This is a genomic window from Pseudomonas sp. 3296 (genome assembly GCF_031456615.1).
Lineage (GTDB): Bacteria > Pseudomonadota > Gammaproteobacteria > Pseudomonadales > Pseudomonadaceae > Aquipseudomonas > Aquipseudomonas mucoides.
Map to the genome: position 1 here is coordinate 1 of NZ_JAVDUY010000013.1, position 57671 is coordinate 57671.

Below are 57671 nucleotides of genomic sequence, written 5' to 3' on the forward strand. Positions count from 1 at the left end.
AACTGGATTCGCCCCCATCAATTCAACGGTGGGCTGGCGCCAGCTCGGGCCGAAGAAAAACTTAACGTCGTGTCCGGGATTAGTTGACCACTACATGTCGGCAAGTTTAAGGTCGTCGATGCTCTTGAGCAGTTTGCCTACGTCACCGTCATGTTCCAGCATACCGTCGGCATACTCGTTGCCTGGCATGCCGCTTTGGCCTTTCATCGAGTCGCGAACATGGGTGAAAGCATGCATGCGTGTGGTGTTCATCCAGACGAAGAAGGGTTTGTCAGCCTTGGCTTGTTTCTCTATGAAGCCGATGGCGGCCTGGGTGGTCTCGTCATCAATGGTTTCCATGCGTTTGCTGGTCAGAGCACCAGTATCTTCAATCTTGCCATCGGCGAAACTGTGGATCACCCCACGCGGTGAGGCCGCCTTGACGAAGGCTGCATTGTCTTTCGGCCAGTAGGGGCGCTCTGGCTCCTCCTCGGCGTTGAGGTGGTAGAGGTTACCGAAGAACTCGTCGAAGCCATGATTGGTGGGAAGGTATTCATCCTTGTCCCCCAAGTGGTTTTTTCCAAACTGACCCGTTGCATACCCGCGGGCCTTAAGCGCCTGAGCGATTGTCACATCCCTTGCCTGCAAACCAACCGGTACCCCTGGCATTCCCACCTTAGAGAGACCTGTGCGTAGGGGAGACTGCCCCGTGATGAATGTCGAGCGTCCGGCCGTGCAACTGTTCTCCGCGTAGTAATCGGTGAACTTCATTCCTTCCTTGGCAATTCGGTCGATGTTCGGGGTTTCATAACCCACTACGCCGTCAGCGTAGGCGCTGATGTTGGTCTGACCGATGTCATCGCCGAAGATCACCAGAATGTTAGGTTTATCGGCTGCTATGGCGGTTCCAGATAACGTAATGAGTGAGGTCGCCACAATAGCGAATTTGGGTAACCACTTGCGTATGCGAGTCATCTGACTTGCTCCTATGCCGGTGGGTCGCAGGGTGCGACTACTGTTTGGTGAGTTCCTAACTCCGACTCAGTATTGCCGCTCTTGACTACGCCCAATGGCACCATTCGGCAACTCTATTGACGATAGCCTAGCCATAATTTTTACTGAGCTTTAACGCCTGCCAACAAGGGAAATATGCGACCGACGGTCTTTTGTAATCTGAGCGGCGTTGGGAGTTATGAGGCGGCTGCTTGGCATTGAAAATGCGTGCTATGGCATTTGTAATTTGAGATTGACTGCCCGCTTTCGGCCGATTCTGTTGAAAAAGTCGGCCATGGCTTGCGCATCAGAAAAGTACGCATCCGAGATTGAAATCTTTACTTTTGGCAGAGTCTTCCAGACTCGGATTTCACGTAGCTGCGTGCAAAAACGACGTTTTCACCAGTCAATGATCAGGCAGTTTGGGCAGAGCGACTTTTCAACAGAATCGGCCGGTTGCTGCCTGCCACTAATTCTGTGCATACGGGTTAAATCAGATGCAAACAGTGTGAGCGGTGATGCATACCAAAATCAGCCCAGCATCAAGAACCGTGTATCCCTAGTTGTATCCAAAGAAAAAGCGAATAAAACAAAACACAGTGTTTACGGGGTAAATCCACTCCAGTTCAAACGTCCCCGGCCCACCAAATACGAAACAAGACAAAACCCGCCAAGTGCGGGTTTTGTTGCATCTGGGGCTTGGTATGGGCGGTTCAACACAATCAGGCTTATGCTGTCGTCCTACTCCCAAGGATGGCGCCATGAAATTCAAAACTCTGATTGTCGTGTTAACCCTTTCCCTGACGTCCGGCTGTGCGTACTACAACGACCGCACCACCGACACCAGCAAGAACGGACGGATTGCCTGTGATGCCGAGCCGGCCAATCAGCCGGGGTGTTATACGAAGCAGTCGACGGACTGGAATTGGGGTGGGTTGAAGTTTGGGGTTGGGGCTTCGAACTAGACTCTGAACCGCGAGGTCTTCGCCACCTCGCGGACCCCTTGCAGGAGTGAACCTGCTCGCGATTTGTTGGATGAAAAAAAGGCACTGAGCGACGTCATCGCCAGTGCCGTGGTCAGCCGGTGCAGGCCCGGCAAGACACAGATCAGCAGCGACAGCGTAAACCCGTATCGGAAAAAGCTCGGGCCGAGGTACATACGGAACAGCGTCAGCATCGTGTTCAACACCGCGAACAGCGCGAACAAAAAAACAGCACCGCCGTCAGCCCCAGGACCTTCAAGCCGCCACTCACGCATCAAGAGGACGGTGCCTACTGTACTGAGGCTGTTCGAGCGTACGCCACCACCGGGTTGCGGGCTTTATCCTTCTGCTGGTTGATCTTGCACCCACTGCCAGAATAATTGGTAGCCCACCGCCAGCACGACCGGCCCGATGAACAGCCCGAGGATGCCGCTGGTGACCATGCCGCCCAAAGCGCCAATCAACACGACCGGCATCGGCACATCCACTCCGCGTCCCAGCAACAGCGGTTTGAGGACGTTGTCCACCAAGCCGGCAATGAACACAAAGACGGCGAAGATAATGGTGCTCGTGTTGGGCCCTTCGGTGGCCATGACATAGGCGATCACCGGAAGCGTAATCAACGTGGCCGGTAACTGCATGATGCCCAGCAGCAATACGCCGATGGCCAGCAGACCGGCGCCAGGGATACCTTTGAGCACGAAGCCCAGGCCCACCAGCAACATCTGGATGAAGGCAATACCGACCACGCCGAGCGCAACCGCGCGGATGGTTGCGGTGCACAACTCGGCGATTCTCGGCCCTTTTTCAGCGCCGCTGACCCGCGACGCAATATCGACCGCACAGCGGCTGCCGGCCTTACCATGCGCCATGAAAACACCGGCGATGATCAAGGCAACTATGAACATCAGCAAACCTGCCCCGACGCCGGCAATTTTGGTCAACAAGCCCAAACTCACGCCTTTGATCTGCGGCAAGTACTTCGCCACCAGGACGGGAAGATCGGTTGAAGCCTGTGCCCATAATGCCGAGACAGATTTACCCACCAGTGGCCAGGTGGCGACCGTATCGGGCGGTGGCGGGATATGGAAGCCCCCCTGTTTCACCAGGTCGATAACCTGTCCGACCGACGAAGCAATCGAGGTGCCCAACAGATAGACCGGCACCACCAGAATCGCGATGGCAATCAGTACAATCGCCGTTGCCGCCCGCCCCTCACTGCGTCCCAGCGCCCCCATGAGTCGCAGTTGTAACGGGTAGAGGGTGATCGCGAGGATAACCGACCACAGCATCAGGTCGCGAAACGGTCGGAAAATCTCGAAACAGAACAGCGCCAGAACAACAATCAACCCGGCACGAATCAAGACATCGAGCATGGTGCGGGTCAACGATTTTGCGGACAGCGGTACGGGCATCATAGATGCTTCCTTGGTGATAGCAGCATAGGTAGAGAACCGTTAGCCCGGCATAGACTACGTCCATTCAACGGTGCAACGGCATCCTCCTCCCACCTGTCACAATGTTGTGAAATAGAAAAATAACCGAGTGTGTAACTAGTTCTGTGTAATCGGTCGTTCTGCGCTATGCGTCGGCCTTACTCATCGGATTTGGCCGCCTGCGCGGTGACTTCAATGGCCCGAATACTGATCGCCGCAAAGATCGCCGTCATCAGAATGCCGTGAAAACCGAGCACAATGGCGAGGACACGCGAGGTCGCCAGTTTGGGTACTAGGTCGCCATAACCGATGGTCAAGCCAGTGACAAAGGCAAAGTAGATACCGTCAAATGGACTCCATTCTTCCAGGTGACTGATGATCAGGCCGAGCACTACGACCATCATCAGTAGGAGGGAAAAAATCGGCCAGACGACACGAAAATAAAACCATACAGTTTTGTAGAATTCGCGGCGGACGTTCCTCGCATAAGAAATATGCATGCAATGGGTTCCTGGGATTTAGCCATTAGGAATACGTGACGTACTCACCCCCAATAGCGTGACACAAGCGCCAGACTTAGGAACTAGTCGATATGTGCACGAAAGTGTTTTCGATGGCTGATTAAAAATCACTGACGCAGTTCAAGAGATCGTAGAAACCTACTCAACAAGTGAAGTAAAGAGTAAGGAAAGTAAGCGCGCTTGCGCATGAATATCCGCCGAAAACTCAACAGCGACAAACCGGCGGTGCTGGTCAAATACGCGATCGATCACGGAATCATTTTGCAGCAAGAAAAAAAACGCTGACCACTCGATAACGCCCTCGGACGTGTAAGCTCCCGCGATCTTTTTTTGGCTGGACAAAGCGCAATGCCTCCAGGTTTCCCCCTAAAGTTGCAGCCAGGCCCTCTCATTCTGCTGGGGGCGCTGGCCCTGAGCGGCTGCATTCAGTTGGGGCCGAACTTCCAGCCTCCGGGCGAAGAATGGATCAAACATTGGGACACCCCGGCCCTCGAACAATCCAGTCAACGCGGGCCCAGTCCGGATCTGCGACAGTGGTGGCATGTCTTCAACGACCCGGTGCTCGATCAACTGATTGCGCAAGCGGATGCCTACAACTCCAGCCTTAAAATTGCCGGTTTGCGCGTTATGGAGTCCCGCGCCAAGCTGGGCATTACGCAAGCAGGGCTGTACCCGCAACTGCAGCAAGTCAGCGCTGACAGTTTGTACATTGACCGCCACCAAAATGGTGGCAACAATCCGCAGGACAGCAATTTTCGGCAACACAGCGGCGGGTTTGAGATCGGCTGGGAGCTCGACTTCTGGGGGCGTTTCAGTCGCGCCATCGAGTCGGCCGATGCGACTTATTTTTCCGCCCAGGCCAACTATGAAGACGTCCTGGTCTTGCTGCGCGCCCAAGTGGCGGACACTTATTATTTGCTGCGCACCACAGACTCCCGTTTGCGCGTCGCCCGTGAAAACGCCAAACAGCAAAAGCGCAATTTCGAGATCACCGAAAAACTGTTCAAAAGCGGCCAGGATGCCGAGCTCGATCTGCAACAGGCCAAAACCCAATACTTGGGCACGTTGGCCAGTATTCCCAACCTCCAGGATCAGTTGCAACGCACGCGTAACGCCCTGGCTGTGCTGATCGGGCAACCGCCGGGCGGGCTGCCGCAAGTGATCGAGAATGACAGCCTGGTGCCGCTGGTCGATCGCGCCGTACTGCAAGACGTGCCCGCCAGTCTGCTGTTGCGTCGGCCTGACGTGCGCGCCGCCGAACTCAATGTCGCCGCCCAAGGGGCGCTGATCGGCGTGGCCGAAACCGACTTCTATCCATCGCTGACACTGCTCGGCAGCATTGTCTGGTCGGCGGACTCTCTCCATGGCACCTCCAGCAACCTGGACCTGATCGGTGGTCCCAGTCTGCGCTGGAATGTGTTCGATTACGGGCAGATCACCAACAACGTGCGCGTGCAGGACGCGCGGTTGCAGCAGTTGATCGAAGCCTACCGCGACAAGGTTCGCCAGGCGGCGCGCGAGGCCGATGATGCGGCCAACGGCCTGATCCAGTCACTGGAAAGCGAGCGCATCCTGCGTGAAGCCGGAGGTGCCGCCAAGCGCTCGTTGACACTGGCCAGCGTGCAATTTCGCGAAGGCTACTCCGACTTCCAGCGGGTGCTCGACGCGCAACGGGCGCTGCTCGAACAGCAGGACAATTACCTGATTGCACGGGGCAATGCGGTGAGCAATGTCATCGCTCTGTACAAGGCCTTGGGCGGTGGTTGGTCCACCCCTCAGCCGTATGTGGATTCGGCCACCCGCCAAGTGATGGAAGAACGCATCGACTGGGGCAACATGCTGGACGATCCCGCTGCCGCACTGCCCGTTTACCCGCTACCCGCCAAGGAAAAATAGCCATGAGTGAAGCCTCGCAATCCACCCCCGACGCCACCGAACCGGTAGCAGCCGACCCGGTGAAAAAAGGCATCAAATGGGTATTGCTGCTGATCATCCTGAGCCTGCTCTGGTACCTGTTGGCCGACCGTTTCACGCCCTATACGCAACAGGCCCGGGTCGGTGCATTCGTCATTCCGGTGGCGTCGGAAGTCGCGGGCAAGATGATCCGGGTGAATGTACACAACAATCAGACCGTCAAGGCCGGCGAGGTGCTCTTCGAGGTCGATCCGGCGCCCTATCAGATTGCCGTTGATCGCGCCCGCGCCGACCTTGAGACTGCACGCCGGCAATTAGGGGCCAGCACCGCAGGAGTTGTCTCGGCGCAAGCAACATTGCGCGTCGCCCAGGCCAATGAAACCAAGGCCCGCCAGGAGAATCGGCGACTGGAAGGGTTGTACCGTGAAGACCCCGGGACCATCTCCATGCGCGTGCTCGAAATGTCACGCACCACCCGCGATGCGGCCGTCAGTCAAACCGCCGCCGCCCGCGCCGAGGTAGAACGGGCTAAAGAAACGGAAGGTGGCGGTGAAGATGTCAACGCAACGTTGCGCAGTGCCGCCACGGCCCTGTCAAAAGCCGAACTGGATCTGACCAACACGCAAACCCGAGCCCGCTCCGCAGGGCTGATCACTGACCTGCGCACCGATCTCGGGCAATTCGCCGCCGCTGGCAGCCCGGTCATGACCCTGATCACCCTTCAGGACATCTGGATCACGGCCGACATGACCGAGAACAACCTCGGCCTGGTGCGTCCCGACACGCCGGTGTCCATCGTCCTCGATGCGGTGCCAGGCGAAGTCTTTGAGGGCCACGTACGCAGTGTTGGTTATGGCATCAGCGTTGGGCAGCAGGCCCCGCCCGGCACTTTACCTGTCATACAGAATAGCCGGGACTGGCTGCGACCGGCTCAACGCTTCCCGGTGATCATCGAGTTTTCCGAACAGTCCATGAGCACTCTGCGTAGCAGCGGTAACATTCGTGCCGGTGGGCAGGCGGAAGTCATGGCCTTCCCCTCGGAAGGCCATCTGCTCAATCCGCTTGGCCGGGCCTATTTAGCCCTGATGAGTTGGCTGTCTTATGCCTACTAGACGTTCCCCGCGGGAGCAGCGTGCCTTACGGCTGGGCAGTGGAACGGCGTTGTGCCTGGCCATTAGTTTCGGCCTGGCATTGCCGATTCCGTTTCTCGCGCCCGTGTTGTGCTTGATACTCCTGGCCTCGGTCAATCGCCCGCTACCATTCAAGGCCGCGATCGTGCTCGCCCTGGTGGCGATGCTAACCACCGGCATCGGCCTGCTCTTGATCCCGATCCTGCGTTACTACCCGTTGACCGGCGTGCTGCTGGTCACGGTCAGCCTGTTCCTGGTCTTTCGCTGGGGTCTCAGTGGCGGCAATAACCTGATCGTGACCTTGCTGGTGATGGGGCTGACGATGATCTCTTCGGCGGGTGTCGCCGAGTTCGACCTGGCGGCGATGGTCATTGGTGCGCTGGTCAAGGGGCTGTTATTGGCGGTGATGGTGATTGCGCTCAGTCATTGGCTGTTCCCCGAGCCGGCCGATGCGCCGACGCCGCCCGCTGCTCCACCGCCAGTGGGCGAAGTAGCCAGTCGGACTGCGTTGCGTGCAACCTTGATCGTCTTGCCGACGTTCTTGCTGGCCATGATCGACCCGGCGAGCTATCTGCCGATCATCCTGAAGGCGGTCGGCCTGGGTCAACAATGCAACACGACCAGCGCGCGCAATGCCGGGCGTGAGCTGCTCGGCGCGACCTTGCTCGGCGGTTTGCTGGCCATCCTGTTCTGGTGTGCATTGAGCCTGTTTGTGCACCTTTGGATGTTCTTCCTGTGGATGCTGCTGTTCGGCCTGGTCCTGGCGCGCAAGCTGTATGCCCTGAGCCCGAGCCGCTATGGCTCGGGGTTATGGCTCAACACCTTTATCACCTTGATCATCCTGCTGGGCCAGTCCGTGCAGGACAGCGCCTTGGGCAAAGACGTCTACACCGCCTTCGCCGTACGCATGGGACTGTTCATCGCGGTTACGCTGTATGCCTGCCTGATGGTCCGGTTGCTGGACCGGCAACCACAAGCGCAGACTCAGTGCGCCACCTGATACCCCTTGCCTTGCAGGCAGCCGGTATAGGACGTCGGGGTGGTGGCAGCACTGGTTTTTCTCACTCGTCCTTTTTGAATGAACGATGGCTATCGCGAGCAGGCTCACGCCTACAAAGGCAAATCCGGTGTGAGGCGGGGATCTACACCACTTTCAGATCAACCGAAACATGCCCGCGCGTCATCCGTGAATACGGGCACATCTGATGCGCAGCCTCGGCCAGCTCACGCTTCACCCCATCCTCCAGCCCGGGAATGTTGACGTTCAACCTGACCGCCAACTGAAAATCCCCACCACTGGTTTTACCCAGATCCACTTCGGCATCCACCGACGTGTCTTCCGGCAATTTGATTTTCATCTTGCCCGCCGCCACCTGGATCGCGCCGATAAAACACGCCGAATAACCGAGCGCAAACAGTTGCTCCGGGTTGGTGCCGGGTTTTCCCGAGCCGGGGGAGCTGAAGGTGACGTCGAGTTCGCCATCGCTGGACTTGCCGGTGCCGGTGCGGCCGCCGACGGTGTGGGTTTTTGCGGTGTACAGAACGGTTTCCAGTGCAGTACTCATGGCCATGACTCCTGAAGGAAAGTGACAGAGTAGGCAAGCCTAGCAGCGCAGTGTCCACGCACTGGTGACGTTGGTCGGATGAAAAAAAGGCACTGAGCGATGGTCGCCAGTGCCTTTTTTGTGCCTGAAAAACTGTTAGCGCGACAGCATGAACGTGTCGTACTCCAGATCTTCCAGCGCCGTGGTCAGCCGGTGTAAACCCAGCAATACACAGATCAGCAGCGACAGCGTAAACCCGTATCCGAAGAAGCTTGGCCCGAGGTACATGCTGAACAGCGTCAGCATCGCGTTCAACACCGCGAACAGCACGCACAGTTCCAGCACCACGGTGCGTTTGTCCAGATAGAAGAACACGTTGAGCAACGCCATGAACACCACCTGAATGCTCACGCCGATCAGGTCGATGTAGAACAGCGGCAGGTAGTAACTGGAGATGCCCAGCCAGTCGAGCAAGCGCGGCGCGAACAGGAACAACAGCACCGCCGTCAGCCCCTGGACCTTGCAGATTTCCAGCAAGCCCTGGCGGATCGACAAGGTCATTTCGGTTTTCAGCTGACCGATGTGCTGCAAGGTTTCGCCTTCGCGAATCGCCCGGAACAGACGGTCGTACCACTCGGCAAAATCGGTTTCGATGCGCACCAGAAACACCGCCATGCCGGGGATGATCGCCAGGTACGCGAGGAAGATCGGCAAGTCATAAAGGATCGAAGCACGCAGCGGGCCGACGATTGCGTTGGAGGTCCCGGGGTTGAACCAGAACATGAATTTGTCGATCCAGATGCCCAGGTTGTAGAAGAAACCGGTGGCCAGCAGGCTGAGGAAAACGTTGCGCCGTGCGAGGAAATCGAAGGCGATCAGTTTCTCGGCCCGGTACTCGCGCAGGATGTCGTAGAGGAACAGGAACAGCAGCGTGCTGTGCCCGATCAACAGCGCCAGCAACAGGCCCGGCATCTGCAGAAAGCTCAGCAGGTAAGCACTCGCGACCATCAACGTGTAACCCACCAGCATCACCAGCAAGATGCGGTTATAGGCTTTCATCCCCGAGAGGAAGATGATCACCAGCCACAAGTTGCACAGCACCACGAAGTTGGCCAACACCAGTACGCGGTAGATCAGCGGCTGGTCGAACAACAAGCCCAGTACGACGATGCCGAGCAGCCCGGCGCCCAGGGTGACCAGCAACAACACGCCCAACAGGTTGGGCAGGATCTGATCGTACTTGTGCTCGAACAACCGGTCGGACACGAAGCGAGTGAAGAACAGTTGCAGGCCGCCCGTGAGGATCAGCGAGGTGGCCATCAGGTACGTCACCGTCACCAGAAACTGCCCGACCAACGCGTTCGGCAGCAGCAAGCCAATACTGATGATCCCCACCAGCATCACGCTGATGATCGACAACACCCATGGCCCGGAGCTGATCAGCCCCGCGTAGACGTAGGCGTGCAACGTCGCGGTGTAGGAATCACGCGAAAGGATTTTTCGCAGTTCGAAGCCAATGCCGGCCATTTAACTGTTCTCCATGGCAGCTTGATACAAGTCGCGATAACGCTGCAGCATCAAGGCTTCGGTGTAGTAACGAGTGACCCGCAACAAGCCGCTGGCTTGAGCGGCCTGCCAGCGTTGCGGGCTGCGCAGCAGTTCGAGGATCGCCGCGCTGGTGGCTTGCGGGTCGGCAATCGCCACCACTTTGCCGGCGTGCCCGAGGTCACGGTCTTCGGCGCTGCCACCTTCAATCAGTTCGCGGCAAGAGCCGACGTCACTGCTGACCACCGGCGTACCGGCAGCCCAGGCTTCGAGAATCACCAGCGGTTGTGCTTCGCTGATCGAGGTCAGCACCATCAGGCCGAGCTTCGGCAAGATCTCCTGAATGCGCTGGAAGCCGAGGAAATGCACCTTGCCCTCCAGGCCCAGGCTGGCCATCAGGCTGCGGCATTCGCTGACGTATTCCGGGTCTTCCTCTTCCGGGCCGACGATCCAGCCCTCGGCGTGTGGCATGGCGCTGATCACGCCGCGCATGGCCCGCAGAAAGGTTTTGACGTCCTTGATCGGCACCACACGGCCGATCAGGCCGACGACCGGCGCAATGCCGTGGGCACGGGACTCCAGCGCGGCGGTCCACACCGGCAGGTCGATACCGTTCGGAATCACCTGGGTGCGGGACGCCATGGCGCCGTCCTTGATCTGCCGCTGACGGTTGCCGTCGTACAGCGCGATGATGTTGTCAGCGCTGTTGTAGGTCAGCTGGCCGATGCGTTCAAAGAAGCGTACCCACAACGTGCGGATATAACCCGAGCAGGCATCGAGGCTGCGGTTCAGCGCCTGGCCCGAACTTTCGGCAATCCAGCTGGCCTGGGCCAGGTCGATCTTGCGTTCCTTGGTGTAGATGCCGTGCTCGCTGAGCAAATAGGTGCAGTTCCAGCGTTGCTTGAGAATGCACCCGAGAAAACCCGCGTAGCCGGTGGAAATCGAATGCAGCACCCGCGCTTTCGGCATCCGTCGCGCGGCTTCAGCGAGCATCAGCAACGGCGACTGCATCGAGCGCAGGGTCCAGAAATAATTGACGAAAGACGGGTCAGCGCAATGCTGACGGTAGCCTTCGCTGAGGGTTTCCCAACTGGCGCGGCTGCGCAGTACGTCGTCGAGGGTCATGAGGCCCTGGGCGATGCAGTCGAGCAGGCGTTCGCCCATGTCGAGGTCAGGCGCATCCGGGTGATGCAGGAAGCGATACAAATCCTGCAACTGCTGTTCGTCTGCCTCACGCGGATCGCCCAGCGCCTTGGTCGGATGCGTGGCATCTTCGAGAAACACTTCCTCGATGTGCAGCACGTTGGCCGGCACTTCGTAACGTCGCGCCGAATAGGCCTGACGCTGGCCGCCGATGAACATCACCGAGAAGGTCAGTTCCGGCAGGCCGAGGATCATCTGGTGAATCCAGCTGGACACGCCGCCGCGCACGTAAGGCCAGGTGCCTTCGAGCAGCAGGCAGATGTCGGCAACGGGTGCCTGTTCCTTGTGACTCATGTCCAGCTCCTGACCAATGCAGCGAACGGTGGTCGCTGACGGGTTTCCTCGGGAAGCCGCGCGAGCAGTCCGGGAATTTCGTGATAACGACCGGCCTCGAACGCCAGTTCTGCGTGGAACGGCAGCACCTGCGCTGCGCCCATGCCGTTCTCCTGGGCCTGACGGAGCAGCACTTCAGCGCGCTCGATGTCGCCACGTTCCAGTGCAATGCGCCCGGCCAGCAAAAACAGCTCACCGCCCTCGCCTGCTTCCAGGCCGAGCTCGGCATGTTCGCTGGCTTGGTTGAGTACGTGATCCAGCACACTGCCTTGCGCCAGCCCCAGATACGCCAGCTCCCAATACCAGCGCGCCAAGCGGCCGTGCAGCGCACCCGCTGCTTTGGCGTTGGCGTCGGGCAGTTCGCCGAGGGCGATCTGGATGTGCAGGTTGATATCGCTTTCCTGCTTGTCGAGCATCGAGTACGCCAACAGCCGCACATCGTCGCTCGGGTCGGCCAGCGCCAACTTGAGGATCGGCACGGCTTCTTTGCCGGGCATGCGTCGTGTGGCCAGCAACGCGGCCAGACGCTGGTCCGGATCGGGCGCATGACGCAACACGTCCTGCAAACCGCCATCGGCAAATACCGGTTTGTGCAATTGCAGTTGCGCCCGATACGGCAGCTTCGGAATGCCTACCGCTTGCCATGCCTGCTTGTCGCGTTTGCGCGGCAGGTACAGCGCCGGGAAAATCGCCGCGACCACGCCGACCGCCCCGAGCACCGGCACAAAGAACGCCAGGCTGAAGATGAACAGCGGGCTCCACGGCAGCGGCGAACGGTAACGCGCCGGCAACAGCAACCACACCGCCGCGCACAACATCACGCAGGCCAGGCCATGGCTCAGGGTGAACACCAGCAATTGTTGTAATTCAGGCGCCGTGAGCCACAAGCTGGCCCAACTGCCCGCCTCTAACAACAAGGCTCCGCTAAACAGCCACTTGCTGATCATTCAAGCCACACTCGTTGAACAGGAAATTACGCAGCCCGTTGCGTTCACAGCCAGGCTCCAGGTTGAACGGCAGCACACGCACGCCAAGGCTTTCCAGACTGCTTTCGATACCAAAGTGCTCGTGCAGCAACAGGTTGATTCGGGCCAGATACCCTTCGCTGCCTTGCGGACTGGTCAACGGCAGCAGCACCAGCAATAACGAATGATCGCGGTCGTTGCGCAGCGACAATTGCAGATCGAGACCGCGCTGGCTGCGCTCAAACAAACGCGCCAGCTCATCGTTGGGACGGGTCATTTCGAAGGCAAACAGGCCGGCCGCCAGCTTGTGCTGCTCAACATCCACCAGCGAGCGCTTGAGTTGCAGCGTGAAGTGTTGCGCATCGGCGTCGGCCAGTTGCAGCACTTGCGGATCGCGGCGCAGCAGGTCGGCGATGTGTCCGGCGAGCAAGGCCAACAGGCTCAACGTACGATCCTGAAACGCGAAGAACGGCATCTGCCGCACCGCCAGAATCGCCAGCAAGCGACCTTCGGCATCGATCAGCGGAATGCACGCCTGCAACGACGAGAACTGCGCCGAGCTGCCGGCATCGATCAATTCCTGACGCACGCTGACCAGCTCGCCACGCTCAAGGCACAGCTTGACCAGACCGTCTTCGGTGCCCAACGGCCCCATGATGCCGATGGTCGCCAAGGCTTCGGGCAAGACGTTTTCTTCTCGCTCGTCGACGCGGTACAAACCGGCCACGCGCAACGCGCCGTACTGACCGAGCATGCTCACAATCGGGTCGGCCAGCGCGGCCAGCGCATCACCTTCTTCCGGCATCACGCGCAGTTTGTCGCGCAAGCCCAGCAAAGAGCTGCGCAAACTCTGATCGCTGCCCGCCACGCGCTGCTCCAGCAGGTCGTGGGAGACCCGCAGAATCTGGTGCGCGCGGGTGAACTCGTCGAGACGGTACTGGCGGTAATCGTTGGCCATCTGCAGACGCTGCAAGCGCCGCTCCCACAGATCGCGAACCTCGCCCACCAGCATGCCGCTGACCAGCACGCCGACGATGAACGACGGATCCAGCTGCTCGTAGCCTTCATGCCCGACATAGCGCAGCGCGAACATCGCCATCACCAGCAGACTGGCGCTGACCAGGCCGCGCACAAAACCGTAGCGCACACCGAGCAGCAATGGCGCCAACACCGGCCAGGGAAAACCGGCGTGCATTTGCAGCGGGTCCTGCGGGGTCAACCACAAACCGAGGCCGATGGCCCCGCCGGTCACCAACAGCGTTTCCAGCCAGGACACCGGGCCGCTGGCACGCGGCGCGAGGCTGTAATCCATGTGAGGAGAATTCATTGCATTCACTCGAACCGAAGGGCGCCAACAAGTGTGTCGAGCACCGTTTGCGCGGTGCCGGCGAGGCTTTCACGGGACCAACCGGCGCGCGCACCGCTTTTACTCCAGAGCACACGACCGCTGCTGGCTTCGAGCACGCGCAGGCTGATGCCCACCGCCGGTTCGCCGTCCAGACCGTTCTTGTACTGCCACTCCTCAACGCTGCCGGAGACCACGTAATCGAGCTTCTGATCACGGGCCCAATCGAGGGCGCCGGCCAGGCGTTCGTTGTCGTCCATCAGCGCTTGTTCGCCCTGGGTGCTGGCCGGGTAAACCCGTGGTTGCAGACCGTGGCTGCTGAGCACGCTGAGCAGAATTTGCTCACTGCGCTCGCCGGCCTGCGGGGTCTGCGAATAGTTGACCATCGGCACCACGCCCCACTTCGCATTACGCGGCAGATTGGGACTGGTGTCGCCGGTGAAACTGGCGCAACCGGCGACGAACAGGACTGCCAGAGCCAGGCTCAGATTACGAATTGCTTGCATCAGTTTTTCTCCCGTAAACATTTCATGATCAGCGTCCGAATCGCACGCCGTAGCTCACACCCAGTGTTCCGCCCGCCTGACCATCCCCGCCTTGTGGCGCGGATTGGTAGCCGAAGGTCAGGGCCAATTCGTCATCGCCCAGCACTTCGACGCCGATCCCGGTGTTGATGCCGTAGTTGAAGGTTTGATCCAGCCATTGCCAGCCCGCCGTGACGTCCACCAGCCAGGTGTATTGCGCACGAGTGCGCACCAGCGCGCCCGGCAAACCGCGACGCCAGGAGCTGCCGACATACAGTTGGCCGTAACGGCTTTGCAGCAGATCTTCGGCCGTGACGACCGCTGGATCGTCCGAGTTATCAACGCTTTTCACCGGGCCGCCGTTGGCGCTGGACAGGTAATCCAGGGTGCGGTCCTTGACGTTGTTGTGCTGATAATCGACACCGCTGCGCACGGTCCAGTTAGGCCCGGCAAATTCCAGCGTGTGGTTGTATTCCATCTTCAGCGCCTGGCCGTTGCCCAGGGCATCGCCCGCGCGGGTGGAGAAGGATTTCTGCGCCACCTCCCAGCTGATCTGGTCCCGCGCCGACAAGCCGTGACGACCGCCGAGCCACAGGCTGTCGTGCTGGCCGAAAGCACGCATCAAGCCGCTGTCTTCACTCTTGCGATTCCAGTCCAGGCCCGCTTCGATCTGGTCACTGACGTCCAATTGCCAGATCCGCGACAGGCCCAGGCCATTGCGGTCGTCGTCCTTGCGCTGACTGGTGTCGGCGAACAGCTTGTAGCTGCCGTCCTCGACGAAACGCTGCAAGGTCAGGCCGGCGTTATTCTCGTCGCCCATGCGCGATTCAATCAGTTGATCGCTGTTGTAAGTGCCCTGCTCCAGCTGAACATCGGCGTACCACTGGTCGCCCAGGTTGTGTGCCACTTCAAGGCGCGGGCCGTTGAATTCCAGGCCGCCGAAATCCTGTTGATGCCAGGACACCTGCGCGCCTTGCGGCGTCAATTCCTGAAGCTCCACGGCTTGGCGACGCAGTTGCTCACGCACCGCGGCCGGTTGATCGTCGCCCAGCGCAGACTCGCTAAGGTCGAGGGCTTCGGCGTATCGGCCAAGACGACTCAGCGCCTGCGCACGTTGCGCCGGGTTCAGGTCGTTGCTGGCCAACAGGGTTTCGACCTGCTGCTTGTTGCGGCTGCGCAAGGCTTGCTGAATCTCTTCATAACGCTCGACCTTCAAGCCCTGGCTGCGCGCCCAATCCAGCCACTGGTCTTTCTGCGATTCCTGATTCGTCGCGTCGAGACGCGCCAGCAACCGTTCGAACCACAGTTGCAACATGGCCGGCGAACCGTCCTTCCACTGCGCGACTTCATTCGCCGCTTTGCCCGGCGAATAGCTGCTGGCCATGAGGCGCAACCAGATCGCGTAACGCTGGGACGACGGTTTGATCTCTTCACCCTCGGGGCTGCGCAGCAACTTCAGGCGCAGACGTTGGGCCGCATCACGATAACCGGCGCTTTCGAGGGCATCGGCATACGCCGCACGCACCAGCCAATCCTGCGGACTGGTCTTGAGGTACAGGCGATACCAGGCCAAGGCTTCGCTTTCACGACCGAGCAACTGGCTGGCACTGGCGAACGGCAGCCACAGAATCCGGTCTTGCCGCGCTTGCGGGCGCCATTCAGTCAGCAACGGTTTCAGCGCGGTGGTGTTGCCCTGATCGATGTAGAGCCACATCAGGCGTTCGCGGAACAGGTTGTCATCCGGGAAACGCGACAGTCCCAACTGATACAAGCGCTGTGCTTCCTCGGTTTGTCCCTGCTGCACCGCCAAAGCACCGCGAATCGCCAATACCTGCGCCTGCTCGCTGGCCTCCGGGTATTGCTCGGCACTCTTGAGCAGGGCAGCGACTTGCGGCCAGTCCTGCAAGTCTTGCGCTTGCTGCAAGGCCTCGACCAGACGCAGCGGATCATGCACGCGCTGCCAACTGCCGACCATCATGGTCAGGGCGCGTTTCGGATCGCTGGTGCGGTACATCGTGATCAGCTGACTTTCGTCGCCACTGTTAAGCGAACCCCGCAGCGCGAGGAGTCTTTCCAGAGACGCTTGCAGCTCGTCGTCAAGCTCCAGATCCCAGGCCAGCGACGAACGCAGACTCCAATATTCCTCATCATTTATCTTGCGGTTGTCGATCTGCACCACGCCCCACGCCGACTGATTATCAAACAGCTTCAGATAGGTGTTGGCCCAATCGATGCGCTCGGTGGTGGTCAGCGCAAAACGTTTCGAGTAGCTCTTGTAAGTCTCGGCCTTGTGCGCGTACTGCCCGGTGTTTTCCAGGTTCTGCACCAGACGCGTCCACGCCAGGCGATGGGTCGGGTACTTGTTCAGGTAAGCGCGCAACCAGGCTTCGGCTTCGGTCGGCGTGCCGCGTGATTCGTGGCCGTAGATCAGCGCATCAAGTTCGACGTCAGTCAGCGCACGCTGCTGCATGATCTCGGCGAGCAAAGGAATCGCCTGATCGAAGTCGTACTGCTGGCTCGCCAGACGCCACGCGTGTTCGCGGGTTTGTGGGTCTTCGTGCAGTTTCAGCAAGCGAATCCAATAGGCCAGGGCTGCCTGACCGTCGCCACGCCATTCGCCCAGATGCGCCATTTGCTCGAGCAAGGCCAAGTCATCCGGGTGTTCGACCACGAGCTGCTCACCGCTTTCCCAGGCACCGGCCAGATCACCAAGCGCCAGGCGCATGCCGAATTCTTTCCTGAGGATTTGCGGGTTGTCCGGCTGCAAGACGCGCCACTGATCAAGGAATCGCTGCGCCAGATCGAAGCGCTGGCTGCCGACAGCAACATCGACGCCCTGCTCCAGCCACGCTGAATCAGCCGAGTCCTTGAGTTGATCCAGTTCATCGGCCAGCACCTGCGCGGCCTGCTCACCGTGACCGGCGGCCAACAGGCTGTTGAAGGCCAGTTGTGCGTATTCACGACGCTCGGGGCCTGTACTGTCCTTTTTCAGTTGCAGATAAATCTCGGCAGCGCGATCCGGTTTCTCGCCGGCCAGATACCACTGCGCGGCGGACTTGAGCGACTCAGTGCGCTGAGCCGGATCGCGCCCGGCGATTTCTTCGTAGACACTGGCGGCGAACGCCGGCGCCTGAAGCGTCAGCGCCAGCTTGGCCAGGTTCTGCAATTGCGGCACCGGCAGACTGCTGTGATCAAAACTTTGCAGGCGCTCGATCAACGCCTTCTGCGCAACCGGATCGTCAGCCTTCGCCGCTTCCAGTGCGTCCAGTTCCAACCGGTAATAGGCCTGCAATCCGAGTTGCGGTTTCGGCCAATTCTCGAGGTGCTGACGTGCCTTGGTGTAGTCGCCGAGGCGGATCAACAGGTCGACCAATTGCAGACGCAAATGATCGTCGTCCGGGTGCGCTGACAACAGCAGTTCGGCGTAATTGGCCGACACCGCATCCGGCTCGCGACCGTCGGGCTGGAACACTTCTTCGCGCTGGAACGTCAGCCAAAGAACACCGCCGACCGCCACTGCCACCACCGCCAATGTCCACGGATTGAGCAGGCGGCTGCTTTTAGTTGCAGAAGAGCTGACCATGACTCACCTGCTTCATTGGTAATTGAAAAATCCACAGGCCGGCGGATGCCTTGCCTGCAAAACGTTGTCCGTCCACTTCAACCCGGCATGTGCCCGAGGCGCGCACGGAGAAGGTCAGGTCGACCTGCCCGGCAAACGAAAAGTCCACCTGGCGCTCATCCACGTAACGCCAGTCCACCAGCGGCAGATTGGCGTCCTCCAGTGCCGGTCTTTCATCCCGATCGGGACGCAACACCAGCAATGCATGGTCGCTGCCGAGGGCCACATAACGACCCTGCGGCAAGTCGCGAACACCGGCAACGCCTTGCGAGCGCATCAGGTCCGGCCAACCCATTTGCGGGTCGAGCCGCACGGTACGCAATGCGTCGAGTCCACGAATTTGCCAGGCGCCGTCAGCGGTGCGCGCCATGCTCACTTGATACAAACCGTGCAAACGATCGAGGTAATCGCTCATCCACAGCGACATCGGCTGCTGCGTTTTCATGTAGCCGTAGATCTCGCCCATGGCCTTGATCGAGGCCTGCTTGGTGCTTGAGTAGAAGTGGTAATACAGGTGCAGGCCGCGCATACGTCGCGGGCTGTCGGTGAGTTCGAAGGTGTCGATCACATCGCGAAAGCCGTAGTACGGGCCTTTCCACAGGTTGGTGTAGAGGTTCTCGTTGATGATCGGCGCGTAGTACTGCAAACCGCCTTCGGTCGGACGCAGCAACGGGTTCAAACCGGTCAGCGACGGGTTGGCCTTGGTCATCATCGTCTCGGCGCCGTTGACGTTTTTCAGGCCGGCGTCATAGGCCAGTTTGATGGTGGCGGCCGAGGGCAACGCATCGCCCGGCCAGAACACCATCTTCACCGGTTTTTCCGGGGTGGTGAGGTGCTGGTTGATGTAGTCGCGCGAGCCAAATATCTCGCGGCGGAAATCGATTTTGTCGTAGCCCGGAATCGCCATTTTCAAGCCGTATTCCGGGTGGAAATTTTCGCGCTGCTTGGCCAGTTCAGGCTGCAGGAAAAACGGATGGCTGAAGGTGTGCGTGGCGACTTCGACTTTCGGGTCGGCGAACAGCTCACGGGCAATCGGCTCCAGCTCGCGGGCGAGAAACGGGAACATCCCGCGTGGCGAAATTTCACCTTCGATCACCGACACCGAGGTCAGAAACGGATTGGGACGGATGAAGTCGTCGAGCACCTGCTTGCCGGCATACGGCGTACCACGCACTTCGGCGCGCGACGGGAAACCATCGCCGTCGATGTGTACGGTGGCGATACGTCGACCATTTTCAGTGGTGGTGTCCGGGCGCGGTTGTACCGGCAGGCGCAGGCTCGCTTGAAGGAACGCGAACGGGTCGAGAATCCAGCGGCTGCGCTCGTTGTTCGCTTCGAGAATGTACGGCGCGAGGGCGAGGCCGCCCCAGTCGGCGACGGCCACCGGCGCAAAGGTCTGGCCGTCTGCGGCGGTCAGCAGCAACGCGGCTTTCGGGCCTTTGGGCAGCAGGGAAATCGCGGTCAGGTCACGGGATCGGGGCTGCACCGGTGCTTCGAACGCTCCGATCAGCGCCTTGTCCTGATAGGTGATGCTCAATGCTTGCGTGGCGATGGGCGCTTCCCGAGTCAAGCCCAGACGCTTGAGCAGCAGCGTGTCTTGAATCGGCAAACCGGAAAAGAACACCACCGGGACTTGCTCGTCCAGGCGCTTGCCAATCCAGCTGTTGAACGCCGGGGCGTCCTGCGGCGGGCCGCTGGTCATCCAGGTGATGACGCCGGCGTACAAACCGCTAAAGCGGTACTGTGGCAAGGTGTTGTCCACCGGCAGGTAATCCACGCGGTAGCCGAGGTATTCGAGCAAACCGCCGAGCAAGGTATGCCCGGCGTTGCGGATCAGGTCGCCTTCACGCGGGTCGAACAGCAGCGCGACCCGGCGCGGTTGCACTTCGATGTTGCTGATGCCCATCGAGTCCAGTTCAGGGGTGCCGATGTAAGGAATGAAACCCTCTTCGCGCAGACGCGCGGCCAGCTTGCGCGCCTCGTCGCGACGCTCCGGCGGCAAGTAGTCGATGGCCACCAACGGGATGCCTTTGGCGCGCAAGGGTTGGATCTGGGTTTCCAGCCACGCACGGTCGGCCTCAGGCACCGGGCGATAACGCTTGGCGGTCGCATCCCAACCGGCATGGATCGACTCGACCGCCACCGCGGCGGCCACACCGTCAAGCTCGGGCAGGACTTCAAAGCCACGGTTGAAAAACAGCTTCAGTGTCGGCTGACGCTGGTGCAATTCGCGCAGGAAACTGGCAAGCGCCAAACGTTGAGCTTCTCGCTCAGCCTCGGGTTGCAACTGGAAACTGTCGAGGGTGTCGAGGAACAGCCCGGCATAGCCTTCGGCCTGCAACGTCTTGGCGCGGCCAAACAAATGTTCACGCCACGCCGGCGCTGCCAGGTTCATCACCTGACTGTCCCAGGCGCCGTTGCGCACCGGGCTGACTGCGCCGGCAAGGTGGGCTTTTTCGATGTCAGCCTTGTTGCCAGCGAACTCGCCAATCGACAGGTAAGCGAATGGATGGCTGCCCAACTTGCGCAGGGTCTTCACATCGCCCTGGGTCATATGCCCGGGCTCGACCACCGACCAGTCGAACTGTGCGAGCTCCGGGATCGGCGGCTGATCGGCGTACCAGAACGTCACACTAGAGGGCTGTGGCAACGCGGCAGCCTGGGCAGCCGGGCCACTCACGATAAGCGCGATGGCAGCCAACAGCCGTTTGGCGGCCGAGCGGACACGCGTCCTGCGAAAAACGATTTCCATAACGCACTCTTGAGTGTGACTGAGTCGATGCTGATTGAACGTCGTGCCGAGTGACCGGCCGCGTTACAGACTGCGGATTAGCTGCGCTAAACCCTTGCCGATGGTGGTCGGCTCAGGGAGTTTGAAACGCTCGAGCAGGCGGGCGTTGTTGGCACGCGAGTGGCGAATGTCGCCTTGTCGTGGTGCGTGATGAATCACCTTCAACGGGGTGCCGACAACAGTCCCCAACTCAGCGATCAGGTCGTTGAGGCTGGTGGAACGGCTGAGCCCTACGTTGACCGCACCGGGTTTCGGTTCGTTCACTTCCAGTGCCTGCACGAGAATGCTCACCAGGTCTTGAACGTAAACGAAGTCGCGGGTCTGCCCGCCATCGCCGAAGATCGCCACCGACTGCTCGGCCATGGCCAGTTTGGTGAAAATACTGATCACGCCGGAGTACGGCGAAGACGGATCCTGGCGCGGCCCGAAGATATTGAAGAAGCGGAAGATCATCGGTTCCAGGCCGTGTTCGCGGCGATAGAAATCCAGGTAGTACTCACCAGCCAGTTTGTCGGCGGCGTACGGGGTGAGCGGGGATTTCGGCGTGTCTTCGTGAATCGCCGTGCCTTCACCGTTGTTGCCGTAAATGGCCGCGCTGGACGCATACACCACACGCTTGATTCCGGCTTTCGACATGCTTTCGCAGACGTTCAGGGTGCTGACGAAGTTGCTTTGATGAGTGGCGACCGGATCGTCTACCGAAGCCTGCACCGAGGCGACCGCCGCCAGGTGAACGACAGCGCTGCAATCGCGCATGGCCTGTTCAACGACAACAGCATCCGCCGCATCACCGATGACCAGGTTCAGATTGGCATTGTCCATTGGCAGATTAGCCACTTTGCCGGTCGACAAATTGTCCAGCACGCGAACCTTGTAGCCCTTGCCAAGCAACGCTTCAACCAGGTGCGACCCAATAAAACCCGCCCCGCCGGTGACCAGTATTCGCTCGACAAACATGTACTTTCTCCCTGAATAGTTGAGCGGATACGAGTGGTTAGGTCCGCCGCTTTTATGGCGCAAGGCCACCAAAACGCGGCCGATAATGGGAGTTCAGGAGGGCACTGTCAATAGTTTGTCTAAATTAACGCCAGGCGAAAATACAGTCATTTATTTGACGGCATTTATTAGATTCAAAGTGTCATGTTATTGCCACGTTTGCCCGACAGACTCGTCTAAACCGGGCCTCTGCCACCCGTCACACACTCACATCAAATCGACGCTGAAACTGCTTCAATAGTTCAATACTTATCGACACAAGCCACTGGACGATGACGGCGGAATCGAGGTGGATCGCGGCGATATCCAGACCGGGCTTTCTGGGCAGATCCAATCGGTTTTCGGCCGGATTGATTCACTGATCTATCCTTTCGCTTCAGCACTTCGCGGAAACTAATCATGAATCGCTGGATTACCGTCGGTCTGTTTTCAATCATCGCTACTTTTGCGCAGGCTGCCTCCGAGGTCGAACCGCGTGTCGAGCAGGTTCCTTTTGATAAAGGCAGCGACAGCGCCAGGTTCGACCAATCCATCAAAGGCCCACTCACCGCGCAATACCGCGTCAGCGCAAAAGCAGGCCAGATACTGACCGTCGACCTCAAACCCTCCAACGCACCGGCGTACTTCAACATCGCTACCAAAGGCCAGGACACCGCGCTGTTCAACGGTTCGATCATGGGTAACCACTTCATGGGCCCGTTGCCTGTTGATGGGGTGTACACGGTCCAGGTGTACCTGATGCGCAATGCGGCGCGGCGCAACGAAGTGGCTAATTACAACCTCTCATTGAACCTCAGCCCGGCGACGGACAGCGCCCAGCCGTTTGATCAGACACTCGAGCTGCAAGGCATACGCTTTCAGGTGAAGGGCGAATGGGTCGACGGGAATCCCGTGGTGCGCATCTCGCCGCAAGGGCTGGAAATCGACAACTCGGCTATCACTCGACCACTGACAGGCAACATTGCCCGCGCAGAAGTCGCCGATCTGGATAAGGATGGTTCGCCGGAGATTTACGTGTTCGCCAGAGCACCTGGGCGCGGGATGCCGGGGGAGTTGGTGGCGTTTGCGGCTAACCACAAGAAGTCGCTGAGCGAGATTTACCTTCCGCCGATTGGTGAAAACGCGAAAGTGGCCGAGGGGTATCAGGGGGAAGATGAGTTTGCGGTGGTGGAGAATGTGCTGGTGCGGCGGTTTCCGGTTTATGACAGTGCGGAGGCTGGGGCGGGGAGGACGGGGAAGATGCGGCAGGTTGAGTACAGGTTGGTGGCTGGGGAGGCTGGGTGGGTTTTGAAGGGGGGTGAGGGGACTGAGTTTTGAGAATCCACGCACGCATAGCATTCAAAATGTTTGCACGCATCTTTTCACATGGATAGTTGAGTAATCCCCTCAGTCCGGTTGAAGCTCTATTTCCGAAGCCCGAGTGCCTAGCCAGAGGGTTATGTAATCAATCACTTGTTGGGCACCCTCTTCCGTTTCAACAAGGTCAATTGGACACCTGTTATCAAGATAAGGATTAGGTTGTCCCATCCACTTGAACGCTCGCCCCTTATCTCCTTTTACTGGAATCGCCAACGCCAGGATTTTGTGCAGCAAATCTGGTCGGGCATACCAGGACTCTGGCTTTACCGTCGGTTTTCGCCCAAGGATCACGCGGGGTAATTGGCTAGATGCAAGCTCGTCCTTGGTGATGTGTGTCCGGACCCAGTGAGCCAAATTGGCAAGCTCGGTGTTCGGTACACGCTCATGATCCGTTGTTGGAATAACCAGTCCAACTTTCACACGAGAATGTTCGCGAATCATTTTTAAAGCTGGAGCTATGTCCGTGTCATTAGTCACGAAAACCACTTGATCGATAGAGCCTGAAAGGGAGTCGTGATAGGCCTCCAGCGAAATATTTACGTCGCTTTGCTTCTCCTCTATTTTCCAGACAAGCATTTCATGACATTCGCGCGGAGCTCGATTCGGATAATTATCGTCCACCGTTTTTACGATGGTTTTACTCACAGAAAAGTAGCCCTCGATAATTTGAACATTATCGGTATACAGCTTCCTTAATGCAGTGTGATAGCGCGCCTGAGATGAAACAGAGTCGCTACCACGTGCCACGCGCTCCACGATTTTTGCTGTGAAATATTTTATTGATGGAGCAGATGAAAGACTCGATATAAGTGCATCCCCCAGCTCGCACCTCAAAAGAACCGATGGAAGTATGCAGCGTTCAAAAAGAGCGACAATGTCGAGCCACTTATAAGGAGTGTTTCGCAGACAACCGTAATACAAGTTATAGCCGTCAATATAGATACGCGTTCGCAGAGGTCCGATCTGCAGATTTTGTTGCATTTCCATGCTCCAGATACGAAAAAACCGACTTTCGTCGGCTTTTTCCCCCATTCTCCAGATGGTCACGCCACGCCGGAGATATGGGTTAGTTGTTGACGCAGACTTTAAGCAGTTAAACCACAATCGTCAATGCCCATTTGATGATCAATGAGAGTTGTCGACCTGCCGAGGCAATGAACAAACATTGAGGTATCCGCTTCCTAGCAGTCAACCGACACACCCTGTAGGAATATAGGTTGGTGAATGTAGTTTGATTCCTCTGAAACTTCCAAACCGTATTCCAAGAAACATCCGCTCCCCTGAAAAAATATGTAGTCCAAGTCCTAGGAAACTTCCCGCAACTCGTATCGACTTCCATGAACTGGCGGAAGCGGTTCTGCGTCGATAGCCTTCAGATGTCGCTACAAAACAGCGATCGGCTTTGACAGGCTGAAAAGTGTAATCTGCACTCCCTCCCGACCGGGCGGCATGCTCACGCGCATGCAGTCTCGTTATGGTGGCTGTGCGCGGGGCATCTCCGGGTGCACCGGGTTCTCACACTTCCGGTCTGTCAACCCGCGTACAGCTGCCACCCAATCCTGTTTGACAGCAGGGGATTGGTAGCTCTTATCCATAGTGTGAGGGCATTCAATTGAAAAAGATCACTCCCAATCCACCTGCATCTGAGGCACGTTCAGATGCAGAAACTTCCGATATAACTCAACTTTCTGATACCACCGAACGCACCGTCAGTTCTCGCCTGCGCAACCCAAAATGCCCCGACCCCATCAGCCACGTCTTCACCCTCCTCCCCGACATCGACACTCCCACCCTGCTCGCTCACGCCTGCGAAACCCTCGCGTCGCTCAACGTCATGACCACCGACCTCGCCTGTGAACTTGAAGGCTCGCGCCGCAACGTGGCACTGGCCATTCCGCAGTTAAGCGTACTGGCGGAGCTGTTGGTCAACCGCGCGCTGGACAATCTCGATCCGCCTGAAGGGCTGCCTGAGGTTACGTCTACAAACACTGCTGCTTAGTTGCATTCTTTTACAAAATGGAGGGTTTTTCATGGATAGATACATGCCTATCACCGGCATCGACTGCACCATCGCGTCGTTGCTGATCGACACCGAAGCACCGCTGGACGTACTGCACGAAACCGCGGCTTACCGCATTCACACCGCGACTCAATGACTGGAGAGCATCGCGTTTGGCGAGGGTATTCACAGTGAGCTTGCGCGGGCACTGGTGACGTCGCTACGCGATGGCTGTGATTTGCTCGATGTCGTAGGCCGGCGATTGCGGGCGCAGGTTTCGACGATGTAACGAAGTGGCCATATCCCATCAATAAAAAAAGCACCTGACGAGAACATCGCAGGTGCCTTTTTTGATTTCAACTCCGTCCGGTCAGGGAGCTATCCCCCGACTCCCAGAACATTTGCGAAACGTTGTAGATGAATACGCTCGGGGTCCACAGCGGTTCGAAGGTGTAGAGGGCGCTGGTCAGGGCGCCCAGCAGCATGCTGGACAGGACCAGGTGTTTGTCACCGTGAACGCGGATCAGCAATAGCAGCACCAGCAGGACGATACCCAGGATCAACCAGTAGTGACGGCTGGTGATGGTCGGCATTTGCAGGGTTTTGTGTTCGACGAGCAGGTTCAGGTGATACCAAAGGACGATCCCCAGCACCCAGCCAAAAATGGTGAGGCTTTGTTCAGGTTGCCACTTGCCAGTTTGGTGAGCGTGCCGACGCTGCAACCGTCATTGAGGACCGAGGCGAGACCAAACAACAGCCCGCAGCCTGCCAGTGACAGATAGCCGACTTCAGGAATGAATAGCGGCTGACTGAGATTAGTCGCTGCTCAATCCCTTTGGATGAGCCTGCAAACCCCTTCTACACTCAGCTCGATCCCACCTCATGACATCGACCCAAAAAGAGCCCCCATGACCACCCTCGTAAACCGTTTGAAGCAAGGCAAGGATGCTCGCAAAAACTGCTCGCGCAGTGCTCAAGCGTCCATGGAAAAAGTGACCCGTGACCCCATCCCGCTGATCAAGCGGTCCAGCGAAGGCCGGGTGAAGTCGCTGGTCGAGTTGCGGTATGGGCGCATGCTCGTGTCGCCGTTCACCTTCTATCGTGGTAACGCCTTGCTGCAGGCTCACGACCTGGCGACCACGTCCAACATGGGCCTGGTCTCGACGATCTGCGGCGATTGCCACCTGATGAATTTCGGTGGTTTTGCCACACCCGAGCGCAATCTGTTGTTCAGCGTCAATGATTTCGACGAGGTCCACCCCGGCCCGTGGGAGTGGGATCTGAAACGTCTGGTGGCAAGTTTCATGGTGGCGGCTCGCGACCTGCGCCACGGTGAAACGGTGGAAGAAAACGTCTGCCTCCAGGTGGTCGGTGCCTATCAGGAAACCATGCTGGAGTGTGCCCAACAGAGCTCGCTGGAGAACTGGTACGAGTCCATCAGCTACGATGATTTGCTCAAGCAGGCGAGCAAAAGCACGCTGGAACATGTGGAGCGCGCCATCGCAAAAGCCGAGCGGCGGACACATGCCGAGTTACTGCCAAAAATCAGCGAGCGTGACGCGAAAGGTCATTTGGTGATTCGTGATGACCTGCCGGAAATTTTCCACCTGCATAAGGACACCACGCTGCTGGACGCCGACGATGACTGGCTGCGCCTCTCGGACTGGCGCCCGTTGTACAAAACGTTCATGAGCGATTACCGAGCCACACTTCAAGCTGACCGGCGTGAGTTGCTGTCACGGTTTCACGTTCACGACATGGCCTTCAAAGTGGTGGGCGTGGGCAGTGTCGGCACCCGTTGCCTGGTGGCGTTGCTGACGGATGAACAGGAGTTCCCGTTGTTCCTGCAATTCAAGGAAGCGCGGCGCTCGGTGCTCGCTGATTACGTGAAGGTCAAATCACGTGTCCGCCATGAGGGGCAGCGCGTGGTCAATGGTCAGCGCTTGATGCAGTCGGCCAGTGACCTGTTCCTTGGCTGGGCCACCGGTCCCAGCGGTCGACACTTTTATGTGCGCCAGTTGCGCGACATGAAGATTTCAGCCGAACTGGAAAACTTCGATGCCGAAGCCTTTTCGGCCTACGGACGCTTGTGTGGTCGCGCCCTCGCCCGCGCGCATGCCAAATCTTCCGGGCACGCCTCGCAGATCAGCGGCTACATTGGCAAGAGCGATGCGCTGGCAGAGGCGCTGGTCAAGTATGCAAAAAGCTACACCGACCAGAATGACCGCGACTATGAACGATTCCAGCAAGCCTGCCGCAAGGGCCAGCTGCGCGCGCGTTCAGAGGCGGACTTTGCGGCGGATCACTTGCCGTAGACATACTGGCGCGCGGGCGTTCATCTACATGAACTTTTCTTCACCCCATCGCGCCTCAACAATCGGTACATTGCCCTCGCTCATTCAAGAAACTACGGTTTGCCCGCCCTCCCGCGGGCTTTTTTTTGCCTGCAAGAAAGGGCGCTAATGGGTTGGGTTTTCTGTTACTCGATTACTACGCGCCGTTCACATTTCGTTCAGCTCTCATTTCCTATGATCGGCCTCTCAGCTCTCTGTCCGGTCATCGACGTCCATGTCCCGCCCCGCCGCTTCACTGTTTCTGCTTGCCGCTTTGCTGTTTTTCTTCGCGCTGGGCAATTACCAACTGCAAGGTTCCACCGAGGCCCGGGTTGCCGGGATCGCGATGGAAATGCACCTGGATAACGACTGGGTGACACCCCGCTTGTTTGGCGAACCGTTTCTTGAAAAACCTCCATTGAGTTTGTGGCTCGATGCCGCCGCGATCCGTGTGTTCGGCGGCACACCGTGGGCCGTGCGACTGGCGTCGGCCTTTGCCGGGTTATTCAGCGTGATGACTCTTTACGCGATGCTGCGCCGGTTCGGCCGCCCCAAAGAACTCGCGTGGACGGCGGGCATCCTGCTCGCCACCATGGCCAGCTACTGGAGCAACGTGCGTGGCGTCGGCGAAGACGCCTTGCTGGCGTTGGGCGTGAGCATGGCGTTACTCGCGTTCTTTCAAGGGCAGCGGCAGTCGACGCTCGGCAACGCGCTGCTGTTTGCTTCAGGGATTGCTATCGCAACCTTGAGCAAAGGCGTGCTGGGCCTGGCGATGCCGGGTGTGGTGATCTTCGCGTACCTGTCGGCCGAGACGTTGATCGACAAGCGCCTGAACCTGGCGACCTGGCTGCGCCCCGGATTGTTGACAATACTGGGGTTGGTGCCGCTGCTGATCTGGCTCGCCCTGCTTTATCAGCAAAGTGGTGCGCAGGCCGTGACGGATGTGCTGCTGACCAACAGTGTCGGACGCTTCAGCGGATCGTTCGTCGAGGCGGGGCATTACGAACCGTTCTACTATTACCTGGCCAAGCTGCCGCAAGCGTTTTTGCCGTGGAACATTCTGGTGTACCTGGGGCTGTGGCATTTCCGTAAAAGCCTGATGGCCGATCGTTACTTGTTGTTTTTCACGCTGTGGTTGCTGGCACAGTTCGCCATGCTGACGCTGGCCTCAAGCAAACGCACCGTGTACCTGATGTCGATGACACCGGCGGCAGCGGTGATTGCGGCGGAATACGCGAGCGTGCTCTACGCAAAACTGAAGATGCGTGAAACCGCCGCCTCCCTGTTGGGCTGCATCGCACGGTATCGACGGGGTGGGGTAATCGGCGTGTTTGCCGTGGTGATTGGCGGCTACCTGGCTGCCGCACAATGGGCGATGCCGTTGGCGGATCGCACTTTGTCCTTTGTGCCATTGACCACGCAGATTCAGACGATGCAGGCCAACGGACAACAGGTCGCCCTGTTCCAGGCCAATGAGCGGGTGGGCGGCGCCAGTGTGTTCTACAGCCAGCGCCTGCTCAAAGGCCTGGACACTGACGCTCAGCTGCATGAATTTCTCGCGGCATCAGCGTCCAACGTCGCGGTCATGTCCGGTGATACCGAACCGGCCGCGCCGTTGAAAGTGCTCAAGACAATGAGGGTGGGGCGACAGGCTTACTACTTTGTGAGCCTGTAGCCGCATAAACACTGGAGCGCTGGGCCTTTTGCAGCACCGGCACATCCAGCCTGGCCCGACCGTAGAATGCCAGGGCTGTCAGCAAGCACGCCAGCCAGACAAAGATCCCGGCCCAGAAGGTGTGGGACATGTAGTGCCAGCCTTGCAGGACCCGCGTGGTGCCGTAGACGAAACCCAGCACCAACGAAAACCACAACACCGCTTTGGAAAAGCGCCACTGGTAACGGCGCGCAACGAAGTACAGCGCGAGCATGGTGAAACCGCCCGACGCGTGCCCACCCGGCCAGCAGCGACCGTCGCCGGCTTCCCGGAACAGCTGGAAGTTGTTGTACCACTCCATATGGGCAATCTTGCCGCCGTAGAGGGTCGTTTCAATCGGGCAGTACACACTGGTGTGTGCCTTGAGGAAATGGATCACGCCGGTACATACGGCAAACGCCACCACCACAAAGATAAAGTCACGGCGATGGTCGGCGGTAAACCGCAGCACCGGGGCGGCTTTGATCCGCTCGAGGAATTGACCGATACGCGGACGTTTTTGCGGGTTGACCAATGGCCATACAAACGAAAGCAACATGCCGATCAAGGCGATTTCACCGGTCCAGTTCGGAATGATCCGAGCCCACTTGTGCGTGAGCTTCTCGAAGAAGTGAACCTTGTCGAGCGGGAAGGTCTGGGTGACCGGGTCAAAAAGAAGGTTGCTGAACCAGATGTCGATTTTTGTCATGTCGAACATCAGGAAAACCACGGCCGCGCAGGCGAGCGCAATACCGAAGTTCACCCAATAAAAGCGGTGGCGGGAAAAATTCAGCATTGTGTGTCCTGATCCAGAGAAAAAGTCATTCGGTGGTTACCGTGTGCCAGTCGGAGGCTTCAATGAAACCCAACATGTGTGTCGTTTGCGGTGTTGGAGCGGAGATAAACAATGAGGCGCCGTAACCCAGGGTCGACGTCGGCAACTTGAGGTCTTTTTCAAGTTGCGCCATGCATTCACTGTGGGTCACCAGCACCAAATTGCGACCCGCCACTTTGTGCGCCAGGGCATCACGCAACATAGTGCCCTTGCAGCTGATTAGCCAGTCTTCACCGACGCCTGCCTTGCTGAACATGAAATGGGCGGTCTGCGCAGTGCGCAGGATCGGACTGTTGTAAACGTCCGCCTTGCTCATTCCGAGGCGCTGGAACTGCTCGCCGACACTGACCGCAACGCTACGGGAACGCTCGGTGATGCCATCATCGCCTGCCAGGCAAGGGGCCGGGGAGTGATCACAGCGTTCGACATGGCGCACCAGCACGATCATGTCACCCTTGGCCCAACCGTCCATCAGTGCCTTGGCACCCGCAACATTGTCATGGGCCAGGTCCGGCACGGCGGCAGGCTGCAACAGCCAGATCGTCAACGGAATCACCAACAGCGCCGACGCCAGCACCACCGCCGCATTGCGATAGCGGGCATAGCGGCTCAAATCGATCGAGCGTTTTATCCCGAGTAGATTCAGTCTCAATTCCACACCAAGCCGCCTCGCCGGCACGTACCGCGCTCATTAAATCCGCTGAGACTAGAGAGGCAAGCGTCGGCAGCGGGTGAAACGTATGTGAAAAAAAGCTTAAAAGCCGCGCAAAGTCTTGTTACAGGTTGCGCCCTGAAAAATCCTTTCAGCTCTCGCGGATGCGGCCGATACAGACCTGCTACCTACCTTGCTGGCTCCCAAAAACAACAATCTTCCAGCCAACCGACGATCAAGAAGCACAACGTTCCTGGAGGAATTGATGAATAGCTGGTTCGGCAATATCAGCGTGAACATGAAACTGGGCCTGGGATTCGGCCTGGTCCTGGCATTGACCTGCGTCCTGGCCCTGACCGGCTGGACAAGCCTGGCCAGCCTGATTGACCGCAGCAACTGGATGAGCGACATCACCCAGCTCAATGCCGGCCTGACCAAGCTGCGCGTCGTTCGCCTGCAATACATGCTGACCAACGGCGACGAAACCGCCGCGCAGAACGTCCAGACCACCCTCGACGCCTTCTCGGCTCAGCAACAAGCGTTGCTGTCGAAATTCAAGAGCCCGGAAAACCTCAAGTTGCTCAAAGAGCAAGGCACCGTCATTGCGGCGTACCAGACCTCGCTGAACAAAATGCGCAGCGCCTACCGCACCGGCAACAGTGCCCGTGACACCATGGGCGCCAATGCTGAAACCGCCAGCACACTGATCGAAGCCATCAGCAGTCGCGTGCAGCAAATGCCGCTGAGCGATCAACGCTTCGAGCAATTCCAGGCCATCACCGCCGCCAAGGAAGCGTTCATCCTGGCCCGCTACGAAGTGCGCGGCTACACCGCCACCACCAACGCCGAGACCGAGCAAAAAGCCGTCGGCCAACTGGACGCGGCGATTGCCAGCCTCAAACCACTGAACGCGCAGTTCGCCGAGACTCAGCAAGACGCCTTGCGTCAGCTGGAAAACGCGCTGGTCAACTATCGCAGCGCCTTGCAGTCGTACAAAGCGGCCAACACCGATGCGGTGCAGGCGCGCAAGGAAATGACCGATCAGGGCGCCGCCATCGTGACCCTTAGCGATGAGCTGTATCAGATCCAGCTCGACCGCCGCGACGCCGAAAGCGCCCAGGCGCGTACCCTGCAATTGATCAGCACCTTGCTCGCGTTGCTGGTCGGCGTGATTGCCGCCGTGATCATCACCCGTCAAATCACTGGCCCGATTCGCGACACCCTGGCCGTGGTTGAACGCATCGCCAGCGGCGACCTGTCTCAGGACGTCAACGTCACGCGCCGTGACGAACTCGGTGTGTTGCAACAGGGCATCGCGCGCATGGGCGTGACCCTGCGCGACCTGATCAGCGGCATCCGCGACGGCGTCACGCAAATTGCCAGCGCCGCCGAAGAACTGTCGGCCGTGACCGAACAAACCAGCGCCGGGGTGAACAGCCAGAAGATCGAAACCGATCAGGTCGCCACCGCCATGCACGAGATGACCGCCACCGTGCAGGAAGTCGCGCGCAATGCCGAAGAAGCGTCGCAAGCCGCCGCCGCGGCAGACGGTGAAGCCCGCGAAGGCGACAAAGTGGTCAACGAAGCAATCGCCCAGATCGAGCGTCTGGCCAGCGAAGTGGTGCGTTCCACCGAAGCCATGAGTGTGTTGCAACAGGAAAGCGACAAGATTGGCAGCGTGATGGACGTGATCAAGGCCGTCGCCGAACAGACCAACCTGCTGGCGCTCAACGCCGCGATTGAAGCCGCGCGCGCCGGTGAAGCCGGTCGTGGTTTTGCGGTAGTTGCCGATGAAGTGCGGGGCCTGGCCCAGCGCACACAGAAATCCACGGAAGAAATCGAAGGCCTGGTGGCCGCCCTGCAAAATGGCACGCAACAAGTGTCGGCAGTCATGAACAACAGCCGCGCCCTCACCGACAGCAGCGTCGCGCTGACCCGCAAGGCCGGTGTGTCGCTGGAAAACATCACCCGCACGGTGTCCAACATCCAGTCGATGAACCAACAAATCGCCGCCGCTGCCGAACAGCAAAGCGCCGTGGCCGAAGAGATCAGCCGCAGCATCATCAACGTGCGTGACGTGTCCGAACAGACCGCCGCCGCCAGCGATGAAACCGCTGCGTCGAGCGTTGAACTGGCGCGGTTGGGTGGTCAATTGCAGCAGATGGTCAGCCACTTCCGCGTTTAAGTCGCCGTCTTGATCATTCCCACGCTCCGCGTGGGAATGCCGCAACGGACGCTCCGCATCTGCTTCTAAATGTGACGCAGAGCGTCACGGGCTGCATGCCCACGCAGAGCGTGGGCACGATCAAATGTCGCCACTCACCGAGTCCCGCGCTGACGCAATGCCGATGGCATGAAATACGCGTCTTCCGGCACTGGTTGGGCGAAGTCCACGGTGGCCGGTTCTTCGTTGTCCAGGTTCTGCACGTAGTAACGGCGCGCCTGCAAGTCATGGAAGACGTCCAGCGCACTCCAGGTGGTGGGCAGGTCGTAGAAATTTTTCAGGTAGGCCATCGACACCCGCCACAACTCCCCTCGCCCGTCATACTGATCCACCAGGGCGGCGCCCCAACTGTCTTCGTCGAGAAACAGCACGCGCTTGGAATAGATATGCCGCGAGCCCGGCTTGAGCGTGCCTTCGACCACCCAGACCCGATGCAGCTCATAACGGGTGAATTGCGGGTTGAGGTGGCCCGGTGTGAGCAACTGCGCGTACTTCACATCAGGGCTGCCGACTTTGTAGTTGTTGTACGGAATGTAGACCTCTTGCTTGCCCTTGAGCTTCCAGTCGTAACGGTCCGGCGAGCCGTTGAACAGGTCGGTATCGTCCGCCGTGCGCAGGCCGTCGGATGAGGCGATCGGCGTGTCATACGCCAGGTTCGGCGCGCGGCGCACACGGCGTTGGCCGGCGTCGTAGACCCAGGCCTGGCGCGGGTCCTTGAGCTGGTCGAGGGTCTCGTGGATCAACGCCGCACCACCGGCCAGCCGGGCCGGGCTCTTCACGAACGCCAGGTAGTAAAACAGGATGTTTTTCAGGTCGGCAAACTGCCCGCCCGGACGGTAATAGTTGAAGAGCCCTTCCTGCTGCGAGGTCACGAGCGCGAAGCTGCCATTGCGCTGTACCGGCGCTTCGGAGGCGCGGCGCACCACATAGATGCCGCGATAACGGGTGATGTGGTTCCACAGCACTTCGATCCCGTCCTTGGGCACCGGGAACGGCACACCGCCATAAGCATCGGCAAACCCGCTGCCGCCCTCGAGCAGCTTGGCCGAGGTCGCATTCTTGAAGGTGTTGTCATACAGCCACTGCGGCGCCGAGCCCGACCGGCGAGAGGGATAGACCGGCATCTGGAAGGTGTCGGGGTAGCTGTTGAACAAGGCGACCTGGCCCGGGCTGAGGTGGGCCTTGTACTGATCGAGGTTGGCCTTGGTGATGGTGAACAGCGGCTTGTCCGCCGCGTACGGATCCGGGTGGTGTTGACCGGGTTTGTAGCCGGCCGGCGCCTGGATGATACCGCCGGCCCACGCTGGAATGGTCCCGGCGGCGTTACCGGCACGCTCGGCGCCCAGCGGTGTCAGGGTGGTTTTCAATTGCTCGGCTTGCTGGGGCGAGATGGCGGCCAGCGCGTGGCCGGCGGCCAGGCTCAGGACCAGCGCCAGCGTGGTTTTGGTCAGGCGTGAGGTGTTAAACATGATCGTTCTCCGAAATACAAAAACCTGTAGGAGTGAGCCTGCTCGCGATGGCGGTGTGTCAGGCGGCATTGATACTGGATGTGCCGACCTCATCGTCGGAACGCCGCCCGGAGCCGGCTCACTCCTACAGGGGGATGAGTTGGAACTCACAAGAAGTACTTGAGGTTGAAGCCGATGTTGTCGCGGTCACGCAGGCCGTTGTCCTGCCCGCCGCCGTAGAACTCGGTGTATTGCAGCTCGGCCTCCAGCTTGTTCTGGTAGTTGGCCTTGATCCCCAGGGTGTAGGCCTTGCGGCCTTCGATGGTGTTGCCCGCCTGATAGCTGTTGCCCTGGAAGTCGTCCTTGTAGACGACGTAGGGCGAGACGTTGACCCCGGCATACACGTCGTTCCAGGTGCCGTTGATCATCGCGGTGTAGCTGTAGGAATCGCGGTTGACCTGGTCGGCGCGATCACCGCCGGACACATAGGAAAAGTTGCCTGTGCCCGCGTAGTAACGTGTGCTGCCGTCATAAGCGGTGTAATGCAGGCTGCTGCCGCGCAGGTGCTCGGACGCCAGTTCGAACACACCGAACATCGAGTCGAACGACAGGCCTGGGCCAAAGTTGTAAATGGTGCCCAGGGAGGTGTTGAATGCTTCCACTCGCTCGGCGTTATTGATCTGGCTGGCGAGCGTGACCTGCTGACCGCCAATGTTGATGGTCTGGCCGGCAGCCGCGGCGGCAGCGCCGTTGGCCAGGTCGCCGATCAGGTCGTTGGTGGCCGCAACGCCGATGGGCAGGTTCGGCCGATAGGCCACTTCACCGAACACCGACGCCTGGCCCAAAGTGGTGTTGAAACTGAAGCCGTACATGCGGATGTCTTCGGCGTAACGGCGATGCGCCTGGATATTGCCCAGCACATCCACGGTCGCCAGGCCGTTGGCCAGTTGCCCCGCCTGACTGCCGGCGACACCGGTCAACAGGTTGGTCAGGGCAGTCATGTCGATGCCCTGGTACCCTCCGAGATCGGCGGAAATGGTCGGTTCCTTGGCGTGGTAATTGACCATGTACACGCCGAACTCGGTGCTGTTGAGTTGTTCGGCGATGTAGCGAAACGCGAACCCGAACTGGCCGTCATTGCGCGCGTTGTAATCCTTGCCGACCGAGGCCACTTTGACGGTATTGCCGAAGGTCGGCGTGACCCCGTTGGCGTAGAGGCCGGTGGTGCTCAGGGTCTGATTGAGCAACGGGTTGTTGCCCAGCGCGCTGTACAAACCGATCACGTTGCCGAAACCGGGCACCGGAGTGTCCAGCGCGGTATCGGTAAAGTTGTTGTAGCCGGTGTTGCCGCCATCGGCGAACAGGTCCGTCTGCGAGTAGAACGTACCGACCGGGTCGATGCGGGTTTCCTTCCAGTTGGTCTGGTAAAAGCTTTCCATGGTCAGGGTGTCGGTCAGGCCGATGTTGAAGCTCAGCGCTTCCACCGGCACCAGCACTTCCTTGACTTCAGCGCCGGGCAAACGGTACTTGGCGGCGTCCACCGGGTTGGTGGTGTTGATCCCGCCCCGGTAGAAAATCCCCTCGCCCCAGTTGAACACCTGGCGTCCGACCCGGGCCGTGACCGGCATCTGCGCGACGTCCCAATTGCCATAGAGGTAGGCGTCGAGCATCTCCACCCGACTGCCGGCGATATCGCGGGTCTGGCCAGTGAAGTGGTCGTCCTGCGGATAACTCTGACTCGGCTGTGAGGGGTTGTTGTTGCTGTAGTAATCGTTGCGCTTGTCCATCAGTTGGGTGTCATAGAACGCGGTGCCACGCATGAACATCCCGTAGTTCTGATAGTTGGCCTCAAGCTCCGAGGTGATCTTGTACACCTCGGAAACCAGCCCCGTGTCGAAGTTGCGATTGCCGTCGTTGGTGTTGACGTCGTCGTTGTTCTTGTCCCGGCCCTGGACCCGCCACAAGCGGCCATAGGACAACGTGCTGTCGAACGAGCCGGTGACCTGATTGTCCAGCACACTGAATTCCTCGGCCTGCACGCCATCGACCGCGCACAGTTGCAGCAGCCCTGCCAGGCCGACGCCGGGGAGCGCCGCGCCAGACAAGCGAAATCGGGTTCTCATGGTCTGTTCCTCTTCCCTGGTTTTATTGTTTTTATGCGGCCTGTGTGAGTAGGCGACGTTGCCGTGATGGCTATGGCGCCAATCCCGCATCGACATATATCCGGCTGTGCGCACCGAAATGCCCCAGCAGTTTGAACAGCTGTTGGTTCAGAGCCGGATGGTCGAAGTCTTCGCGCTGCACCTGGTTACCGGCGCTGAAATCGCGGGTGATCGGGGCGGTCTCCAGCCACTGCCCGATGGATTCATCAAACGCTGCGGATTCGTTGGCAGACTCGGCGCTCACCACTTCGCGCAGGTAGTCGACCGAGTACGGTGGGTAACCGGCGTCCTGGGCAGCGTCGGCATAAGCGTCGAGCATCGGATGTGCCTGGCCGGCGCGCAGCAGGCGCCGAAGCCAGGTCGACTGATACTTTTCCACTTCCGTGTGCCGGGTGGCGACCCGTTCAATGGCGGCCTGCTTGTCGGCATCGAAGCCGGCCAGCGCCTTGCTTTCCAGCAACAGCAGACTCGCGAGCTCGACGCCGGGCAGTGCTTTGGCGTGATAAGGCTGGGTCAGGTCCTGAACGTGGTGCAGGCCCCAGCCGAGAAAACGATAACCCCAGTAAGGATGGCCGCTGGCAAACGCCAGTCGCGCCAACCCCATGTATTGGTAGGCGCGCCAGTCCGGCCAGCTGCGCTGAAGAAATCCGGCCGCGGCATACACCACCGCACTTTCATGGAAGAACCCCATATGAAACGGCGCCTGGGAACTGTACGGAAACCGCGCATCGCCGAAAGGCTGCGGGCCGAAGCCGTACAAGGCGCCCACCTCGCCTGGGTTGTCGTTGAACAGGTTGATGTCGTGGCCGTAATCAGGCTCCTCGGCGGCGCTGGCCAACACGGCCAGGGGCGATACTTTTTCACCGTCCGCCACGCGGATGAAACGCTGGCGATTCCACGGCGACAGGGTCTGTTCAACCATGACCTGCTCGGCCTTCAGGTGTTCTCGCTCGGGCAGGTCCTTGCCGGGCATCGGCTGGATAACCATCGCCAGATGAATCCGCGGATTGATCCGCAGCGCGGTGAGGAAGTCATGGCGCAGATGGTCCCCAGGCATGGCGGGCAATTTCAGGTTGTCGGGGCGCGGCGGGTAGTGGGCGAAGTGCTCACGGGCGAAGCGTTCCTGTTCGTCCAGCAGCGCAGAAACGGCCGGGTATTGATGCGCGAGAAACTGCTCTAACGGCTCGACCTCGACCTGCTGGGCATCGCGCAAGGCCGGCAGATCCTGCAACGCCAGGTAGCTGCCGACCGTATGGTTGGACCAGCCCCACGCCATCGGTGCCGTTCCACAAAGCAGCAACAGGAGGAATGTCAGCTTCATTGCTTTTGGTTCTTATTGGATGAGCAGTGGGGTTGAGCCTAACAACCGACCCTGCCCCTGACACTGTCCAATCTCACCAGAAAAGTTCTCCGATAGCGCCACGCCCCCGGCGCAAAAACCACCACGGTCCCCTGCAGGCTCACTCCTACAAGGGATCTTCGGGGTTCTTTCAGGCGGGGTAACCCGTGATTTTACGGATGCTCTGGTACAACGGTTTGAGCTGCCGGTACATGCGCAGGTAAACCTCTTTGTACAGTCGCTCATAAATCTGCTGCGCCTCGGGTTGCGGCATGAACACTGCCCCCACCCGAGTCATGGCCGCGATCGCCGTGGGAAAATCCGCGTGCAAACCCAACCCCACCGCGCAGCAAATCGCCGCACCCAGACCGGACGCCTCATAGACATGCGGACGCTCGGCCGGCAGCCCGAAAATGTTCGCCGTGAGCTGCATCGCCGCATCACTCTGGGAGCCGCCACCGGCAACGCGCAAACGCTTGACCGAGATGCTCGAACGTTTCTCGATCTTCTCCATGCCCTGGCGCAAGGCATACGCCAGGCCTTCGAGGATCGCCCGGTAAATGTGCGCGCGGGTATGCACGTCGCCGAAGCCGATCATCGCGCCCTTGGCTTCCACTCCCGGCTCACGGATGCCCGGTGACCAGTAGGGTTGCAGCATCAGCCCCATGGACCCCGCAGGCACGGCATCGACCAGCGCATCGAAGAGCTGCTCGGGTTCGATGCCCTGCGCTTTGGCCTGCTGCATTTCCCGCAGGCCGAACTCGTTCTTGAACCAGCTGACCATCCAGTAGCCGCGATAAATCATCACCTCGCAGTTGTACTGATCCGGCACCGCCGACGGATAAGGCGGGATCAACGGGACGATTTCCAGGTAGCGCGACCGGGTGCTGGTGATCGTCGCCGTGGTGCCGTAGGACAGGCACACCGTGTCTGCATCGACGACGCCAGAACCGACGACTTCGCAGGCCTTGTCGGCACCCGCCGCGATCAGCGGAGTTCCCTCGGGAATGCCGGTGTGGCGGCTGGCTTCGGCGGTGATGAAACCCAGGGTTTCACCGGGTTTGTGCAGGCTCGGCAACTGCTCGGGACGCACCGCCAGCGCCTGCCATTTCCAGTCGCTGGGCGCGGCCCATTTCAGGCGTTTGAAATCGAACGGCAGGTAGCCGACGCAACAGCCCACGGAGTCGACAAAACGCCCGCACAGGCGATAAGTCAGAAACCCCGAGAGCAGCAAAAACTTGTCGGTCGCCGCCCAGACGTCAGGCTGGTGGCGGACGATCCAGTTGGCCTCGGCCTGGGCGCGAAAATAATCCACGGTGGCTTGCGCGCCGACCAGTTTGAACAGCCAGCCCCACGGCCCCTTGATGCCGCCTTCGACTTCGCTCTGGCGTTGATCGAGCCACAGAATCGCCGGACGCAGCGGCTTGCCTTGGGCGTCGACGTTGATCACGGTGCCGCGCTGGGTGGTCAGGGACACGCCGGCAATCTGTGAGCGATCGATACCGGTTTGCTGCCACACCTGCTGACAGGCCTCGCCCAGTTTCGCCCAGTAATACTCCGGATCCTGCTCGGCCCAACCGGGCTGAGTCGAGTAATAGGCCTGCAATTCGACCTTGCCTTTGCCCAGCAGATTACCCTGCAGGTCGAAGAGCAGCGCACGCACGCTTTGGGTTCCATTGTCGATGGCCAACAGGTAACGCTTGTTCGGGTGGTTATCCATGGAGCTCTCTTCAATGGGCATCAATGCGCCGCATCCGGTAAACCGTGGTGGCGCTGCCATAACGCCTGATAGCGCTGCAACTCCTGCTGCCAATGCTCGTCATCCCAACCGAGTCGTGGCTGGCAGAGTCGGCGAATGGCCGCAAAGTATTCCTCGCCACCGCGCGGCAGCAACAGGCCAAGACGGGTTCGACGCAACAGCAAGTCATCCAGGTGCAGGACCATTTCCGACTCACAGGCAAACGCCAGTTCCGCCCACAAGGTGTCCGTAGCGCCAACGTGATCATGGCCCAGTTCCGCGATGAGCTTTGCCAGTCTCGGCAGGTCACGGCCATGTCGCCCCGCCAGGCGCCGCCATTGGTTGCCACTGAGGCCAGGGATTACCAGCGGCGGCACCACGGCAAACACCGGCGCGGCGTTATCATCGAAGGGGCGGTCGAGCATGCTCGCGCAGGCCTTGAGCACTTCGATGGCTTGCGGGCGAAAAGTGGTCAGTTTGCCACCGGCCAGAGTCACGCAACCCGGCTCCTGCCACAGCACATGCTCGCGGGTTTCATTCGACGGTTTGCCTTGATGTTCACCCGCCGCGCTGCCCACCACCGGGCGCACACCGGACCAGGTCGACAGCACGTCGCCAGCGACCACTTCGCCTTGGGGAAATTGTTGGGTACAGGCCGCCAGCAGATAGTCGAGTTCTTCGGCACTGATGCTCGCACTCTGGTCCAGATCGCCCTGATGATCGAGGTCCGTGGTGCCGACGACCGTGGCGCCCTCCCAAGGAAAAACGAACACCGGTCGACCGTCGCGCTCGTGCAGAAAAGTGAAGGCTTGCGCCACCGGCAGGCGCCAGCCCGGCAGCAACACATGACTGCCACGCAACGGGCGCAACTGACGCGGGGCATCAGGCAGGCGCAAGCGCTCGGCCCAGGCGCCGGTGGCCACGGCCAGCACAGCACACCGCAATTGCAGTGACGCGCCACCTTCACAATCTTCGACCTGAACCCCGCAAACGCGTCCGTCTTCACGTAGCAATTGCTGAACGCGCACGCCGTTGAGCACCACCGCGCCATCGGCCCGAGCCTCGCCCAATACGCGCATCACCAGACGCGCGTCATCGGTCAGCGCATCGACAAAACAGGTGCCGCCCAGCAGGTCATGCTCCTTCACCCCTGGCGCCAGATAGCGCAGTTGTTGCGCGTCATGGAAGCGATGGTTACGCCGTCCCGCCAGCGCGTCATAGATCGACAACAACCCTCCCAGCACTCGCGGCCCGGGAAAGCCACCACGGTAATGCGGCATCATGAAACTCATCGGCTCCACCAGCCCCGGCGCTTCGTCGAGCAGGCGCTGGCGTTCGCGGACCGAATCGCGGGTCAGGCGCCACTGCCCCTTGGCGATGTACCGCAAACCGCCATGGACCATTTTCGAGGATCGACTGGAGGTGCCCCAGGCGAAATCGCGCTGTTCCAGCAGCAGGCACCGCCAGCCACGGCGCGCGGCTTCGCGCAGGATACCGGCGCCACTGATGCCGCCGCCGATGACGATCAAGTCCCAGGTTTCATCCGCCAGCGTCGGCAGCATTTGCTGTCGCCATGCGGCGTTCCAATTTGGGCTCACGGCCGTCACTCCGGCAACAGCGTGCCGGGGTTCAGGCGCCCGGCCGGATCAAAATGCCGGCTCAGCGCCTGCAGGGTGTCCATCGCCAGCACGCCCTTCTCGCGCAGCAGGTACGGCGCGTGGTCCTTGCCCACGCCGTGCTGATGACTGATGGTGCCGTGGTTGTCGACGATGGTCTGACTGGCCGCGTGCTTGAGCGCCTGCCAGCGGGCCAGGGTCGCGGGATAGTCCGCCGCCGGGCGAAACACATAGGTGGTGTAGATGCTCGAGCCTTCACCGTAGACGTGGGACAGGTGAGTGAACACATGTACCCGTTCACCTTCAGCCGCCAAGGCGTCGCGCAGGCTGTTTTCGATCAGGCTGAGCAGGTTGTCGACGTTGCTCCAGTCGGTGGCTGTTTCGAGTGTGTCAACCACATAACCGGCGTTCCACAAGTTCTCGCGCAGGTAGGGAAAACGGAAGCGGTTCTGCGCCCATTTCTTGCCGAGCAAGGTGCCGGTAAACACCCCGCCGAATGCCTTGAGGTGCTGGCGGGCCTGGCTCAGGGACAGCGCATTTTGCCGGCGATTACCGGTCACGCCGAACGTCAGCAGGCATTTGCCTTCACCGGCACCGCGCAGCGACAGGTATTTTTCCAGCCAGGCGATCTGCTGCGGATGACCGGCCAACGCCAGTTGGGTTTCGGTTTCCACCGCGTTGGACAAGCGCAGCATCGACAGCGGAACCCGCGCCTGGGCCAACTGGCGGATGGCTTGCAGCGCCTTGGTCCAACTGGGCAGAAACACACCGTAGAAACGTTCATCGGCGGGCAATGCGCTGACCCGAACCTTGACCTCGGAAATAATCCCGAATCGGCCCTCGCAACCCAACACCACTTCGCGCAGATCGGGCCCGGCGGCCGAGGCCGGGAACGTGGGGATTTCCAACGGCCCGGCAAAGGTTTCCAGGGTCCCGCCGGCGAACAGTTGCTCGATGCGCCCGTAGCGCAACGATTGTTGGCCACTGGAGCGACTGGCGACCCAACCACCGAGGGTCGACAGCTCCCACGACTGCGGAAAATGCCCCAGCGTATAACCCCGGGCCCGCAGCTGACTTTCCACCTGCGGCCCTGTCGCGCCGGGGCCGAAGGTCGCCAGCAGGCTCTGTTCGTCGAGGTCCAGCAAGCGATTCATCCGGGCCAGGGTCACCGTGACCACGGGCCGCGTGGAATTCGGTGGATTGATGTGCCCGGCCACCGAGGTGCCGCCACCGTAAGGAATCAGGCACAGGTCCTGTTCATGCGCGAGCGCCAGCAATTGGCGGATCTGTTCGGCCGTCTCGGGAAAAGCCACGGCGTCGGGGTACTTCCCCAGTGCGCCTTCACGCAATGCAAGCCAGTCCGGCAGGCTCTGACCCCGGGCGTGCAGCAGACGATCCTGCGCAACCACGCTGTACAAGGCGTGTTCCTGCAACCGCGAGGCCGGCACGCGGGCCAATGCCGCCTCCAGCGTGGCATCGGGCAGCGCTCGACCGTCTCCCAGCCGCTCGGCGAGAAAACTCGCGCCTTGTGCCGGCAATTCGACCACCGTGGTTGCATCTCCCCAGCCGTTCCAGCGTCGCATGCGTGTGTCCTTTTGCGGTTCTGATCAGTGATATTTCAGCCCCCCATACTAGTCAGCTGCCCGAAAGTGTCACGGTCGCATCCGGCCAGTTCGAGTAGCCAATTGAGTCAAACGTCGCGCAAGTGTCAGCCATTTACTTTAGCCGTGGTTTCAAATTACCTTTCAGGGCATTCATCCGCGCGCGCGGGCCTTGATCAAAGGAATACGATCATGCAATCCCTGGGCTTCACTTCCGTTCCGCCGCTGCTCAAATACCTGCGTCATGCCGAACAGCTGGGCATGGCCATCGAGCCTGCGTTGGCAGCGGCCGGGTTGCAGGCGCAGCAATTGAGCGACAACAGCCTGCGGTTGCCGGGTGAAACCCATGAACGCTTGCTCGATTATTTCTGCGAACACTCCGGTGATCCGCTGTTCGGGCTCAACGCCGCGCATTTTGTGTTGCCCAACTCCTGGAGCGTGCTGGGTTACATCACCATGAACTGCGCGACCCTGGGTGATGCCATGAGCCGCATCATGCCGTTCGAGAAACTGGTGGGCGACATGGGCGTCAGCCGCGCCGAGGTGCTGGACAGCGACGTGCACCTGATCTGGACCTGCCGCTATCAACGCCCGCGCATTCGCCGGCACCTGGTGGAAAACGTGCTCGGTTCCTGGCTGCAATACGCGCGCTGGATCGCCGATACACAGATGTCACCGGCCGCCGTCTGGCTGGAACATGCACGCCCGGCCGAGGCGACGCTGGCGCAATACGAGCAGTTCTTCGATTGCCCGGTGCTGTTCGACCAACCTTATTCGGCGCTGATAGTGCCGTTGCCGTATTTGCAGTTGCCGTTGCGCCAGGCCGATGCGCAATTGCTGCGCACCCTGGAAGAACATGCGCAGGGGTTGATGGCCACACTGGAGGACGCATCGCTGGAGCAGCGGGTCAAAAGCATCCTGCGCCAGTTGCTCAAGGAAGGCCTGCCGCGCAAGGAGCAAGTGGCCGAGCATCTCGCCGTGTCGGTGCGCACGCTACAACGCCAGTTGCATCAGGCCGGCACGTCGTACCAGCAGATCCTCGATGACCTGCGCCAGGAACTGGCCGAGCATTACCTGCTCAACAGCACGCTGCCGATTCAGGACATCGCTCAGTACCTGGGTTTCACCGAGCCGCGCTCGTTTCACCGTACGTTCAAGAGTCGGCGCGGGATGCCGCCCGGCGAGTTTCGGCAGACTTACCGGGTGTGACTGCTCGCGAAAGCGTCAGTCGCAACAGCGCAGTAAACGTCTTTCATTGCACCTGTTTAAAGACACTCGGCGTTACGCGACAACACCCACAGATCCTTGCGCCGCTGCCTACGACTGCGCCAGAATCCGCCGGCTTGTGCGCTTTGGGGCTGCTCGGTAACGTGGATCGCGTCACTGATTCCCAGTGATCGAGCTTAGCGGCTCGGCTACATTCGCTCCTGGTTGCACAAGTATCATCCAGTCAGGCATTGGCCTGAGCTTGATGGTGGCTGTGCGCATGGCACCTTCGGGTGCGCCGGGATGGGATGCGACCGGTCCGCTAACTTGCGCACAGCTGCCTCCCTTTCGCTTAGCGGCGAAATGGATGCGGCCTTACAAGGTACGCGCCCATGTTCAAAGTTACGCCAAACCCACCGGACACCGATCCGGCATCCCCCTACGAAACACCGGAATCAAAGAAACTCCACGAAGCCGCCGAGCGCGCACTCAATCACTATTTGGGCCCTCCGGCCTCCCACGTCATGACAAAGCCCTACCAACCCAATCGCCTCTACATGGCCAACCCGGCGTCCGGCACCGAACCCTTGCTGACCGATGCCTGTGAAACCCTGGGCTCAGCCACCGTCATGCTCAACGACTTCGCCGCCTTGCTCGAAGGCTCGCACCGTAAAACCGCGCAAGGTATCGCCCAAGTGGTGATGGTGGCGGAAATGGCGGTCAATCAAGTGCTGGATAAATTGGTGCCCACTGACTGATCACTGCTTCCATGAACGAAAAAGCCCGCTGCCAAACCAAAAGGGTTCGGCAGCGGACTTCTTTGTTCCGCTTACAACGTTTGCGCTCAGAGGCTGATCGCGTTGGTGAACACCAACCGATTGCCGAACGGGTCGACGATGGTCATGTCCTGGCTGCCCCACGGCATGGCCTGAATCTGCGGGCGCGAAAAGGTGTATTCCTTGGCCAACAATTGCTGCTGAAACGCTTCCAGCTCTTCGGTCTCGATGCGCAATGCCGAACCCGGTGTGCTGTCGCCATGGTGTTCGGACAGGTGCAGTACGCATTCGCCACGGGAGATCTGCAGGTACAACGGGAAATTCGCTTCGAAGCGATGTTGCCAGTCGATCTTGAAGCCGAGGAAGTCGACGTAGAACTCTATCGCTTTCCGTTCATCGAAAATCCGCAGGATCGGGGTGGTTTTGCCGAAGCTCATAGGAGTGTTCTCGCCAGTGGGAAGGGCCCGTGTTCAGCGGGCCATGTGTCTGGTTCAAATGATCGGATCAACGCAGCGTCTTGAGCGCGAGATCACTGTAGTAGAAGCTGTTCTTGCCAGTGCGCGCAAAGAAGAAGTAACCATAATCCGACAAGTAATAGTAGGTATTGAGCCGTTTGTACTCATCGTCTTTTTTACTGCAGGTCAACTCTTTGGCTGAACCGCTTAATGTGACATTGAGTTCGCTGGCCGGCAGCTCGCGAATGACGGTGCAATCGTTACTGTCTTGACGCTCCTCGACTTTGCCGAACAGTGTGTTGGTGCTGCGGACCGTCGCGTTGTAGTTCAACCGCTCGTTGATCGGCATATGCTGCCAGTCGCCGGTGAAACTCAAGTTGATGACACTGGAACTGTCTTTCATCGAAGGGCCCTTCGAGACGCCGAATCGACTCAATTTCGCCAGATCGAACAGTCCGTGAAAGGACACTGCATCGCTCTCGTAATGGGTCCCTGACAAACGCAGGGTCATCTGCTGCGAAGCGCTATCGATACCGATAAAACGCTCTTCACGCATGTCCGTGGTCTTGGCCTTGTAAGTCGACTGGCCTGCCACTTCCACATAGCTGAGCGGTTTAACGGCAACCGGCATGTTCAGGTTTTTGATGGCCGATGCGACAGCAGGGGAAAGCGGCGCCAGGGTCACTGGCGCGGTTTTCTTCGCACGGGCAACGAACTTCGGAAGTTGCGCTGCCGACTCCGGTTTATCGCAGGCCAATTTGAACAGCTGGTTATAGTCGTCGTTGCTGCCGCTAATCGCCGTGGCCGTCAGTGCAACGGCATCCTGGCCATCTGTAACGGTGTTGTTGGCGTCCAGATCGTATCCCGCCACCACGCGATACGTCTGCTTGCCACAATCGACCGCATACCGCTCGCGTTTCTGGGCATAGGGCGCGTCGTAGGGCGCATCGAAACCAATCAAAGGATTATCGTAGGCCGCCCAGAATCTCAGTTCGGCACCGTCCTTCTTGAGGCTGTTGCGATCAATCAATACCCATTGATCCTCGCCGCTGCCTTTGACGACACGCCAATCCGAGGCTGGAGTACTGGCACACGCCTTGATGAAATCCGGGTTGCTTTTCAGCACCCCGAGCACGTTGGCCGGAACCGCTCTGCCCGTCGAATACTGGTGAGCATTTAGACCTGGATACATCCGGCCGCCACCGCCCAGATAGAGCAAGGTGGCCCGATCAGATGTACAGGAAGCTTCCATTTGAAATACCAGCCCTGCCGCCGCCTGGGCATTGCCGGAATGGCTGATCTGGAAACTCAGGACATCGCCTTCACGCATGATCGAATCACTGACCAGAGGCTTCGACAGAACGCCGTTGAACAACGTCTCGGCTTCCGCCGCCCGGCGTGCCTGTGGGCTGACACAACCCGCCAATAACGTAACGGCAACGAACAAACAAATGCGGTACATGAAACTCCCTGGGCGACGCACGCCAAAATCCACTGAATGTCAGCGCTTCGGCTTGGGAGTGGCTTTCTTTAATCGCAATGTGCCATCAGTACGACGGACCGCAAAAAATGCTTACTGAAACCCGCCCCGCAAATCCCCTTCCCGCGCCAGAAACCGCCCTTCCCTTTTACCGTTCGCCTGCCCGTCGCTGTAACTCAACACGCCGTTGACCCACACCCCGTCGATCCCTTCTGCCGCCCGTTGCGGATCGTTGAAGTCCGCCACGTCGCGAATGGTCAGCGGATTGAACAACACCAGATCGGCCCAATGCCCTTCGCGGATTTCGCCGCGCGCCTTCAAGCCAAACCGCGCCGCCGACAGCCCGGTCATTTTGTGTACCGCGGTGTGCAACGGAAACAACCCGACATCGCGACTGAAATGTCCGAGAACCCGTGGGAATGCGCCCCACAAGCGTGGATGCGGGAACGGGTCTTCCGGCAATCCGTCAGAGCCGACCATCGATAGCGGATGCGCGAGGATTCTTCGTACGTCTGATTCATCCATGCCGTAGTACACCGCGCCCGCCGGTTGCAATTGGCGGGCGGCGTCGAGCAATGACAGGTTCCACTCGGCGGCAATGTCCATCAGGTCGCGACCGCCCATTTCCGGGTGCGGGGTGGACCAGGTGATGGTGATGCGATGGGCATCGGTGACTTGTTTGAGGTCCAGCGTTGAAGAACTCGCCGCGTAGGGGTAACAGTCGCAGCCCACCGGATGGGTTTTCGCTGCGTGTTCGAGGGAGGCCAGCAATTGCGGACTGCGCCCCCAGTTTCCGGCGCCCGCGCATTTGAGGTGGGAAATGATCACCGGGGATTTCGCATGTCGGCCGATCTGGAACGCCTCGTCCATGGCCTCCAGCACCGGTTCGAACTCACTGCGCAAATGGGTGGTGTACACCGCACCGAATGCCGTCAGCTCTTCGGTCAGTTGCATCACTTCTTCGGTGGAGGCCGAAAAGGCGCTGGCATACGCCAGGCCTGTGGATAAGCCCAATGCACCGGACTCCAGACTTTCGCGCAGTTGCTCGCGCATTGCACTGATTTCGTCTGGCGTGGCGGTGCGGAACAGATCGTCGAGGTGATTGCTGCGCAGCGCCGTGTGGCCGACCAGTGCCGCGACGTTCAGCGTGGTGTTCGCCGCTTCGACCGCCGCGCGGTAGTCGCTGAAGGTCGGATAAACAAATGCTGCGGCCGTGCCGAGCAGGTTCATCGGGTCCGGCGGATTGCCCTTCAAACTCACCGGCGAAGCGCTGATTCCGCAGTTGCCGACAATCACCGTGGTCACGCCCTGGCTGAGTTTGGGCAGCATCTCTGGCTGGCGGATCACCACCGTGTCGTCGTGGGTGTGGACGTCGATGAAACCCGGCGCCAGCACGCGGCCGGCGGCGTCGATTTCTTCGCTGGCAGTGGCGTCGTGCAAGTCGCCGATGCGCTCGATGCGGCCGTTCAGGATTGCCACGTCGGCGGGATAACCGGGGGCATTGCTGCCGTCGATGACCAGGGCATTGCGAATCAGCGTGTCGTACTGCATGTCAGTCTCCCAGCGGCAAGTGATCGTCGCCGCCGCGGTAATCGTCGAGGGCGAGTTTGATCCGCCGCAGACGTTCTTGATTGTCTTCAGGATTGGCCAGCGCCAGCTCGGTGGCAAGCACGTCGATGGCCAGCAGCATGCCGTAGCGCGCCGCCGTGGGTTTGTAGATAAACGAGGTTTCGACGCCTTGCAGCGGCAGCAGCACGTCCGCCAATTGCGCCAGCGGCGAGTCGGCCCGGGTGATGGCGACAATGCGCGCGCCGTAGCTGCGGGCCAGTTCAACGGCTTCGATAAGTTCAGGCGTAATGCCGGTCAACGAACAGGCAATGACGGCCCGTCCGGCATCGAGGCTGGCGGCGGTGACGCGCATCATCACCGGGTCGTGGCACACCGCAATCGGGTAGCCGAAGCGCACCAGCCGCACTTGCAGTTCATCGCTGCACAAGGTCGAGCAGCCGCCCATGCCGAACGCGTGAATCATCCGCGCCTTGCCCAGCAGCTTCACCGCATCGGCGAAGCGCGACTCGTCGAACGCCGACAGATGCTGGCGCAAGGTCGACTCGATATCACCGACGATCTGCCCGTAAAACGCCGACTGATCAGGCGTGCCTGCCGGGTCGAGAAAGCGGCTGCCGACGCCGCTGGCCTGGGCCAGTTGCAGGCGCAAGTCACGCAAGTCGCGGCAGCCCACCGTGCGGGCGAACCGCGACAGCGTGGCGGTGCTGACTTCCGCCCTCAGCGCCAGCTCATCGAGGCTGGCAGCGGAGGCAAACCCAACGTCGTCGAGCATCAGGCGCGCGATGCGCCCTTCACCGGCGCTGAAGGAATCCTGGCGAGCGCGGATCTGATAAAGGATGTCCATGGCAGGCGACTCCGGTTAAATCAGGTAGGAAAGGCCCACGGTCAGGCCGAAAGCGACCACGGAAATAATGGTCTCCAGCACCGTCCAGGTCTTGAAGGTCTGGGCCACGGTCATGTTGAAGTATTCCTTGATCAACCAGAAGCCACCGTCGTTGACGTGGGAAAAAATCACCGAGCCGGCGCCGGTCGCCAGCACCAGCAGTTCCGGGTGCGGATAACCCAGACCGATGGCCACCGGCGCGACAATCCCCGAGGCGGTGGTCATTGCCACCGTCGCGGAACCGGTGGCAATGCGCATCAACGCGGCGAACAGCCAGCCCATGATCAGCGGCGACAACTGAAATTCGTGGGCCAGGCTGACGATCTGGTCGGTGACGCCTGCGTCCACCAGAATCCGGTTCAGGCCGCCGCCGGCACCGACCAGCAAGGTGATGCTCGCCGTGGGCGCCAGGCATTCGTTGGTGAATTTTAGGATCGATTCACGGCTGAAGCCCTGGGCGATGCCGAGGGTCCAGAAGCTCAGCAAGGTCGCCAGCAACAGGGCGATCACCGAGTTGCCGATAAACAGCAAGAACTGGTTGAAGCCGCTGCCCGGCGTGGAAATCAGGTTGGCCCAGCCACCGATCAGCATCAACACCACCGGCAACAGAATGGTCGCCATGGTGATGCCGAACCCCGGCAGGCTGTCGCGCGGTTCGCGGTCGAGGAATTGGCGCTCCAGCGGATTCTCGGCCGGCAACTGAATACGCGGCACGATGAATTTCGCATACAGCGGACCGGCAATGATCGCCGTCGGAATGCCGATCAAAATCGCATACATCAAGGTCTGCCCGACCGACGCCCCATACACCTGCACCGCCAGCATCGCCGCCGGGTGCGGCGGCACCAGGGCATGCACCACGGAGAGCCCCGCGACCATCGGCAAGCCGACCATCAAAATCGACACGCCGACACGCCGCGCCACGGTGAAGGCAATCGGCACCAGCAACACAAAACCGACTTCGAAAAACAGCGGCAACCCGACCAGGAACGCAATGCAGACCATCGCCCAGTGCGCGTTCTTCTCGCCGAAACGGTCGATCAGCGTCCGCGCCACCTGCTCCGCACCGCCGGACTCGGCCATCATCTTGCCGAGCATGGTGCCCAGCGCCACCACCAGCGCGATATGCCCCAGGGTTTTGCCAACGCCCGCCTCGTAGGCGCCGACCACGCCAGACGCCGGCATCCCGGCCAGCAAGGCCAAACCGATGGACACCAGGGTGATGACGATGAAGGGATTGAGTCGGTAACGGGCGATCAGCACGATCAGCGCAATGATGGCGATGGCGGCATACACCAGCAGCCAATAGCCGAAGGACAGGGTCATGCGGTACTCCTCGAAAGGGTCACGTCGAATGGGTTGTGAAACTCTTAAAACATTTCGAGAGGTGATATTCAAACGAGGTGAAAGTTATTTTCGTATAGGGGTACGAGATGTCGCTGACAGGTATGCACGGTCGTGAATTATGAAAATGAGGCAGGCGGATTTACATCACGCCTGCCGGGACAGTCTCAGTCGTGATTCACCCGGGCGCGTTTCAGCAGTTTCTTGCAACGCTCCGACAGGTGCAGCACGCGCAGGTGCTTGCCGGCCTTGGTGTAGCGTTCGCGCAACGTATCCAGCGCAGAGATGGCCGAGTAATCGACGAAGCTCAAATGCCGGCAATCCAGCGTGACGTGGGCAGGATCATTGGCCGGGTCGAATTGATTGAGGAAGGGGGTGGTCGAGGCAAAGAACAGCGTGCCATGCACCCGGTAGAGTTTGCTGCCGTCGTTTTCCAGATGACTGTCGGCGTACAGCTGCCGGGCCTGCTGCCAGGCAAAGTTGAGCGCGGCGATGATGATCCCGCACAACACGGCGGTGGCCAGATCGGTGAACACCGTAATCACCGTCACCGCGATGATCACCAAGACGTCGTTCAACGGCACTTTGTTCACCACCCGCAACGAGGCCCAGGCGAACGTTTGCTGTGACACCACAAACATCACCCCGACCAGCGCCGCCAGCGGAATGCGCTCGATCAGCGGCGACAGAAACAGAATGAACAGCAGGATCAGCACCCCGGCAACCACCCCGGACAGTCGACCGCGACCGCCGGAACTGAGGTTGATCACGGTCTGGCCGATCATCGCGCAACCGCCCATGCCACCGAACACGCCAGAGACCATGTTGGCCGCGCCCAGCGCCACGCACTCACGATCCGGGAAGCCGCGGCTCTCGGTGATTTCGTCGGTCAGGTTCAAGGTCAGCAGGGTTTCCAGCAGGCCGACCAGCGCCATCAAAATCGCGTAGGGCGCGATGATGCGCAGGGTGTCCAGACTCCAGGGAATGTCTGGCAACGCAAAGCTCGGCAAGCCCCCGGCGATGTGCGCCATGTCGCCCAGCGTACGGGTCGGCAAGCCCAGCAGATACACCGCCAGCCCCACACCAAGAATCGCCACCAGTGCCGGCGGCACCGCACGCGTGAGGCGCGGCAGCAGGTAAACGATGGCCATGGTCACGGCCACCAGCCCCGTCATCATGTACAGCGGCGTACCACTGAGCCAGGTGTCACCGCTTTTGAAATGCTCCAACTGCGCCAGGGCGATGATGATCGCCAGGCCGTTGACGAAACCGAGCATCACCGGGTGCGGGACCATGCGCACCAGTTTGCCCAGTTTCAGCAACCCGAACGCCAGCATGATCAACCCGCCGAGCAACACGGTGGCCAGCAAATACTGCACACCGTGCTGCACCACCAGCGCGACGATCACTACCGCCATCGAACCTGCAGCCCCGGACACCATGCCCGGCCGACCGCCGAACAGCGCGGTCAGGGTGCAAATGATGAACGCCCCGTAAAGACCCATCAGCGGATTGAGGTGAGCCACCAGCGCGAAGGCGATGCATTCGGGCAGCAGGGCGAAAGAGGTCGTGAGCCCGGCCAGGACATCGGCGCGTAGACGTTTTGGTTTCATGAGGGAGTCGCACGCAGGGAGTGACGAGAAGAAAGTGCGCGGATGTTACGGAATTGCGGGCAGCCCGGCCAGTTGTTGGGCCTTCGCAAATGCCATCGCGGGCAAGCCATGCTCCTACAAGGGATTTGCGTCGTTCACAAATCCCCTGTGGGAGCATGGCTTGCCCGCGATGGCCGCGACACGATTTAGAGCGAACTCAAACCATCTCGTCCCGAATCCACTCAATCACCGACACCCGCTTCGGCACCCAGCCCAGCAACTCACGGGCCTTTTTCCCACGCACCCGGCTGTTGGAACCCAAACCATAGTTGGCCATTTCATACCCCCACTCGGCTTCGGCGTCTTTCAGCGGCCAGTCTTGCGGCGCGCCCAGCTCCAGTGCTTGGGCAATCGCGGTGGTCATGTCGATGAACGACGCCTCACCACTTTCGACGAAGTAGAACGTGCCCGGCACATTTTTGGTCAGCGCCAGCAGGTACAGGGACACCACGTCTTCGATGTGCACGTTGGACCAGATGTTCTGCCCCGGGCCGACATGCCGCACCACGCCACTTTTACGGGCCTGTTTGAGCAAGCGCGGCAATTGCACGCTGTCGCGGTTGACGCCCAGGCTGTGGCCGTAGATCAGCGTGTTGCAGATCACCGCCGAGTTCACGCCATCGTTCGCGGCAGCGAGGATCAGGTTGTCGATGGCCACGCGGGCGGCCTTGTCGACGGTCGGTTCCGGCAGTTTGTCTTCGAAGTAGATGACGTCGCTGGCGTGACCGCCCGAGGCATCGCCGACGATGCTCGAACCGCTGGTGTGCAGGAACACTTTGTTGGAGTCGCGTAACGCGTCGAGCAACGCTTGCACCGCGCCGCGATGGTCGCTGCTGGCGGCGTTGATCACGGCGTCGGCCGCACGAGCTTGTTCGGCGAGCAGTGCGCTGTCGTCCAGCGTGCCAATAACCGGGGTGATGCCCAACGCGCTCAGTTCATTGGCTTGCGCTTCGCTGCGCACCAGGCCCGTGACCTTGTGGCCCGCACGGATCAGACCGGTGGCGATAGAGCCGCCAATAAAACCTGCAGCGCCGGTGACGAATACGTTCATGGAGAAACTCCCTGCGTGAATAAGTGATGCGACGAGTATCGAGGAGTGATCCCTGACGAAAAATCCCCTCTGACCCAATTCACTCTTGCGCAGGAATCACGAATCAGCCTTTGAAATCCGAGTTCGCATACAACGCCAACTTGCCCTGAATGAAGTCCAGGAAGCACTGAATGCGCAGGGCCAGTTGCGAGTTGCGGTAGTACACCGCGTTGATTGGCTGGCGATAGCCGCTGTTGAAGTCCGCCAGCAGCACCTGCAAACGGCCGGCGCGAATATCTTCGATGGTCATGTAGTGCGACAGGCAGGCAATGCCCTGGCCTTCCAGCGCCAGATGGCGGATCGTCTCGCCGCTGGAGGCACTGATCGACGCCTCGATTGGCCAGCGATCTCCATGCACGTAACGCAACGGCCATTGGTTGAGACCTTCGTTCTGGGTAAAACCCAACAACGCATGCTTACTCAAGTCCGCCACTGCCTGCGGCGCGCCGTGTTGCTCGAGGTAGGCCGGGCTGGCGACGATGTGCAGTGGACTGCACCCCAGCGAGCGAGCGTGCAAGGTCGAGTCGGCCAACGTGCCGATGCGGATCGCGATGTCGGTGCTTTGCTCGAGCAGGTCGATGATCAGATCGTTGCTGTTGAGTTCGAGCTGGATGTCCGGGTAGAGACGGCGGAATTCGTCGATGTACGGCACGATGGCGTGCAGCATGAACGGTGACGCCGCGTTAATCCTCAGCCGCCCGGACGGGGTTTGCTGGCGTGAGTTGAGGCGTTCTTCGAGCTCGTCCATCTGATCGAGAATCCGCTTGGCGTGCTCGAAGAAGTACTTGCCCTCTTCGGTCAGGTCCATGCGTCGTGTGGTGCGGTTGATCAGCGTGGTATCGAGTTTGGCCTCCAGCCGCGACAGTGTGCGACTGACCGCCGAAGGCGTTTGCCCGACCTGTTCGGCCGCAGCGGAAATCGATCCGCATTCAATCACGCAGACGAAAATCTGCAACTCATCGGATCTGGCTTTCACAAAGGCCCCTCATTCAAAACTGGCTTGATAGTAGCTGGATGCGGGGCAAAAGGAACCTCAAGCCTTGAGGCCAAACACCTCGGTCAAATGCTGTTCATAGCGTGCGACATCGGCTTCGATGTTCGGGCGCTTCATCACGTCGACGCACAGGAAGGTCGGCAGGCCGGTCATGCCGAGGAACTCGTTGGCCTTGTGGAACGGGAAGTACACCGCGTCCACGCCCTTGGCTTCAAAGAAGTCGGTCGGGTCGTCAAAGGCTTGCTGCGGTGCATTCCAGGTCAGCGACAACATGTAGTGCTTGCCCTGCACCAAACCGCCACTGCCGTACTTCTGCGACGCATCGGAACGGGTGCGGCCATCACTGGCGTAGAGGCTGCCATGGCCTTCGGTGAAGACTTCGTCGATGTACTTTTTCACGGTCCACGGCGCACCCATCCACCAGCCTGGCATTTGATAAATGATCACGTCGGCCCAGAGAAATTTGGCGACTTCTTCGGCGACGTCGTAGCCCTCGTCGATGAAGGTGGCTTTCACGTCCACGCCGCCACGATCCAGCACGCTCAGCGCCGTTTCATGCAGGGTGGTGTTGTAGCGGCCATCGGAGTGGGCGAATTTTTTGCCGCCATTGAGCAACAGGACTTTTTTCATGGGGAATCTCGGAAGGTCAGAAATCGGATGGCGGCAGGTTAGCGGCGAGGCTCGCGCGGAATAAGCCCCGAAAGCACAAAACCCTTTTGACCAATACGCACGAATCGATAGGCGATTGTTGCCATAGACTTGCGCCGATTCTTAACTTGAGGGAGTTTCTGATGAGTGAAATGCAAGGCTTCATCCTGCACGCCAAGACCCGCCCGGAAAAATCCGATGCCTTTGAAGCGTTTTTCAGCGGCTATGTGCAAGCCAGTCGCGCCGAACCCGGCTGCATCGAGTACCACATGTTGCGCGACAAAGAGGACCCGACGCTGTTTATCTTCTACGAGATCTGGCAATCCCAGGCGCATCTGGACGTGCACTCGAACCTGCCGCACATGAAGCAGTTCCTTGAGCAACGCGATGAATTCCTGGAACGGGATTTCGAGGTCCGCGCCATCGACATGCTCAGCCCGTCGTCCGCTACCCGCTGATCAGCAAATGGCCGCCGAGCATGCCGAGGCCAATGAAGAACACTCGCTTGAACAGCACCGCGCTGATCCGCTGACGCAGCCATTGGCCCAGCAACAGGCCGAGCACTGCGGGGATCAGCGCCAGCAACGACGCGCTCAATTCGCCACCGCCCAAAGCGTCGCGCCACCACAGGCCTGCCGCCAGCGCCAAGGTCGAAACGGTGAACGACAAGCCCAGCGCCTGCACGAGTTCGTCCTTGCTCAATCCGAGCGCTTGCAGATAAGGCACCGCCGGAATCACAAAGACGCCGGTGGCCGAGGTGATCACACCTGTCAACACGCCGCACAGCGGACCGAGCCAGCGCTCGGTGCGACTGCCGACGCGCAAGGCCGGCAGGAACAATCCGCTCAATGCGTAGAACAACAACGCCGCGCCCAATGCCCGCACGACCCAATGCCCTCCCTCCATGCCAATCCACAACGTGCCGGCGCCCGTGCCGATGAAGATCGCCAGCAGCATCGGCCATAAACGCTTGATCAACCCGCGCAGGTGCCCGCCGAATGCCAATTGCCAGACGTTGGTCAGGGTCGCGGGGATGATCAGCAGCGCGGCTGCCTGCGACGGGGCCATAGCCAGACCGAGCAGGCCCATGGCGATGGTGGGCAAACCCAGACCGATGATGCCTTTGATCATGCCGGCCACGAGGAAGGTGGCGATGACCAATAAAGACAAGGCCAACCCGAGGTTTTGATAGAACGCGGCGAGTGTATTCATGGGGCTATCCTGAGCCTGGATTTGCCGCGTGAAAATCTGCCATATACTGAGGGTGCCTCTTGCCGCGCAATAGGCTGGGAACGATCTTGGGACAAAACATGCACTTCGACCTGACCGACCTGCGCCTCTACCTGAACATCCTCGACAGCGGCAACATCACCGCCGGCGCCGCGCGCAGTCATCTGTCCCTGGCAGCGGCGAGCGCGAGAATCCGCGCCATGGAGGCGTCGCTCGGCATCGAATTTCTGCAGCGCGGCCGGCGCGGTGTCACGCCCACTCCGGCCGGCAAAGCCCTGGCTAAACACGCCCGATCCCTGCTGCAACAAGCCGAACGCATGCAACAGGACCTGGCCGAATACGCAAAAGGCGTCAAAGGTCAGGTGCGCCTGCTGTGCAATACCACGGCGATCACCGAGTACCTGCCAGAGTTGCTCGCCGACTTCCTGCGTGAGCATCCGTATCTCGACATCGACCTTCAGGAATTGCCCAGCGCACGCATCACCCACGCCTTGCGCCAAGGTGCGGCAGACCTGGGCATCGTGTCCGACGCCGTGGACACCGATGACCTGCAGACCCGCGCCTTTCGCGACGATCCGCTGGTATTGATCCTGCCTCGCGACCATCCGCTGGCCGACACAGAATGCTTGAGTTTCAGCGACACCCTGCACCACGATTATGTGGGGCTGAACGCTAACAGCGCCCTGGCCGTGTACCTCGAAGAACAGGCGCTGCACATCGGTTCACGCCTGAAAATCCGCATCCGCGCCGACGGTTTTGATGGCGTCATGCGCATGGTCGCCCGGGGCGCGGGGTTGGCGATCGTGCCGCAGGCGGCTGTCGAGCGCTGGACCGGCGAACCATCGTTCCAGAGCATCGCGCTGCAAGAACCCTGGGCCCAACGCAAACTCCTGCTCTGTGCCCGGGACTTTGCCGCGCTGCCCGGTTATGCCAGAGCCCTGCTGCAAGCCTTGACTCTCCCCTGAGGGGCAGACTTTACCCTTGAGGTTTGATCTTCAAGGACAGAGTCGATGGGCAAGCGAATTCTGGTGATTCTCGGTCATCCTTCCAGCAACAGCTTCTGCGCAGCACTCGCCGAGCGCTATGCACAGTCGGCGTTGCGCGCCGGGCATCAAGTCCGCCAATTGTTTCTCGGCAGGATGGACTTCGATCCGGTGCTGCGTGAAGGCTATCAACAGGTTCAACCTCTGGAAGCCGACTTGCGTCAGGCACAGGCTGACATCCTGTGGGCCGAGCATCTGACGCTGGTGTATCCGATCTGGTGGGGCTGGATTCCGGCCTTGCTCAAGGGCTTTTTTGATCGCGTGTTCCTGCCCGGTTTCGCTTTTAAATACCGTGAGGGCAAAGCCTTTCCCGATAAATTGTTGCGCGGTCGCAGCGCGCATTTATTGGTGACCATGGACACGCCACCCTGGTATTACCGCTGGGTGTATCACATGCCCGGACTGCATCAGGTCCGCGAAACCACTCTCGCCTTCTGCGGCATCAAACCCAGGCGCACACTCACGTTCGGCCCGATTC

45 protein-coding genes and 4 pseudogenes (1 of these 49 running past the window's edge) are annotated in these 57671 nt (G+C 59.9%); 16 read left to right on the forward strand and 33 right to left on the reverse strand.

Going from position 1 to position 57671, the window contains the following annotated elements:
• Positions 1-96: 96 nt before the first annotated feature.
• Positions 97-954, reverse strand: a pseudogene (locus J2X66_RS28400) (sulfatase-like hydrolase/transferase); the annotation flags it as partial.
• A 779-nt stretch (positions 955-1733) separates the two neighbouring features.
• Here J2X66_RS28400 and J2X66_RS28405 point away from each other — a divergent pair.
• Complete coding sequence (locus tag J2X66_RS28405; protein ID WP_310271495.1) at positions 1734-1937, forward strand: hypothetical protein; 204 nt, start codon at positions 1734-1736, stop codon at positions 1935-1937.
• Positions 1938-2038: 101 nt separating this feature from the next.
• Here J2X66_RS28405 and J2X66_RS28410 read toward each other — a convergent pair.
• From J2X66_RS28410 to J2X66_RS28420, 3 genes and pseudogenes are all read right to left on the reverse strand, one after another.
• A pseudogene (locus tag J2X66_RS28410) lies at positions 2039-2179 on the reverse strand (histidine kinase); the annotation flags it as partial.
• A 114-nt stretch (positions 2180-2293) separates the two neighbouring features.
• Positions 2294-3373 (reverse strand): AI-2E family transporter, encoded by a 1080-nt coding sequence (locus J2X66_RS28415; protein ID WP_310271497.1) that lies wholly within the window; start codon positions 3371-3373, stop codon positions 2294-2296.
• Between the two features lie 176 nt (positions 3374-3549).
• The gene (locus J2X66_RS28420; RefSeq protein ID WP_310271500.1) at positions 3550-3891 is read right to left on the reverse strand and encodes a potassium channel family protein; all 342 of its coding nucleotides are present in this window, start codon (positions 3889-3891) and stop codon (positions 3550-3552) included.
• Between the two features lie 369 nt (positions 3892-4260).
• Here J2X66_RS28420 and J2X66_RS28425 point away from each other — a divergent pair, with 369 nt between their 5' ends.
• From J2X66_RS28425 to J2X66_RS28435, 3 genes are read left to right on the forward strand one after another with little or no spacing between them, the layout of a single operon-like run.
• Entirely contained in the window at positions 4261-5808 is a 1548-nt protein-coding gene (locus J2X66_RS28425; protein ID WP_310271505.1) for a TolC family protein, read from the forward strand.
• 2 nt (positions 5809-5810) lie between these two features.
• Positions 5811-6938 (forward strand): HlyD family secretion protein, encoded by a 1128-nt coding sequence (locus J2X66_RS28430; protein WP_310271508.1) that lies wholly within the window; start codon positions 5811-5813, stop codon positions 6936-6938.
• On the forward strand, positions 6928-7956 hold the full coding sequence (locus J2X66_RS28435) for a DUF2955 domain-containing protein (RefSeq protein ID WP_310271510.1): 1029 nt from the start codon (positions 6928-6930) through the stop codon (positions 7954-7956). The genes J2X66_RS28430 and J2X66_RS28435 overlap by 11 nt, the downstream gene beginning before the upstream one ends.
• A gap of 142 nt (positions 7957-8098) precedes the next feature.
• Here J2X66_RS28435 and J2X66_RS28440 read toward each other — a convergent pair whose 3' ends face one another.
• From J2X66_RS28440 to J2X66_RS28480, 9 genes are all read right to left on the reverse strand, one after another.
• Entirely contained in the window at positions 8099-8521 is a 423-nt protein-coding gene (locus tag J2X66_RS28440; protein WP_123435171.1) for an organic hydroperoxide resistance protein, read from the reverse strand.
• 135 nt (positions 8522-8656) lie between these two features.
• Positions 8657-10027, reverse strand: a complete 1371-nt coding sequence (gene pelG / locus J2X66_RS28445; protein ID WP_310271513.1) for an exopolysaccharide Pel transporter PelG — start codon at positions 10025-10027, stop codon at positions 8657-8659.
• Positions 10028-11542 (reverse strand): GT4 family glycosyltransferase PelF, encoded by a 1515-nt coding sequence (pelF, locus tag J2X66_RS28450; RefSeq protein ID WP_310271516.1) that lies wholly within the window; start codon positions 11540-11542, stop codon positions 10028-10030. It abuts the gene before it with no gap.
• Positions 11539-12528 (reverse strand): HEAT repeat domain-containing protein, encoded by a 990-nt coding sequence (locus J2X66_RS28455; protein ID WP_123435168.1) that lies wholly within the window; start codon positions 12526-12528, stop codon positions 11539-11541. Before J2X66_RS28455 ends, pelF begins: the two co-directional genes overlap by 4 nt.
• Positions 12506-13873 carry a PelD GGDEF domain-containing protein gene (locus tag J2X66_RS28460; RefSeq protein WP_310271521.1) on the reverse strand — a complete coding sequence of 456 codons (1368 nt, stop codon included), beginning with the start codon at positions 13871-13873 and terminating at the stop codon, positions 12506-12508. The genes J2X66_RS28455 and J2X66_RS28460 overlap by 23 nt, the downstream gene beginning before the upstream one ends.
• Positions 13874-13878: 5 nt before the next feature.
• A complete protein-coding gene (locus J2X66_RS28465) occupies positions 13879-14397 on the reverse strand; it encodes a penicillin-binding protein activator LpoB (protein ID WP_123435166.1) in 519 nt (172 codons plus the stop codon).
• 28 nt (positions 14398-14425) lie between these two features.
• Complete coding sequence (locus tag J2X66_RS28470; protein WP_310271524.1) at positions 14426-17998, reverse strand: tetratricopeptide repeat protein; 3573 nt, start codon at positions 17996-17998, stop codon at positions 14426-14428.
• Positions 17976-20789 (reverse strand): bifunctional glycoside hydrolase 114/ polysaccharide deacetylase family protein, encoded by a 2814-nt coding sequence (locus J2X66_RS28475; protein ID WP_310271526.1) that lies wholly within the window; start codon positions 20787-20789, stop codon positions 17976-17978. Before J2X66_RS28475 ends, J2X66_RS28470 begins: the two co-directional genes overlap by 23 nt.
• Positions 20790-20852: 63 nt before the next feature.
• Positions 20853-21785 (reverse strand): NAD-dependent epimerase/dehydratase family protein, encoded by a 933-nt coding sequence (locus J2X66_RS28480; RefSeq protein WP_310271529.1) that lies wholly within the window; start codon positions 21783-21785, stop codon positions 20853-20855.
• Between the two features lie 438 nt (positions 21786-22223).
• On the opposite strand from J2X66_RS28480, the gene J2X66_RS28485 reads away from it, so the two are divergent.
• Complete coding sequence (locus J2X66_RS28485; protein WP_310271532.1) at positions 22224-23141, forward strand: hypothetical protein; 918 nt, start codon at positions 22224-22226, stop codon at positions 23139-23141.
• A gap of 69 nt (positions 23142-23210) precedes the next feature.
• Here J2X66_RS28485 and J2X66_RS28490 read toward each other — a convergent pair whose 3' ends face one another.
• Positions 23211-24164 carry an antitoxin Xre/MbcA/ParS toxin-binding domain-containing protein gene (locus J2X66_RS28490; protein ID WP_310271535.1) on the reverse strand — a complete coding sequence of 318 codons (954 nt, stop codon included), beginning with the start codon at positions 24162-24164 and terminating at the stop codon, positions 23211-23213.
• 631 nt (positions 24165-24795) lie between these two features.
• Between J2X66_RS28490 and J2X66_RS28495 the strand changes: the two genes are divergently transcribed.
• Positions 24796-25182 carry a DUF6124 family protein gene (locus J2X66_RS28495; protein WP_310271538.1) on the forward strand — a complete coding sequence of 129 codons (387 nt, stop codon included), beginning with the start codon at positions 24796-24798 and terminating at the stop codon, positions 25180-25182.
• A gap of 31 nt (positions 25183-25213) precedes the next feature.
• Positions 25214-25471: pseudogene (locus J2X66_RS28500) on the forward strand (hypothetical protein).
• A gap of 67 nt (positions 25472-25538) precedes the next feature.
• On the opposite strand, the gene J2X66_RS28505 reads toward J2X66_RS28500, so the two are convergent.
• The gene (locus tag J2X66_RS28505) at positions 25539-25904 is read right to left on the reverse strand and encodes a hypothetical protein (protein WP_310271541.1); all 366 of its coding nucleotides are present in this window, start codon (positions 25902-25904) and stop codon (positions 25539-25541) included.
• A 186-nt stretch (positions 25905-26090) separates the two neighbouring features.
• On the opposite strand from J2X66_RS28505, the gene J2X66_RS28510 reads away from it, so the two are divergent.
• Positions 26091-27497 carry a DUF2252 domain-containing protein gene (locus tag J2X66_RS28510; protein WP_310271544.1) on the forward strand — a complete coding sequence of 469 codons (1407 nt, stop codon included), beginning with the start codon at positions 26091-26093 and terminating at the stop codon, positions 27495-27497.
• Positions 27498-27750: 253 nt separating this feature from the next.
• On the forward strand, positions 27751-29190 hold the full coding sequence (locus J2X66_RS28515; RefSeq protein ID WP_310271547.1) for a glycosyltransferase family 39 protein: 1440 nt from the start codon (positions 27751-27753) through the stop codon (positions 29188-29190).
• Here the strand turns inward: J2X66_RS28515 and J2X66_RS28520 are convergent.
• Entirely contained in the window at positions 29141-30004 is an 864-nt protein-coding gene (locus J2X66_RS28520) for a phosphatase PAP2 family protein (protein ID WP_310271550.1), read from the reverse strand. The genes J2X66_RS28515 and J2X66_RS28520 overlap by 50 nt on opposite strands.
• 25 nt (positions 30005-30029) lie before the next feature.
• Positions 30030-30701, reverse strand: a complete 672-nt coding sequence (locus J2X66_RS28525) for a histidine phosphatase family protein (protein WP_310271553.1) — start codon at positions 30699-30701, stop codon at positions 30030-30032.
• A 394-nt stretch (positions 30702-31095) separates the two neighbouring features.
• Between J2X66_RS28525 and J2X66_RS30390 the strand changes: the two are divergent.
• Positions 31096-32022 (forward strand): annotated as a pseudogene (locus J2X66_RS30390) (methyl-accepting chemotaxis protein); the annotation flags it as partial.
• Positions 32023-32166: 144 nt separating this feature from the next.
• Positions 32167-32880, forward strand: coding sequence for a methyl-accepting chemotaxis protein (locus J2X66_RS30395; protein ID WP_405046815.1), 714 nt, complete (start codon positions 32167-32169; stop codon positions 32878-32880).
• A gap of 134 nt (positions 32881-33014) precedes the next feature.
• Here the strand turns inward: J2X66_RS30395 and J2X66_RS28535 are convergent, their stop codons facing one another.
• The 6 genes from J2X66_RS28535 to J2X66_RS28560 form a co-directional block, all read right to left on the reverse strand.
• A complete protein-coding gene (locus tag J2X66_RS28535; protein WP_310271559.1) occupies positions 33015-34388 on the reverse strand; it encodes a DUF1329 domain-containing protein in 1374 nt (457 codons plus the stop codon).
• A gap of 146 nt (positions 34389-34534) precedes the next feature.
• Positions 34535-36490 carry a DUF1302 domain-containing protein gene (locus tag J2X66_RS28540; RefSeq protein WP_310271562.1) on the reverse strand — a complete coding sequence of 652 codons (1956 nt, stop codon included), beginning with the start codon at positions 36488-36490 and terminating at the stop codon, positions 34535-34537.
• A gap of 70 nt (positions 36491-36560) precedes the next feature.
• Entirely contained in the window at positions 36561-37850 is a 1290-nt protein-coding gene (locus tag J2X66_RS28545; protein WP_310271567.1) for a phospholipase, read from the reverse strand.
• A gap of 169 nt (positions 37851-38019) precedes the next feature.
• A complete protein-coding gene (locus J2X66_RS28550; protein WP_310271570.1) occupies positions 38020-39588 on the reverse strand; it encodes an FGGY-family carbohydrate kinase in 1569 nt (522 codons plus the stop codon).
• A 20-nt stretch (positions 39589-39608) separates the two neighbouring features.
• Positions 39609-41204 (reverse strand): glycerol-3-phosphate dehydrogenase/oxidase, encoded by a 1596-nt coding sequence (locus J2X66_RS28555; protein WP_310271573.1) that lies wholly within the window; start codon positions 41202-41204, stop codon positions 39609-39611.
• A 5-nt stretch (positions 41205-41209) separates the two neighbouring features.
• Entirely contained in the window at positions 41210-42805 is a 1596-nt protein-coding gene (locus tag J2X66_RS28560) for an FAD-binding oxidoreductase (protein ID WP_310271576.1), read from the reverse strand.
• A gap of 210 nt (positions 42806-43015) precedes the next feature.
• Between J2X66_RS28560 and J2X66_RS28565 the strand changes: the two genes are divergently transcribed.
• Both J2X66_RS28565 and J2X66_RS28570 read left to right on the forward strand, forming a co-directional pair.
• The gene (locus J2X66_RS28565; protein ID WP_310271578.1) at positions 43016-44032 is read left to right on the forward strand and encodes an AraC family transcriptional regulator; all 1017 of its coding nucleotides are present in this window, start codon (positions 43016-43018) and stop codon (positions 44030-44032) included.
• 389 nt (positions 44033-44421) lie between these two features.
• A complete protein-coding gene (locus J2X66_RS28570) occupies positions 44422-44787 on the forward strand; it encodes a DUF6124 family protein (protein ID WP_310271581.1) in 366 nt (121 codons plus the stop codon).
• An 86-nt stretch (positions 44788-44873) separates the two neighbouring features.
• Here the strand turns inward: J2X66_RS28570 and J2X66_RS28575 are convergent, their stop codons facing one another.
• The 9 genes from J2X66_RS28575 to J2X66_RS28615 all read right to left on the reverse strand — a co-directional run bounded on the left by J2X66_RS28575 (position 44874) and on the right by J2X66_RS28615 (position 54902).
• Positions 44874-45242: a glyoxalase superfamily protein gene (locus J2X66_RS28575; RefSeq protein ID WP_310271584.1), complete on the reverse strand. Its 369-nt coding sequence runs from the start codon at positions 45240-45242 to the stop codon at positions 44874-44876.
• A gap of 67 nt (positions 45243-45309) precedes the next feature.
• Positions 45310-46722, reverse strand: coding sequence for a hypothetical protein (locus J2X66_RS28580; protein ID WP_050590208.1), 1413 nt, complete (start codon positions 46720-46722; stop codon positions 45310-45312).
• Positions 46723-46833: 111 nt separating this feature from the next.
• Positions 46834-48291: a D-aminoacylase gene (locus tag J2X66_RS28585; RefSeq protein ID WP_310271589.1), complete on the reverse strand. Its 1458-nt coding sequence runs from the start codon at positions 48289-48291 to the stop codon at positions 46834-46836.
• A gap of 1 nt (position 48292) precedes the next feature.
• On the reverse strand, positions 48293-49153 hold the full coding sequence (locus tag J2X66_RS28590) for a MurR/RpiR family transcriptional regulator (RefSeq protein ID WP_027924401.1): 861 nt from the start codon (positions 49151-49153) through the stop codon (positions 48293-48295).
• Positions 49154-49168: 15 nt separating this feature from the next.
• Positions 49169-50518 (reverse strand): gluconate:H+ symporter, encoded by a 1350-nt coding sequence (locus tag J2X66_RS28595; RefSeq protein ID WP_027924400.1) that lies wholly within the window; start codon positions 50516-50518, stop codon positions 49169-49171.
• A 185-nt stretch (positions 50519-50703) separates the two neighbouring features.
• Complete coding sequence (locus tag J2X66_RS28600; protein WP_027924399.1) at positions 50704-52149, reverse strand: SulP family inorganic anion transporter; 1446 nt, start codon at positions 52147-52149, stop codon at positions 50704-50706.
• Between the two features lie 196 nt (positions 52150-52345).
• Positions 52346-53239: an NAD-dependent epimerase/dehydratase family protein gene (locus J2X66_RS28605; RefSeq protein ID WP_310271593.1), complete on the reverse strand. Its 894-nt coding sequence runs from the start codon at positions 53237-53239 to the stop codon at positions 52346-52348.
• Positions 53240-53342: 103 nt separating this feature from the next.
• Positions 53343-54254, reverse strand: a complete 912-nt coding sequence (locus J2X66_RS28610; protein ID WP_027924397.1) for a LysR family transcriptional regulator — start codon at positions 54252-54254, stop codon at positions 53343-53345.
• A gap of 57 nt (positions 54255-54311) precedes the next feature.
• Positions 54312-54902 (reverse strand): NAD(P)H-dependent oxidoreductase, encoded by a 591-nt coding sequence (locus J2X66_RS28615; protein WP_310271597.1) that lies wholly within the window; start codon positions 54900-54902, stop codon positions 54312-54314.
• Between the two features lie 161 nt (positions 54903-55063).
• Here J2X66_RS28615 and J2X66_RS28620 point away from each other — a divergent pair, with 161 nt between their 5' ends.
• A complete protein-coding gene (locus J2X66_RS28620; RefSeq protein WP_310271601.1) occupies positions 55064-55378 on the forward strand; it encodes a putative quinol monooxygenase in 315 nt (104 codons plus the stop codon).
• On the opposite strand, the gene J2X66_RS28625 is transcribed toward J2X66_RS28620, so the two are convergent.
• Positions 55368-56132, reverse strand: coding sequence for a sulfite exporter TauE/SafE family protein (locus J2X66_RS28625; RefSeq protein ID WP_310271604.1), 765 nt, complete (start codon positions 56130-56132; stop codon positions 55368-55370). The two genes, J2X66_RS28620 and J2X66_RS28625, sit on opposite strands and share 11 nt — an antisense overlap.
• Before the next feature lie 98 nt (positions 56133-56230).
• Here J2X66_RS28625 and J2X66_RS28630 point away from each other — a divergent pair, with 98 nt between their 5' ends.
• Together J2X66_RS28630 and J2X66_RS28635 are read left to right on the forward strand one after the other, a co-directional pair.
• Positions 56231-57115 carry a LysR substrate-binding domain-containing protein gene (locus J2X66_RS28630; RefSeq protein WP_310271607.1) on the forward strand — a complete coding sequence of 295 codons (885 nt, stop codon included), beginning with the start codon at positions 56231-56233 and terminating at the stop codon, positions 57113-57115.
• 45 nt (positions 57116-57160) lie between these two features.
• On the forward strand, positions 57161-57671 hold the 5' portion of the coding sequence (locus J2X66_RS28635) for an NAD(P)H-dependent oxidoreductase (RefSeq protein WP_310271611.1). Its footprint extends 65 nt past the window's final position; only the first 511 of its 576 coding nucleotides appear in the window; its start codon is at positions 57161-57163; its stop codon lies beyond the right edge, outside the window.

What these genes read in the sequence shown, in the direction of transcription:
- J2X66_RS28405 (WP_310271495.1), top strand. Translation starts at nt 1,734, where the DNA reads ATGAAATTCAAAACTCTGATTGTCGTGTTAACCCTTTCCCTGACGTCC.
- J2X66_RS28415 (WP_310271497.1), bottom strand. Translation starts at nt 3,373, where the DNA reads ATGATGCCCGTACCGCTGTCCGCAAAATCGTTGACCCGCACCATGCTC.
- J2X66_RS28420 (WP_310271500.1), bottom strand. Translation starts at nt 3,891, where the DNA reads ATGCATATTTCTTATGCGAGGAACGTCCGCCGCGAATTCTACAAAACT.
- J2X66_RS28425 (WP_310271505.1), top strand. Translation starts at nt 4,261, where the DNA reads ATGCCTCCAGGTTTCCCCCTAAAGTTGCAGCCAGGCCCTCTCATTCTG.
- J2X66_RS28430 (WP_310271508.1), top strand. Translation starts at nt 5,811, where the DNA reads ATGAGTGAAGCCTCGCAATCCACCCCCGACGCCACCGAACCGGTAGCA.
- J2X66_RS28435 (WP_310271510.1), top strand. Translation starts at nt 6,928, where the DNA reads ATGCCTACTAGACGTTCCCCGCGGGAGCAGCGTGCCTTACGGCTGGGC.
- J2X66_RS28440 (WP_123435171.1), bottom strand. Translation starts at nt 8,521, where the DNA reads ATGAGTACTGCACTGGAAACCGTTCTGTACACCGCAAAAACCCACACC.
- pelG (WP_310271513.1), bottom strand. Translation starts at nt 10,027, where the DNA reads ATGGCCGGCATTGGCTTCGAACTGCGAAAAATCCTTTCGCGTGATTCC.
- pelF (WP_310271516.1), bottom strand. Translation starts at nt 11,542, where the DNA reads ATGAGTCACAAGGAACAGGCACCCGTTGCCGACATCTGCCTGCTGCTC.
- J2X66_RS28455 (WP_123435168.1), bottom strand. Translation starts at nt 12,528, where the DNA reads ATGATCAGCAAGTGGCTGTTTAGCGGAGCCTTGTTGTTAGAGGCGGGC.
- J2X66_RS28460 (WP_310271521.1), bottom strand. Translation starts at nt 13,873, where the DNA reads ATGAATTCTCCTCACATGGATTACAGCCTCGCGCCGCGTGCCAGCGGC.
- J2X66_RS28465 (WP_123435166.1), bottom strand. Translation starts at nt 14,397, where the DNA reads ATGCAAGCAATTCGTAATCTGAGCCTGGCTCTGGCAGTCCTGTTCGTC.
- J2X66_RS28470 (WP_310271524.1), bottom strand. Translation starts at nt 17,998, where the DNA reads ATGGTCAGCTCTTCTGCAACTAAAAGCAGCCGCCTGCTCAATCCGTGG.
- J2X66_RS28475 (WP_310271526.1), bottom strand. Translation starts at nt 20,789, where the DNA reads ATGGAAATCGTTTTTCGCAGGACGCGTGTCCGCTCGGCCGCCAAACGG.
- J2X66_RS28480 (WP_310271529.1), bottom strand. Translation starts at nt 21,785, where the DNA reads ATGTTTGTCGAGCGAATACTGGTCACCGGCGGGGCGGGTTTTATTGGG.
- J2X66_RS28485 (WP_310271532.1), top strand. Translation starts at nt 22,224, where the DNA reads ATGAATCGCTGGATTACCGTCGGTCTGTTTTCAATCATCGCTACTTTT.
- J2X66_RS28490 (WP_310271535.1), bottom strand. Translation starts at nt 24,164, where the DNA reads ATGCAACAAAATCTGCAGATCGGACCTCTGCGAACGCGTATCTATATT.
- J2X66_RS28510 (WP_310271544.1), top strand. Translation starts at nt 26,091, where the DNA reads ATGACCACCCTCGTAAACCGTTTGAAGCAAGGCAAGGATGCTCGCAAA.
- J2X66_RS28515 (WP_310271547.1), top strand. Translation starts at nt 27,751, where the DNA reads ATGTCCCGCCCCGCCGCTTCACTGTTTCTGCTTGCCGCTTTGCTGTTT.
- J2X66_RS28520 (WP_310271550.1), bottom strand. Translation starts at nt 30,004, where the DNA reads ATGCTGAATTTTTCCCGCCACCGCTTTTATTGGGTGAACTTCGGTATT.
- J2X66_RS30395 (WP_405046815.1), top strand. Translation starts at nt 32,167, where the DNA reads ATGCACGAGATGACCGCCACCGTGCAGGAAGTCGCGCGCAATGCCGAA.
- J2X66_RS28535 (WP_310271559.1), bottom strand. Translation starts at nt 34,388, where the DNA reads ATGTTTAACACCTCACGCCTGACCAAAACCACGCTGGCGCTGGTCCTG.
- J2X66_RS28540 (WP_310271562.1), bottom strand. Translation starts at nt 36,490, where the DNA reads ATGAGAACCCGATTTCGCTTGTCTGGCGCGGCGCTCCCCGGCGTCGGC.
- J2X66_RS28545 (WP_310271567.1), bottom strand. Translation starts at nt 37,850, where the DNA reads ATGAAGCTGACATTCCTCCTGTTGCTGCTTTGTGGAACGGCACCGATG.
- J2X66_RS28550 (WP_310271570.1), bottom strand. Translation starts at nt 39,588, where the DNA reads ATGGATAACCACCCGAACAAGCGTTACCTGTTGGCCATCGACAATGGA.
- J2X66_RS28560 (WP_310271576.1), bottom strand. Translation starts at nt 42,805, where the DNA reads ATGCGACGCTGGAACGGCTGGGGAGATGCAACCACGGTGGTCGAATTG.
- J2X66_RS28565 (WP_310271578.1), top strand. Translation starts at nt 43,016, where the DNA reads ATGCAATCCCTGGGCTTCACTTCCGTTCCGCCGCTGCTCAAATACCTG.
- J2X66_RS28570 (WP_310271581.1), top strand. Translation starts at nt 44,422, where the DNA reads ATGTTCAAAGTTACGCCAAACCCACCGGACACCGATCCGGCATCCCCC.
- J2X66_RS28575 (WP_310271584.1), bottom strand. Translation starts at nt 45,242, where the DNA reads ATGAGCTTCGGCAAAACCACCCCGATCCTGCGGATTTTCGATGAACGG.
- J2X66_RS28580 (WP_050590208.1), bottom strand. Translation starts at nt 46,722, where the DNA reads ATGTACCGCATTTGTTTGTTCGTTGCCGTTACGTTATTGGCGGGTTGT.
- J2X66_RS28585 (WP_310271589.1), bottom strand. Translation starts at nt 48,291, where the DNA reads ATGCAGTACGACACGCTGATTCGCAATGCCCTGGTCATCGACGGCAGC.
- J2X66_RS28590 (WP_027924401.1), bottom strand. Translation starts at nt 49,153, where the DNA reads ATGGACATCCTTTATCAGATCCGCGCTCGCCAGGATTCCTTCAGCGCC.
- J2X66_RS28595 (WP_027924400.1), bottom strand. Translation starts at nt 50,518, where the DNA reads ATGACCCTGTCCTTCGGCTATTGGCTGCTGGTGTATGCCGCCATCGCC.
- J2X66_RS28600 (WP_027924399.1), bottom strand. Translation starts at nt 52,149, where the DNA reads ATGAAACCAAAACGTCTACGCGCCGATGTCCTGGCCGGGCTCACGACC.
- J2X66_RS28605 (WP_310271593.1), bottom strand. Translation starts at nt 53,239, where the DNA reads ATGAACGTATTCGTCACCGGCGCTGCAGGTTTTATTGGCGGCTCTATC.
- J2X66_RS28615 (WP_310271597.1), bottom strand. Translation starts at nt 54,902, where the DNA reads ATGAAAAAAGTCCTGTTGCTCAATGGCGGCAAAAAATTCGCCCACTCC.
- J2X66_RS28620 (WP_310271601.1), top strand. Translation starts at nt 55,064, where the DNA reads ATGAGTGAAATGCAAGGCTTCATCCTGCACGCCAAGACCCGCCCGGAA.
- J2X66_RS28625 (WP_310271604.1), bottom strand. Translation starts at nt 56,132, where the DNA reads ATGAATACACTCGCCGCGTTCTATCAAAACCTCGGGTTGGCCTTGTCT.
- J2X66_RS28630 (WP_310271607.1), top strand. Translation starts at nt 56,231, where the DNA reads ATGCACTTCGACCTGACCGACCTGCGCCTCTACCTGAACATCCTCGAC.